Source organism: Phenylobacterium sp. CCH9-H3 (assembly GCF_001557235.1).
In the GTDB taxonomy this organism is placed as follows: domain Bacteria; phylum Pseudomonadota; class Alphaproteobacteria; order Caulobacterales; family Caulobacteraceae; genus Phenylobacterium.
The window spans coordinates 1-46,295 of the sequence record NZ_LSJI01000111.1 but is presented as its reverse complement, the minus strand read 5'-3'; the positions used below and the strand labels follow the sequence as shown (position 1 = coordinate 46,295).

The window sequence follows — 46,295 nt, the reverse complement described above, 5'->3', positions numbered from 1 at the left end:
GATCTGGATCAGCCGGTCCGGCGAGATCAGCAGGCCGACGATCAGGGTGTTGTTCAGCTGGAACAGCTTCTCCGGCAGGGGCCGGCCCGGCACCAGCGGCACGTTCGCCGCCCGCACGCCCCGGTGGGCCAGGTAGATGCAGGTCGGCGTCTTCGAGGTCCGCGAGACGCCCAGCAGCACCACGTCCGCCTGGTCCAGGTCCTGCCCGCCCTGGCCGTCGTCGTGGCCGATGGCGTAGTTCAGGGCGTCCATCCGGTTGAAGTAGTCGTTGTCCAGCCGCAGGTGCGCGCCCACGCGCGAGGTCGTGGCCGCCCCCAGGTAGCGCTGCATGGCGCTGACCAGCGGGTCCAGGGCCGGCAGGCAGGGCATGTCCATCCGTCGGCAGCCTTCTTCCAGCGCCTCGCGCAGCTTCTCGTCGACGATGGTGTGCAGGACGATCCCCGGCGCCTCCTCGATATCGCCCAGCGCCCGATCCAGCTGCCGCTGCGAGCGGACCAGGGCGTAGATGTGCTCGATGGGCAGCACGTTCTCGAAGCGGGCGCACACCGCGCGCGCCATGGCGTTCAGCGTCTCCCCCGTGGAGTCCGACACCAGGTGGACGTGGAAGTAGGTCGCGAGTCTGGGCGGCGGCGAGTTCGGCAAGGGCGCTCCGAAAATATGCCTGGGGACGGAAGCTGTGGATTCACTCTTAGCGAAGCTGGACGGCGATGGGGATAGATCGTCGCCAAAACCGGCGCGATGGGCGCCCCGGGGGAACACGAGGACGGAAAGCGCCGTTAACCATCCCTTAACCCCCAGGCCCGCCCGCCGGGGCGCCGTTTGCCGGGCGAGGGTGGGGGCAAGTCGGTATCCCGCGCGGCGCCCGCTGTTCTCCCCCCAATCGTTACCGAATTCTTAATGCGCCGCAGAGGGAGCCTGGGGCGGTTCCCCGCGATTCACAGGGCTCCACAGCGTTCGCCGCCAGCCGGGGACGGAGTGGGGACGACCGGGGGATTGTCAAAGGATCGTCAAGGTTTTCCCCGCTGCCGACAGGTCCTACTTCCCCTGCTCCAATCCTTTTCAAGACTCTTTCTATTTGAAGGGAAGAAGGGCTCGGCGGGTCCCACTTGAGCCTTCGGTGAGGGCAGGCTTTAAGTCCCCCATGACGACCGAGACCTCCCGCCTCCTGCGCGTGCTCGCCGGAGAGACCCTGGACCGCCCGCCGGTGTGGTTCATGCGCCAGGCCGGCCGGTCGCTGCCCGAGTACCGCGAGCTACGGAGCCGGGCGCCGGACTTCATCGCCTTCTGCTTTGATCCCGAGATGGCGGCCGAGGCGACGATGCAGCCCATGCGGCGCTTCCCCATGGACGCCGCCATCGTCTTCGCCGACATCCTGCTGATCCCGCTCGCCCTTGGCCAGGACGTCTGGTTCGAGGCGGGGGAGGGGCCGCGGCTCGGCGCCTTGCCGCCGATCGGGGCGCTGCAGGACGCCATCGAGGGCTCGACCGCCAGGCTGGCCAACATCGGCGAGACTCTCAGCCGGGTGCGCGCCGAGCTCGAGCCGGAGCGGGCGCTGATCGGGTTCGCCGGCGCCCCCTGGACGGTGGCCACCTACATGCTGGAGGGCCGCGGCTCCCAGCGCGAGGCCGCCCGCACCTACGCCTACCGCCATCCCGAGGAACTGGACGCCCTGCTGGACGTGCTGGTCGAGGCCACGGCCCGCTACCTGTTGATGCAGGCCAAGGCCGGCGCCCAGGCGCTGAAGCTGTTCGAAAGCTGGGCCGACAACCTGGCCGAAGACGTGTTCGAGCGCATCGTCGTCGGGCCGCACCGGCGGATCGTGGAGAAGGTCCGCGCCGCCGGCGTCGACACGCCCTTCATCGGTTTCCCCCGCAGCGCCGGCGCCCTGGTGGAACGCTACGCCGCCGAGGTTTCGGTCCAGGCGGTCGCCCTCGACACCCAGGCCAGCGCCGCCCTCGGACGCCGGATCCAGGCGGGCGGACAGGCGATCCAGGGCGCCCTCGACAACCTGCTGCTGCTGGCCGGCGGCCCGGCGCTGGACGCGCGGGTGGACACCCTGCTGCAGCAGTGGGGCGATGGGCCCTACATCTTCAACCTCGGCCACGGCGTCATGCCCGATACGCCCGTGGAACACATCGCCCGGGTGGTGGAGCGCGTCACCGGCAAACCCGCCAAGGCCATGGCGGCGGCATGAGCAAGCTCGCCGTCGTCCTCTTCAACCTCGGCGGGCCCGACAGCCTGGACGCCGTCCGGCCCTTCCTGTTCAACCTGTTCCGCGACCCGGCGATCATCCAGCTGCCGGCGATCGCGCGCTATCCGCTGGCGGCGCTGATCTCCACCACCCGCACCAAGACCGCCCAGGCCAACTACGCCATCATGGGCGGCCGCTCGCCGCTGCTGCCCGAGACTGAAGCCCAAGCGGTGATGCTTGAGGCGGCGCTGAAGCAGCAGGGGCATGAGGCCCGCGTCTTCATCGCCATGCGCTACTGGAAACCCTTTTCCGATGAGACGGCGAGGGCGGTCGCGGCCTACGCCCCGGACGAGGTCGTGCTTCTGCCGCTCTACCCGCAATATTCGACCACCACCTCCGGCTCGTCGCTCAAGGACTGGGCGCGAGCCTATAAGGGGCCGGGACGGGTGCGGACGGTCTGCTGCTATCCCACCTCCCACGGCCTGGCGCAGGCCCATGCCGCCGAGATCCGCCGCGTCTGGGACGCCTGGGTCCGCCCCGAGCTGAAGGCCGAACCGTCGCAGGTGCGGCTGCTGTTCTCGGCCCACGGCCTGCCGCAGCAGGTGGTGGACGGCGGCGATCCCTACGAGGCGCAGATCCAGGCCACGGCCGCGGCGGTGGCGGCGCTCGTGCCCGAGTTCACCGACTGGCAGGTCTGCTACCAGAGCCGGGTCGGGCGGCTGAAATGGCTGGAGCCCTCCACCACCGACGCGCTCCACCAGGTGGCCAAGGATCGCAAGGGCGCCATCGTCTGCCCGATCGCCTTCGTCTCCGAGCATGTGGAGACCCTGGTCGAGCTCGATTCCGAGTACGGCGAGCTGGCCGACCACCTGAAGATCTACCCCTACCTGCGCGCCCGCACGCCCGGGGTTGGGGCGCCGTTCATCGGCGAGCTGGCCCGCGCCGTGACAAAGGCCCTGCCGCGCGAGGGCATCGCTCCGCACGGCCCGTGGACCTGCCCCGCGGGTCTTGGCAAGTGCGCCTGCCGGGGGGACAAGGCGGCATGAACTGGTTCGACCTGCTTCGGGGCCTGCACATCATCGCGGTGATCGCCTGGATGGCGGGGATGATGTACCTGCCCCGCCTGTTCGCCTACCACACCGAGACGGCGCCTCCGGGCAGCGAGTTCGACGCGCACTTCCAGGTCTGGGAGCGCAAGCTGTTGAAGATCATAATCAATCCGTCGATGAGCCTGACCTGGATCTTGGGCGTCAGCCTGATCCTGTGGCACGTCTATGCGGCCAAGGAGGGGTGGGCCTTCCTGCTGCAGCCGTGGATGATGGTGAAGCTGGCGGCGGTGATCTTCCTCTCCGCCTGGCACGGCTTCCTGTCCGGCTCGTACAAGAAGTTCGTGGCCGGCCAGCGCCCGAAGTCGGCCAGGTTCTGGCGCGCCACCAACGAGCTCCCGTTCCTCGCCGCCGTCGTGGCCGTCCTCGCCGTCACCCTTCAATTCGGCGCGCGGTAGCCCATCTATAAGTTGCTCCCCTTCGGGGGAGCTGTCGGCAAGGCCGACTGAGGGGGTGATCCGAGGTTGGAGCGGACCCCCTCCGGCGGCTTTGCGCCACCTCCCCCGAAGGGCAGGAATACTTGACCCGTCCCCGCAGACGTGGTTCCTCTCGACAACGCGTCGGCCTCCGGCGCGCCCCGCCTTTTTCCGGCTCCACGCCCCGCGTGTCGCAGCCGGCTCCCAGACGAAGTTGAACATCGGCGCTTCCGGCGCCCACAGACTAACCCGCCCGCACCCGGACTCCGTCCGGTGGCGCGCGAATTCCAAAGTGAAATCAATGCAAGACGAAACCAACAACGACGTTCCCGAGACCGAGGCCGAAACCCTCGGCGAGACCCTCGAGCCCCAGCTGGCCGCCGAAGCGGCCGCCGAGGACGCCGCCGGCGAGCCCGAGAACGACGAGCCCAGCGAAGCCTCCAAGGCCATCGCCGCCATGGGGCTCACCCGCATGAGCCTGCAGGAGCTGAAGGACAAGTCGCCCGCCGACCTCCTCGCCTTCGCCGAGCAGCTCGAGATCGAGTCCGCGAACTCCATGCGCAAGCAGGACATGATGTTCGCGATCCTGAAGGTGCTGGCCGAGGAAGGCGTCGCCATCTCCGGCTCGGGCACCCTGGAAGTGGTGCAGGACGGCTTCGGCTTCCTGCGCTCGCCCGAAGCCAACTACCTGCCCGGCCCCGACGACATCTACGTCAGCCCCTCCCAGATCCGGAAGTTCGGCCTGCGCACCGGCGACACGGTCGACGGTGAGGTCCGGGCGCCGCGCGAAGGCGAACGTTACTTCGCCCTGGTGAAGGTGGACCTGACCAACTTCGAAAGCCCCGACGCCGTGCGTCACAAGGTGCTGTTCGACAACCTGACCCCGCTCTATCCGGACCAGCGGTTCAAGATGGAGATCGACGATCCGACCCTGAAGGACCGCTCCGGCCGGGTCATCGACATCGTCGCGCCCCTGGGCAAGGGCCAGCGCTGCCTGATCACCGCCCCGCCGCGGGTCGGCAAGACGGTGATGCTGCAGAACATCGCCAAGTCGATCGAGACCAACCACCCCGAGTGCTACCTCATCGTGCTGCTGATCGACGAGCGGCCGGAAGAAGTCACCGACATGCAGCGCACCGTGAAGGGCGAGGTGATCTCCTCGACCTTCGACGAGCCGGCCACCCGCCACGTCCAGGTCGCCGAGATGGTGATCGAGAAGGCCAAGCGCCTGGTCGAGCACAAGCGCGATGTCGTCATCCTGCTGGACTCGGTCACCCGCCTCGGCCGCGCCTACAACACCGTGGTCCCATCCTCGGGCAAGGTGCTGACCGGCGGTGTCGACGCCAACGCCCTGCAGCGCCCCAAGCGCTTCTTCGGCGCTGCCCGGAACATCGAGGAGGGCGGCTCGCTGACGATCATCGCCACCGCCCTGATCGACACCGGCTCGCGGATGGACGAAGTCATCTTCGAAGAGTTCAAGGGCACCGGTAACTCGGAAATCGTCCTGGACCGGAAGGTGGCGGACAAGCGCATCTATCCGGCCATCGACGTGCTGAAGTCGGGCACCCGGAAGGAAGAGCTGATCACCGAAAAGACCAACCTGCAGAAGACCTACATCCTGCGGCGGATCCTCAACCCGATGGGCGCCCAGGACGCGATCGAGTTCCTGCTCGACAAGCTGCGCCAGTCGAAGAACAACGACGACTTCTTCCAGTCGATGAACACCTGACGCTAGGTCGGGGCCATCGCGGACCGGATAGGGGCTCCCGGCGACGGGAGCCCTTTTTTGTGGGCGAACGGCGGTGTTTCGCGCGCGGAAAAACCCCATCTATTCAAAGGCCGCCCGGACAAATTGGCCCTGTGGCGAATTTGGAGCGCGAAGGCGTGGGGTTGCCCGTTTCCCTGCGCGAGAGCGGCGCCAATCGAGGCGTGTCCCGGCGCGTCTTCCTACCCGCGGTAGCACCGCGGCCATACCGGTATTACGAGCTTCACTGTTTCACGTGAAACAGTGAAATCGCCCACCGCTGTCATCCCGGCTTCGCCGCAAGGCGAAGACCGGGACCCCGACGTGTTGCGTCCGAAAGGATGCACAGCGTTGCCGCCTCACCCTTATCTCCGCCGCAACAGATCGGGGTCCCGGTCTTTGGCTCCGCCAAAACCGGGATGACAAAAGAAGAGGGCGCCACTATTCCTCCCCCCCTTGGGGGAGGGGGACCGCGAAGCGGTGGAGGGGGCCTTCCCCGGCCGCCTAGCACCCCACCGTCTCGCCCCTTCGGGGCGATCCACCTCCCCCGCTCCGCAGGGGAGGAGCCTCGCTCCTCCCCGTGTTTCACGTGGGAGGTGGCGGCGAAGCCGACGGAGGCGCGGTCTCTACGGAATCAGCAAGCTCGCCCCGACCGTCGCGCGGCCCTCCAGCGCCTCATGCGCCTGCCGCGCCTCGGCCAACCCAAACGTCTGCCCGATCTCGATCTTCACCCGGCCTGACCGGATCACGTCGAACAGGGCGGCGGCCGAGGCCTCCAGCTCCTCGGTGGTGACGATGTAGTCGAACAGGGTCGGCCGGGTCAGGTACAGCGAGCCCCCTTGGGCCAGCCGCGCCGGCGGGAAGGGCGGGACCGGTCCCGAGGCGTTGCCGAAGCTGACGAACAGGCCGCGGCGGGCCAGGCTGCCCAGCGTACCTTCGAAGGTGTCCTTGCCCACCGAGTCATAGGCCACCGGCACGCCCTTGCCGCCGGTGATTCGGCGAACCTCGGCGGCCACATCCTGCTCGCGGTAGAGGATCACGTGGTCGGCGCCCAGTTCGCGGGCCTTAGTCGCCTTGGCCTCGGAGCCCACGGTGGCGATCACCTCCGCGCCCAGGGCCTTCAGCCATTGGGTCATGATCTGGCCCACGCCGCCTACCGCCGCATGCACCAGCACTGTTTCGCCGGCCTTCACCGGATAGGTCCGGCGGATGAAGGCCTCGGTGGTCATGCCCTTCAGCAGCACGGCCGCGGCGGTCCGCGCGTCGATGCCGTCGGGCAACGTCACCAGCCGGTCCGCCGCCACGACATTGGCCTCGGCATAGGCGCCGAAACCGCCGGAATAGGCGACGCGGTCGCCCACCTTCACCCGCGTGACGCCCTCGCCGACCGCGTCCACCACGCCTGCCGCCTCGCCACCCGGAATGCAGGGCAGCTTCACGGGGTAGAGACCGGTGCGGTGATAGGTGTCGATGAAGTTGATCCCGATGGCCTCGTGCCGCACCCGCGCCTGGCCGGGCTTGGGCTCCGGGGCGTCGATGTCGACGACCTCGAGGACCTCGGGGCCGCCGGTCTTTTCGAAGCGGACCGCGCGCATCAGCCGATCGTCCGCTGGAAGAACTGCAGGGTGCGGCCGCCCGCCAGCCTGGCGTCGGCCTCGTCATAGTGCTCCCCGCCCACCCGGGCGAAGGCATGGTCGCGGCCGGGGTAGGTGTGGATTTCGATCTGCGGATGGTCCTTCAGCGCCTGGACGATGACGGCCTGGGCCTCCTGCGGCACGAACTGGTCCTCCTCGGCGATATGGAGGAGGAGGGGGCGGGTCAGCTTCTCCGCCTCGGCCACCCGGTTCTCGAGGCCCACGCCGTAGTACGAGACCGCCGCGTCCGCGTCGGTGCGGGTGGCGGTGAGGAAGGCCAGCAGGCCACCCAGGCAGAAGCCGACGGCGCCCACCTTGCCGCTGCAGCCCGCGTCGCCGCGGATGGCCTTGATGGTCGCCTGGATGTCCTTGACCCCCTGGTCGACGTCAAAGGCGTTGAACAGTTCGAAGGCCCGTTTCCATTCGGCCTCGGACTGGTCGGTGATGTCGATGCCGGGCTCGATCCGCCAGAACAGATCGGGGCAGATGGCCAGGTAGCCCTGGGCCGCCAGGCCGTCGGTGATGTCGCGCATCACCTGGTTCACGCCGAAGATCTCCTGGATCACCACGACCGCAGGAGCCTTGGCCGCGGCCGGCCGGGCTACATAGGCCGAAAACTCGCCGTCCGGCGTCGTGATGCTGATGCGTTCGCCCATGTTTCGTCCTCGTTCGTTACTGACCCGGCAGCGGGTACTAGCGCACATCCGCGGCTCACGGCCATATGGTCGCCGAGGATAGAGAGGGCCAGACGTCATGAAGATGACCATCGAGGTGGATTGCACCCCGGAGGAAGCCCGGCGGTTCATGGGCCTGCCGGACGTGAGCGCGCTGAACGACCATCTGGTGAGCGAGATGAGCAAGCGCGTCGACGCCAACATCAACATGCTCAATCCGGAGGAGTTCATGAAGAACTGGATGACCTTCGGAACGGGCGCCCAGGAGCAGTTCCGCAAGTTCATGGAAGCCGCGACCGCCCGGAAATGACCGATACGATCTACGCGCCGGCCACGGCCGCGGGCCGTGCTGCGGTGGCGGTGGTGCGGGTCTCGGGGCCGGCGACCCGGGCGGCGGTGAAGGTGCTGGCCGGCGCGCTTCCGCGGCCGCGGCGCGCGAGCCTCAAGACCCTGCGGCATCCGGACGGCGAGGCGATCGATCAGGCCTTGGTCCTCTTCTTCGCCGGCCCGGAGAGCTACACCGGTGAAGACGCGGCGGAGTTTCACGTGCACGGCGGGCCGGCCGTGGTCGGCGCCGTGATCGCGGCGCTGCGGGCCCTGGACCTGCGGCTGGCCGAGCCGGGCGAGTTCACGCGCCGGGCCTTCGAAAACGGCAAGCTGGACTTGGCCCAGGCCGAGGGTGTCGCCGACCTCATCGATGCCGAGACCGAGGCCCAGCGCCGCCAGGCGCTGGAGCAGCTCGGCGGGCGGCTGTCCGATGTCCAGGCCCGCTGGACCGAGGCGCTGCTCGAGGCCCTCGCCATGCTGGAGGCCGCGGTCGACTTTCCGGACGAGGAGGTGCCGCAGGATGTGGCGGCCCGCGCGCGGCCGGTGCTGCAACAACTGGTCGCCGAGTTGGAGATCGCGGCGGCCGACGCGGAGCGGGGCGAGCGAATCCGCGAGGGCTATCGCATCGCCCTGATCGGCGCGCCCAACGCCGGCAAGAGCACCCTGCTGAACGCCCTGGCCGGCCGCGACGCCGCCATCGTCACGGCCACCCCCGGGACGACGCGGGACATCATCGAGGTCCCGATGGTCCTGGCAGGCTACAAGGCCCTGATGGCCGACACGGCGGGCCTGCGCGAGACGGGGGACGAGATCGAGGCCGAGGGCGTGCGACGCGCGCGCGCCTGGGCGGCCGGCGCCGACCTGCGGCTCTGGCTGGTGGACGGCTCGTCGGCCGAGACCGGAACCGTCCCGATGGAGCTGCGGCCCGGCGACCTCTGTCTGATCACCAAGCGGGACCTGGCCGTGGGCCCGGCGGGCGCCTGGGCGGCGGGGCAGGCGAGGCGCCTGGGCCTCGCCGTCGCGGAGATCACGGCCAGGGGTCCCGGCGACCTCGACTGGATCCGCGGGGTGCTGGAAGAGCGGATCGTCGAGGCCCTGGAGGGCGCCGAGCCCCCGGCCGCCACCCGGCTTCGCCACCAGGAGCTCCTGACCGAGGCCGCCGACCGCCTCCGCCACGCCCTGGCCCAGGACGAACACCTGGAACTCGCGGCCGAAGACGTCCGCCTGGCCGCCCGCGCCCTCGACCGTATCACCGGCCGCATCGACCCCGAACACGTCCTCGGCCGCATCTTCTCCACCTTCTGCATCGGGAAGTGAACCGATAGCTCCTCCCCCGCAAAGCGGGGGAGGGGGACCACGAAGTGGTGGAGGGGGCGCAAGGCGGCGTCCCCGAGCTTCCGGCTTCGCGCCCCCTCCGTCTCGCCGCCGGTGGCGCCGATCCACCTCCCCCGCTGCGCGGGGGAGGAGTTCAAACACCACTGCGCCACTGTTTCACGTGAAACACCCCCGGCTTTCCCCTATATGCACCCCCGCATGACCTGGGATGTGATCGTCATCGGTGGGGGGCACGCTGGCTGCGAGGCGGCGGCCGCGGCGGCGCGGTTCGGCGCGCGCACCCTGCTGCTCACCCACAAGCTCGAAACCATCGGCGAGATGAGCTGCAACCCGGCCATCGGCGGCCTGGGCAAGGGCCATCTCGTCCGCGAGATCGACGCCCTGGACGGCGTCATGGGCCGCCTGGCCGACGTGGCCGGCATCCAGTTCCGCATGCTCAACCGCTCTAAGGGCGCGGCGGTGCGCGGTCCGCGCAGCCAGATCGACCGCCGCCTCTACCGCGAAGCCATGCAGGCCGAGCTCGCCGCGACCCCCAGCCTGGAGATCATCGCGGAGGCGGTCGAGGACCTTATCGTCACGGACGGCGCGGTCGCCGGGGCGGTGGGCGCCAGCGGGACCGTATACCGGGCGGGACGCGTGGTCCTGACCACCGGCACCTTCCTCAAGGGCGTGATCCACCAGGGCGAACAGCGGATCCCCGCCGGCCGGATCGGCGACGCCCCGGCCATCGGCCTGGCCGACCGGCTCTATGCCTCCGGCCTGCGGATGGGGCGCCTCAAGACCGGCACGCCGGCGCGGCTGGATGGCTCGACCATCGCCTGGGACGGCCTGGAGATGCAGGACGCGGACGCCGAGCCGATCCCGTTCTCCTTCCTGACCGCGGCGATCACGACGCCCCAGGTCCAGTGCGGAATCACCTACACCACGGAAGAGACCCACCGGATCATCGCCGAGCGGCTGACGGAGTCGGCGGTCTATGGCGGCCGGGTGTCGGGGAAGGGGCCGCGCTACTGCCCCTCCATCGAGGACAAGGTCGTCCGCTTCCGCGACAAGACCAGCCACCAGATCTTCCTGGAACCAGAGGGCCTGGACGACACCACCGTCTATCCCAACGGCATCTCCACCTCGGTCTCCGCCGAGACCCAGGACCTGTTCCTGCGCACCATCCCCGGCCTGGAGCAGGTGGTCGTGAAGCGGCACGGCTACGCCATCGAATACGACTATGTGGACCCGCGTGAGCTGTTCCCGACCCTGGAGGTCAAGCGCCTGCCGGGCCTCTATCTCGCCGGCCAGATCAACGGCACGACCGGCTACGAGGAGGCGGGGGCGCAAGGGCTGGTCGCCGGCCTGAACGCGGCGAGGGCCGCCTCCGGCGCCGACCCGGCCCAGTTCGCACGCGACGAGGCCTATATCGGCGTCCTGATCGACGACCTGGTCACTCGGGGCGTCACCGAACCCTATCGGATGTTCACCAGCCGGGCGGAGTTCCGCCTGACCCTCCGCGCCGACAACGCCGACCAGCGGCTGACCGGCAAGGGGATCGACCTCGGGGTCGTGGGTTCCCGCCGGGCCGCGGCGTTTCACGTGAAACATGCCGAGCTCGCGGCCGCCCGCGCCGAGGCGGCCGCCCTGAGGCTAACCCCCTCCGCCGCCGCCAAGGCCGGACTGCCCGTCAAGGCTGACGGTCAGCGCCGCAACCTGGTCGAGCTGCTCGCCTACCCGACCATCGACTTCGACGGCCTGACGAAAATCTGGCCGCAGATCGCCGCCTGGTCGCCTGCCGTGCGCGAGCAGATCGAGATCGACGCCTCCTACGCCGGCTACCTCGACCGCCAGGCCGCCGACGCCGAGGCCTTCCGCCGCGACGAGGACCTGCGCCTCCCGGCCGCCCTGGACTACGCCGCGATCGGCGGCCTCTCCAACGAGGTCCGCGAGAAACTGGCCGCTGTCCGCCCGCTGACCCTGGGCCAGGCCGCCCGCATCGAAGGCGTCACCCCGGGCGCCCTCACGGCGCTCCTCGCCCACGTCCGCCGCCGCGCCGCCTAGATGAAACTCTGGCCCGCGCGCCCCCTCCGACAGCTTCGCTGCCACCTCCCCCGTTGCACGGGGGAGGAGCGGCTGCGCCGCGTCTCGCTCCTCCCCTGCGAAGCGGGGGAGGGGGACCACGAAGTGGTGGAGGGGGCGTGACAGATCTCCTGAACGCGGCGGAGTTCGCGAAGAAGGCCAAGGCCACACCCGACCAGATCGCCGACCTGACCCGCTTCCTCGAGATGCTGACCGAGGGCAATGCGGTGATGAACCTCGTGGGCCCCGCCACCATCCCGGACTTCTGGAACCGCCACGCCTGGGACTCGGCCCAGCTTTTCCGCCTGGCGCCCGACGCCCTCACCTGGGCCGACCTCGGGGCCGGCGCCGGTTTCCCGGGCCTGGTGCTCGCGATCCTCGGCAAGGGCCGCCCGGGCTTTCACGTCCACCTCGTGGAAAGCATGGCCAAGCGCTGCCGCTTCCTCTCCCAGGTGGTCGCCGAGCTGGACCTGCCGGCCACGGTTCACAACGAAAGGGCGGAAAACCTCACCCTGGCTGTGGACATCGTCACCGCCCGCGCTTGCGCCCCGCTTCACAGACTGTTGGGGTATGCCCGGCCATACTTGCAGTCGGGGGCGCAGGGCCTGTTCCTCAAGGGGCAAGATGTGGTGGCAGACATGTCCGAGGCCGCAAGATATTGGGAATACGAGGCGGATGTCGTACCGTCGCTGAGTGACGAGAGAGGCCGCATCGTGCGTGTGAGGAGGCTGGGGCGTGTCCGTAAGGTCTGACCGGGGACTACGCGTGCTGGTGGTCGCCAACCAGAAGGGCGGCGTCGGCAAGACGACCACGGCCATCAACCTCGGCACGGCCCTGGCCGCCGTGGGCGAAAAGGTGCTGCTGGTCGACAGCGATCCCCAGGGCAACGCCTCCACCGGCCTGGGCGTGGGCCGGGCGCTGCGCAAACGGACGCTCTACGACGTGCTGATGGGTGAGCAGCCGCTGCTGGAGGCGGTGGTGAAGACCTCGGTGCCGGGCCTCGACCTGATCGCCTCCGACCCCGACCTCTCCGGCGTGGAGCTGGAACTGGGCCAGCAGGCCCGCCGCTCCTTCAAGCTGCGCGACGCCATCGCCCCGATCCGCTCCACCGGCGCCTACACCTATGTCCTGATCGACTGCCCGCCGTCCCTGAACCTGCTGACGGTCAACGCCATGGCGGCCGCCGACGCGGTGCTGGTGCCCCTGCAGTGCGAGTTCTTCGCCCTGGAAGGCCTCTCTCAGCTGATGCGGACCATCGACCTGGTGCGGGGCAGCCTGAACCCGGCGCTCGAGCTCCAGGGCGTGGTCCTGACCATGTACGACCGCCGCAACTCGCTCTCCGAACAGGTGGCCAGTGACGTCCGCGCCCACTTCGGCGAGGCGGTCTACCAGACGGTGATCCCGCGGAACGTCCGCGTCTCAGAGGCGCCGTCGTTCGGCAAGCCCGCGCTGGTCTACGACCTCAAGTGCGCCGGCAGCCAAGCCTACCTGAAACTGGCGCGCGAGGTCGTGCTGCGGGAGCGCAAGCGGCGCGCCAGCCAAACCATGGAACTGAGCTGAAGATGGCGGAGAACCGCAGGGGATTGGGCCGCGGCCTGTCGGCGTTGCTGGGCGAATCCGAGGAGATCGCGCACGCCGCCGATCCGGCCACCGGCGTCCGTGAGATCCCGATCGAGCTGATCCACCGCAACCCCGAACAGCCGCGCCAGACCTTCGCCGAGGCCGAGCTGGCCGAACTGGCCGAGTCCATCCGTGACAAGGGCGTGCTGCAGCCGATCCTCGTGCGGCCGTCCAAGCGCACCGCGGGCGAATTCGAGATCGTCGCCGGCGAGCGCCGCTGGCGCGCGGCGCAGCGGGCGGGCCTTTCCGCGATCCCGGCGCTGGTCCGCGACCTGGGCGACGTCGAGGCGTTCGAGATCGCCATCATCGAGAACATCCAGCGGGCCGACCTCAACCCCATGGAAGAGGCCCGCGCCTATTCCGCGCTCATGGGCCAGCTCCAGATCACCCAGGAGGAGGCGGCCAAGCGCCTGGGCAAGTCGCGCAGCCACGTGGCCAACACCCTGCGGCTGATGCAGTTGCCCCAGGGCGTCCAGGACCACCTGGTGGCCGGACGGCTCACCGCCGGCCACGCCCGGGCCCTCCTGACCGCGGAAAACGCCGAACAGCTGGCCGACCGCATCGTGGAGCAGGGGCTGACGGTGCGCGACGCCGAGGCGCTGACCCGCGGCGGCGGCGAGGCGCCCAAGAAGGCGTCCGGCCCGCGCAAGGCCAAGGACGCCGACACGGCCTCGCTGGAGGTCGACCTGGAGGACGCCCTCGGCATGAGCGTCGACATCGCCGACCGCGGCGGCGCCGGGGAGGTGAAGATCCGCTACGCCAGCCTGGAACAGCTCGACGAGATCTGCCGCCGCCTGATGCGCCGCTAGAGGCCCAGCCGCCGCGCCCGGCCGGCGATGGTCAGGGCCAGGCGCTCGGCGATGAGGCGATCGGGGGAGCCGGCGGTCTTGCAGGCCTTGTCCGCCGCCAGCACTTCCGGCTGGATGCGGTCCAGCTCGTCCAGCGACCAGCTCCGCGCCTGGCGCAGGAACTCCCGCTCCTGCTTCCAGAACACGCCCGAGGCCTTGGCCGCCTCCTGCAGGCCCGCGCCGTTCTTGTGCAGGGTCAGGACGCGCCGCAGCTTGCCTAGGTGCATGCCGATGGCGCGGACCGCGGCCGGCCCCGCCTCGCCCTCCTGCGCCGCCCGGCGCAGGCCCGCCTGCGCCTCGCCCAGCCGCCCGCCGAAAGCGTCGGCCGCCGCGTCGAACAGCGAGGATTCCGGCTCCACGCCCAGGAAGGGCTCCAGGTCCGCCGGCGTGGCCGTGGTCCCGCTGCCGGGGCCGAGATAGAGGGCCAGCCGTTCGATCTCCTGGCGCGCCACGCCCCGTTCCTTGGGCAGCCGGCCTACGAATAGCTGCAGGGCGTCGGCGTTCAGCGCCACCTGGTCCTTGGCGAGCAGCTCGCGCACCAGCCGGGCCACGTCGCCGGGCTCGTCCTCGTAGCAGGGGATGGCGGCCGCCGCGTTCGCCTTCTCGGCGGCCTTGCGCAGGGCGGACTCGCGGCCGAGGTTGCCGGCCTCGATCAGGAAGAAGGCGTCCGGGTTGAGCTCGCCCTTGGCGTGCCGGTCCAGCGCCTCGGCCGCCAGCTTGTCGGCGGCCGGCTTCTCGGCGGTGAGGCGCAGGCGCACCAGCCGCCGGCCGCCCATCAGCGACTGGGCGGCGAGCTCGCCCTCCAGCCGCCCGCCGTCGTCGGCCAGGTCCTGTTCGGTCAGCAGTGCGACGTCGAAGGGATCGTCGGGGTTGGGAACCACCTTGCCGGCCAGCTGGTGGCCACGGTCGCGCACGACCCCCAGGTCCCGGCCATAGATCAGGACGGCGCGGATGGCGGGATCGGGTTTCCCGAGGAAGCGCTCGATGTCCGGACGCTTGCCGAGGATCATCTAGTTCGCGCGGGCGACCTTGGCCCCGTTGGCCAGCCAGACGGCCAGCTCGAGCTGGATGCGGCGGGCCGCTTCCTCGGCCGCCCGGTCCTGGGCGTCCTGCTGGGCGGAGATCGAGGCATAGGGCTGGTCGGCGCTGTCGTAGGTGAGCTCGACCCGAACCTGGCCCTGCTTGGCCACGGCGCGGGACCGGATGTCGCGCAGGGCGTAGCTGGCGGTCAGCACGTATTCGTAGCGGGTGGCCACGTTGTCGATCCGCACCCCGCGCGGATACCGCGCCTCGCCCAGGCTGAGGTCCATGGTGTAGGCGGCCGGCGCCGCGTGGTCCTTGGCGAAGGCGTCGTCCAGGTGCTGGCGGATGAGATAGCCGGTGCGGCCGGACGGCGCGTTCACCTGGATGGCGGCCAGGTTCTTCACCACCTCGGGCTGGGCGTACAGCGGCTGAAAGCCGGCGCAGCCGCCGAGCGCTAGGGCCGAGACGAGGGCGACGGCGAGGAACCTCTTCATGCAGCCACGATATTCACGATCCGGTCCTTGACCACAATGATCTTGCGGATGGTCAGGCCCTCCAGCCGCTGGGCGATCTCCGGGTCGGCCATGAGGATCTTCTCGACGTCGGCCTGCTCTGCGCCGGCGGGGGCGGTGATCTCGCCCCGGCGCTTGCCGTTCACCTGTACCGGCAGCACCTTCACCGCGTCCTCGGTCAGGGCGGGGTCGAAGGTGGGCCAGGGGGCCTGAACCACCATGCCCTGGCCGCCGATGCGGGCCCAGCATTCCTCGGCCAGGTGCGGCGTGAAAGGCGCGATCAGCCGGGCGAAGGCCGACAGGGCCTCCTGGCGCGCGGCCAGCACGGCCGGGCTCGCCCCCTTCGCCGGATTGGCCTTCAGCAGGTTCAGGAACTCGTACAGCCTCGCGATGCCCGAGTTGAAGCGGAAGGTGTCGATCGCCTCGGTCACCTGCTTGGTCAGCTTGTGGGTGGCCCTTTGCAGCTCGGCGTCCGGCTCGGCCGTGGAGATGTCCTGCGGCTGGCTGTCGAACTCGTCCCAGACGCGGTTCACGAACCGCCACGAGCCCTGGACCCCGCCGCTGGTCCACTGCACGTCCCGTTCCGCCGGGCTGTCGCTCAGCACGAACAGGCGCGCGGCGTCGACGCCATAGACCTCGAAGATCTCCTCGGGCGCCACCGTGTTCTTCTTGGACTTCGACATCTTCTCGATGTCGCCGATCACCAGCGGCTCCCCGCTGCCGACCATGACGGCGCGACGGGTATTGCCCTCTGTCAGCAGCTCTACCTCCTTCGGCTCGACCCAATCCCCGCTCTGGCGGCGATAGGTCTCGTGGGTGACCATGCCTTGGGTGAACAGGCCCGCGAACGGCTCGCGAACCGACAGCTGGCCGTCGTCGGCCAGGGCCTTGGTGATGAAGCGGGCGTACAGCAGGTGCAGCACGGCGTGCTCGATGCCGCCGATGTACTGGTCCACGGGCAGCCAGTAGTCCGCCGCCGCCTTGTCGATCGGCTCGGCCGCGTCCGGATTGGCGAAGCGGGCGAAGTACCAGGAGCTGTCCACGAAGGTGTCCAGCGTGTCGGTTTCCCGCGTGGCCGGCCCGCCGCACTTGGGGCAGGTGGTGTGCTTCCAGGTGGGGTGCCGTTCCAGCGCGTTGCCGGACTTGCCGAACTCGATGTCGGCCGGGTGGGTGACCGGCAGCTGGTCCTTCGGCAGGGGCACCACCCCGTCCGTCGGGCAGTGGACCACCGGGATCGGACAGCCCCAGGCCCGCTGGCGCGAAACGCCCCAGTCGCGCAGGCGGAACACCGTCGCGCCCTCGCCGTCGCCCTGACCCTCGATCCGGGCGATCGCCGCGGCCTTGGCGGCCTCGATGTCCATCCCGTCCAGGAAGCCGGAATTGTAGATGGTCCCAGGGCCCGTATAGGCCTCGGTCCCGATCTCGAACGTGGCCGGGTCTTCACCGGGCGGCAGCACCACGGGCCGCACCGGCTGGCCGTACTTGCGGGCGAAATCCAGGTCGCGCTGGTCGTGGGCCGGGCAGGCGAAGATCGCGCCCGTGCCGTAATCCATCAGGATGAAGTTCGCGATCCAGACCGGCAGCTCCCAGTTCGGGTCGAACGGATGCTTCACGCGCAGGCCGGTGTCGTAGCCGGTCTTCTCAGCGGTCTCGATCTCGGCCTCGGTGGCCGCGCCCTTGCGGCATTCCTCGATATAGGCCGCCGCCTTGGGGTCGCGCGCCGCCACCTCCGCCGCCAGCGGGTGGTCGGCGGCGATGCCGACGAAGCTCGCCCCGAACAGGGTGTCCGGACGCGTGGTGTAGACCTCCAGCCCCTCCGGCCCCGTCCCTTCCGGCCGGTCTTCGCCGGCGAAGTGGAACTTGAACCGCAGGCCCCTGGACCGGCCGATCCAGTTCTCCTGCATGACCCGCACCTTCTCGGGCCAGCGATCCAGGGCCTGCAGGTCGTCGGTCAGCTGGTCGGCATAGTCGGTGATCCGCATGGACCACTGGTTCAGCTTGCGCTTCTCCACGACCGCGCCCGAACGCCAGCCGCGCCCGTCCACCACCTGTTCGTTGGCCAGCACCGTCTGGTCCACCGGGTCCCAGTTGACCAGGCTCTCCTTGCGATAGACCAGGCCCCGGGCGAACAGGTCCAGGAACCAGGCCTGCTGCTTGCCGTAATACTCCACGTCGCAGGTGGCGAACTCGCGGGACCAGTCGATCGACAGGCCCAGCTCCTTCAGTTCGGCCCGCATCCGGGCGATGTTGTCGTAGGTCCAGCCCTTGGGGTCGACGCCGCGCTCCATGGCGGCGTTCTCGGCGGGCAGGCCGAAGGCGTCCCAGCCCATCGGGTGCAGCACTGAAAAGCCCCGGGCGCGCTTGAAGCGGGCGATGACGTCGCCCATCGAATAGTTTCGCACATGGCCCATGTGCAGGCGCCCCGACGGGTACGGGAACATCTCCAGCACATAGTATTTGGGCTTGGACGGGTCGGCGACCGCGCGGAAGCTGTCGGCGTCGCTCCACGCCTTGCGCCACTTCGGCTCGGTCTCTTTCGGATTGTAGCGGGCCATGACGGGCCTTTGGACTGGAGTTGGACGTCCGGTCAACCATTCCTCCCCCAGCGCGCACCGCGCGCGATGTGGGGGAGGTGGGTCGAGGCGAAGCCTTGAGCCGGAGGGGGTTTCATCCCGGCGGCCAGGCTACGGCGGAAGCCCCCTCAGTCGGCGTCCGCCGACAGCTCCCCCGAAGGGGGGAGCAATGGGAGCTTCAGCCCCGGATGTTCGAAAGTCGAAGCTGGCGGGCCCGGGTCAGGATCGAGTTCTCGATGTCCGTCTCGGTCTGGCCGGCGGTCGGCTGGTCCACCCAGTTGCCGCTGGCGTCGCGCAGCTGCTTGAAGACCGCCACGTTCAGGCCGTCGGCGCGCAGGCGCGAGTCCAGGATGTAGACCGTGCACTTGAAGCGCTCGTCCGGCTTTTCGGGGTTCGTGTACCAGTCGGTCACGATCACGCCGCCGTACGGGTCTGCAGAGGCCAGGGGCATGAACGACAGGGTGTCCAGCGTCGCGCGCCACAGGTAGCCGTTGACGCCGATCGCCGCGGCGTTGTCGCCCGACGAGCGGACCTTGGCCGATTTTCCGCCGCCCAGCGGGTTGGGGATGCTCCCACAGGCCCCCACGGCGACGACGCTCAGCGCCGTGGCCGCGATCATCAAGCCACGCATCCGGTTACCGCGCACAAACGGCATATGTATCCGTCTCCATAGATTTCCGCGGCGCAAGCGCCACGGCGCCGCCCCGCGCCGGCTGCCTCTATAACAATGCGTTGTGAGGCGCCAAACAGGAATCGCGTGCCCCAGGCGCCACACAACCGAACGATCTTATCGTTAACGGAGCGCGCGAGGGGCGAGTCCCGTTGACCCGCAAATGGCGCCGCCCTTAATTCGACGGCAATCGCGATGCTGTACTCGAGGGGCAGGTCGCGAATGGTGACCGTTGGGGCTATATAGGGTTAGATGTCTGCACGCCGCATCAGCGTCGTCCTCGCCGCGTCCGCGCTGATCAGCGCGGCGGCCGGGGCCGCGTACGCGGCGGACAAGGCTCCCAAGCCCATGGACTTCACGGTGAAGTCCGAACCGACCACCGTCGCGCCGAACGCCGGACGCAATACGCGCTTCGATGCGTTCAAGGGCCGCTTCGGCCTGATGCTGGGCATCCAGCAGCCCGACGGCCGGCCGGCCACCTCGAACGACGTCTCGGCCGGCGCCTACTTCCGGATCACCCCCTCCGTCCGCGTGGGCGGCTCGGTGGCCCTGGGCGACCAGGATCTGACCCCGCAGCGGAATCAGGCCCGCCCCGCCGACCAGCCGAAGGTCCGGCTGGAGTCCACCTTCAAGTTCTAAGGCCTTCGACGGCCGCCAGTCCGATGAGGCCCGCGTCCAGAAGGCGTCGGGCCGTTTTGTTGTTCACGCCCCCCAGCGCATAGGCGGGCCGGCCCGCGGCGCGGACGGTGGTGGCCAGGCGGATCGGCCCCAGCGCTGCGCCGGCCGATGCGCTGTTGGACGGCAACGCCACTGAGATCACCACCGCGTCGGCGTCCCCCCTTCGCGCGGCGGCCAGGGAATGCGCCGCCGAGGTCACCAGCCATTGCGGATGCGCGCGCCTCACGGCGCCGGCGCGATGCGCCAGCCGCTCCGGCAGGTGGACGCCGTCCGCCCCGACCCGGGCCGCGAGCGGAATATCCAGCCCGACCAGCAGCTTGATCCCGCGCGACCGGGCGATGTCCCGCAGCCGGCGCGCCCGCGCCTCGGCGTCGGGGGCGCCGAAGTGGCGATAGACGATGGCGCTTCCGGGCGGCAGGGCCGCGGCGATGGCCTCCGGATCCGGCGTGCGCCGTGGGTCGGTGAAGAACAGCAGGGCTGGCAGGGCCTTCCGCAGCCGTCGCCGCGCCGGTAAGAGCCGGGCCGTACGCTGCAAGGTCCAGAACCCGGAAATGTCCGCCGCTCCCAATGCCGAAGGCTACGTCGACGTGGTGGCCCGGATCGCCCGCGCCGCGCAAGCCGCCGGACGCGATCCGAACGACGTGACCCTGGTGGCCGTCTCCAAGACCCAGCCGTGGGAGGCGATCGAGCCGGTGCTGGCCGCCGGCCAGAAGGTGTTCGGCGAAAACCGCGTGCAGGAGGCGATGGCCCGCTGGGCCGGCAAGGCCGAGGGCCTGACGCTCCACCTGATCGGCCCCTTGCAGACCAATAAGGCGAAGGAGGCGGTGGCCTTCTTCGACGTGATCGAGAGCCTGGACCGCGAAAAGCTGGCCCGGTCGCTGGCCGACGAGGCGCAGAAGCAGGGCCGGGCGCCCCGTCTCTACGTCCAGGTGAACACCGGCGAGGAGCCGCAGAAGGCCGGCATCTTGCCCTCCGACGCCGACGCCTTCATCACGGCCTGCCGCGAGACCTATGGCCTGCAGCCGGAAGGACTGATGTGCATCCCGCCCGCCGACGAGCCGCCGGGGCCGCACTTCGCCCTCCTCGCCAAGATCGCCGCCCGCAACGGGCTCTCGAAACTCTCGATGGGTATGAGCGGCGACTTCGAAACCGCCATACGCTTCGGCGCGACGAGCGTGCGCGTCGGCTCGGCGGTCTTTGGGGCAAGAGGGCGTTGAGGATCTTGTAACCCCCCCATTTCCCCCGGAGGGGGAAGCCTGGCCGCCGCCCGCCTCCAGGTGGCCGATACGCCCGGAGCCGGGTTTACGACAGCCTCTAGGCCTTAGGCCGGGGCCAGAGCTGGTCGGCGGGCGCTGTATTGTGCAGCAAACACACCAAAAACGGTTCGGACGCCTGCGAATGTGGTCCCGCCTGTCATCGGAAACGGTGACGCGTGATGGGAGGGATAAGCAGTATTGCGGCGTTGGCCGCCCTAAGTCGCTTCGATGTCTCCATGGTGGGACCGCTGCAGGAACATGTGCGTCTTTGGCACGTCCTGCCCGCGCTTGAAGGCGTGACTGACCCCGTAGGGTGTCTCGGGGCGCAGATCGAACACAAACCCGGTTTGATGGGGAACATCCCCGGCAGACCAGTAGGTGACGCAGCCCACCAGACTATAGTGGTTCCAACCTGGTGCCACTCGGTCCCCGGCGAACTCGACCTGCATACGAGCGTCGTAGGCGTTCAGTTCGTCAATCGTGACAACCAAGCCAAGACCTTGGCGCAATTCTCGGTTGGGGAACACAAGCTGACCGAAAAACGGCTTCTGGTTGGCTTTGGCAGCCATCATTTCCCGCCGCACTTCATGCGGCCATTTAAGGAAGTCATAATGCAAAACGGCGTCGGTTGTCACACCGCGCGCGGGAGTGTTTCCAATGTTCTTGTAGGTGAACCAGAATGTTATGCGGGCCTCCGTCTCCGTCCACCTGAGGTCCGTCTCAATGGTTACTTGGTCGATTTCCAGCCACGCCCGTTGGTCAGAAAAGAGCGCCTCACGACTAATCCGGTTCGCCTCGCGGGCCTCAGCGGCGGCCCTCTGCGCTTCACGCCAGGCGAAGGCGGCAAACAGAACGGTGGCACCCAGGCCGATAATGCCGATGATGTTAAGCCACAGTTGTTGTGCGGCGAGGTCGGCGGCCCGCTCACCTGCGACAGCGCTTCGGATCGCAGTAGCGAGCTCTTGGCAATCGGAATTGGTGGCGCCTTGGCACCGTTCGCGGGCCTGCTGATAAGCTATCTCGCGTTTCGTCCGCGTCGCATCGACGGACGTCCACACAAGACCGATGGCGGCGGCGAGCACCATGACCACTAGCGCGTGGCCGAAGGCCGTCAGTCCTGCAAACGTAGAGCTGTCACGCCCGCTGCTGTCAGACATTAGATCAGGAACGCCCCGGTAAATCCGCCCCGGCTGATCTTATTGCGTAGGTTCGCTCCGGTGTCTCGCGCTCCAATTGCAGCTAGCTTTCTCTCCGCCGCAGCTCGCAGCCTCTCACTGGCGAAGGTGATGTATATGACCGAGGCCCAGGCCATCGACTGGCGACTAGCTCCGCTCTGGCTCACCCGGTCTCCCCTCAGTGGAAGGGCTACTGGCAACGGTGAGTCGAACCTCGCCGAACCAGCCCTCTTCCACGACCCTCCGGATTCCATCTTCGATAAAGCGGCGCGCCACATCGCGCGCTCCGCCTCCAAAGAGTTCTGAGTTTGCAAGCGCCTCTAACCGCGCCCGAGTTAGGGGGGAGAGCGACACGGGCAGAGGGTTGGGAACGCCCTTGGCCTTTGAGACGTCGTCAGCGGCCAAACCGGTTCATCCAAAATCAGGTCAGAAATGTACCATATTTGAATTGCGCCCCGGAGTCGAATCGTTGACGATGGGCCAACTCTAGTGATTCGACTCCTTGAGGGTTGGCGAGCTAGAACCAAAAAAGGCGGCCACCCGTCAGAGTGACCGCCTCGTCTGTGGATAGTGCGCGCTCGGCTGGACTCGAACCAGCGACCGGGGACCTACGAAGAACCTGCTCTATCCACTGAGCTACGAGCGCATAGGGCCGATCCGAAAGGGTCGGCCCTTTCTCGTCGGCGCACCCAAGCTGGCATAGTTCCCCGCGAGTCGATACCGAAAAACCGCTGGTCGGCGGGGATAATTTCCCATAGATTGGGGATAGAAGTTCGCGAGCCACTACATCTTGTATACCTCAAAGCCGCCGGTGAGCCGGCAACCCTTGTATTTCCCGGGCCTGCCGAACCTCCTCGACCACCCCCCTCGCCCGCAGCTTCCACGGGCACGCGCCGCCGCGCTTGCGCATGGTCGTGACGTCCTGCTCGCCATGTGGCAGCGCGCGGGCCGTCGAAATCTGGCGGGCCATGTCCAGTGACGACAGCGGCCCCTAAGCGGCCCCGAGCGGCACGAGCGTGCGGGTCCGCTCCGCGGTCCTCGGTGCCAGGGGCGTTGAGGGCCTTGGGCCTTCCCGCTTTCCCCCAAAGGGGGAAGCCTGGCCGCCCACACGCCCAGGGCCGGGTTTACAACAAAATCTAAGTCTTAGGCCGGGGCCATAGCTTGTCGGCGGGCACGCCCAGGACGCCGGCCGCGGCGGGGTGCAGCGATGCCGGCGCGAGCCGGCCGGTCTTCACCGCCCTCGCCATCCAGGCCTCGATGTCGCCGCCCGTGCGATCGTAGCCGTCGGCCTTCAGCAGGCCGTAGAGGCCCGCGGCCAGGACGTGCATGCCGTCGTCGGCCTTGGCCCAGCGCTCCGCGGGCGGCCGGGCGACGCCCAGGCGGTCGGAGACGATCTGGTCCAGGGCCTGGACGGTGTCCTCGTTGAGGATGCCTTCCATCGTATTGTAGCCGAACGCGGGGTCGTGCTCCTTCAGGATGCGGACCATCAGCGGATCGGCCTCCAGGGCGGCGATGGCGGCCTTGGCGGTCGGCCCGTCCATGGGGAACGGCGGGTGGAGGATCTCGTGGGCGGCGATGCGGATCGTCAGGTCGTCCGGATAGTCCACGTGGCTCAGGAACCGCTGGCCCTGGATCCGGGTGCCGTGCGGCTTGGAGAACCACAGCAGGACGACCTCGATCTCCGGCTCCAGCGTGCGGCCGATCAGCCGTTCCTGCTCGGCGATCACGTCCAGCGACGCCAGCCGCGCCGTCAGCGCCGCGACCCGAGGCCCCAGCTTCGCCCGCAGGAACGTCTGGCGGAACGCCGGGAATCCCGCCGTCTTCAGGCCGGCGAGAACGGCCAGCAGGTCCTTGCGGGAGGCCAGGAAGGCGTCCCAGCTCTCCTGGTCCCAATAGGGGCTCTCCGCATACGCCGGCCGCACCCGGGCCTCCGCCTCGCGCACGGCGAGGATCACGTCGTCCAGTGTGGCATCCGAAGCGCCCGACAATAGGGTGCAGAGACCGGGAGCCAGCAGCGAGCCCCTCGCATCGGCGGCGGCCTGCAGGCGGTCCAGCGCCGCCTGGGCGGACGGTGGAAACGCCGGCCGGAAGTGTGCCAGTTCAGCTTCGTAGTACCGGGTGTAGAGCGGCTTGCCGGACAGCGGTCCCAGGAAACAGAGGGCGTCGAAGCCCTCCGAGCCGCGCACCTTCCAACGGGTGCGGCTTTCAGCGGCGGCGGGGAGGGGCAGGGCGGCGGCCGTGGCCGCGATAAGGAGCTGGCGTCGATTCATGCCCCGACCCTGGGCCGGCCTCAGGTTTAGGTCTTGAACGGACTTGATGCGCGCCAGGCGCCGGGGGTGCGGCCAGTCACGGCGGCCACGGCGCGGGTCATGTGGGCCTGATCCGCGAAGCCCCGGTCCACGGCGATGGCGGCCAGGGGCGCCGCCGAATGCGCGGCGTCGGCGGCCGCGGCCCGGGCGCGGGCCTCGAGGCCGAAGCGCTGGGGCGCCACGCCGAAGACCTTGCGGAAGCCGCGCGACAGGTGCTCGACGGACAGGTTGCGCTTCGCCGCCCAGGCCTGAAGGCCCGTGGGGCGCGTGGCCAGCAGCCGCGCCAGATCGTCCGGCCAGTCTCCGCCGACGGGTGGCGCCACGGCGAACTCCGAGGCTAGCAGCGCCACCGCGGCGTTCGGGTCGCGCTCGGCGGTGCGAACGATCAGGTCCGGATCGCGGATCCGGCCGAAGCTTCCGGGCAGGGGGCCCAGAAGCGGCAGGTTCAGCACCGCGGCGCCGCGGCCGGGCACGCGGTTCAGGTGCGCCTCGAAGGGATGGTGGACGATGACATCGCCTGCCGCGACGCGCCGCCGGCCCGCCTCGCCCGCCTCCTCGTAGCCGCCGGACAGCACCACCGCGAGGTAGCCCTCGGCGTGTCGGTGTCGGGCCAGCTCGCCGCCGGCCAGAACCTGGCGGAGCGGCGGATGGTTCATACGGCGCGGATCTCCACCGCATCGCCCGGCCGGGCCGAATCCAGCAGGTCTTCCAGGTCCTCGCGCATGACCGCGACGCAGCCCTCCGTGGGCGGATAGCCGGGCTTGCAGATGTGCAGGAAGATCGCCGAGCCGAGGCCCGGGACGGGCGGATCGTCGTTGTGCCCCAGGACCACCACGATGTCATAGACGCTATCCTCGCGCCACAGCCGCTCGGCGCTAGCCGGGTAGGGCAGCTTGACGTGGCGGTTGTATTCCGGGTCCGCCGGGTCGTCGCACCAGCCATCGTCCTCGGTCATGGCCCGCACCCGCAACTCGCAGGCCGGCGGCGGTCCGCGGTCGGGCCGATAGATCACCTCGCGGATCGGCCAGACGCCGGCCGGTGAGGCCCCGTCGCCTTCCCGCTTCTGCGCCGCGGGAACCACGCCGGCGGGGCCGAGCGCGCACCGCACCCGCCGCCCGCCGACGTCCAGCCAGCCGTCTGAGGTCGCTACGAAGATCACGGGAACCTCGAAACCCTTTGCCGCGAACGGGCCTGATGGTGTTTGTTGCTCAACATGGCTCAACGCAAGACCCTCCTCATCGTCGACGACGACCAGGACCTTCGCGGGGCGATCGCCGAACAACTGCAGGCCGAGGCCTTCGACACCGTCGAAGCGGCCACCGCGGGTGACGGCGTGCGCCAGGCGCGGGAGGCCAAACCCGACCTGATCCTGCTGGACGTCGATCTGCCCGACATGGACGGGCGCGAGGCGTGCAAGCGGATGCGGGAGGACGGCGTGACGACGCCGGTCATCATGCTGACCGCCGCCGACACCGACGACGACACCGTCAGGGGCCTCGATTCGGGCGCCAACGACTACGTCACCAAGCCCTACAAGTTCGCGGTGCTACTGGCGCGCATCCGGGCCCAGCTGCGCGACTACGAGCATTCGGAAGGCGCGGTCTTCCGCCTGGGCGCCTATGAATTCCGCCCTGCCGCCAAGATGCTGGTGGACGAGAAGGGCAAGAAGATCCGGCTGACGGAAAAAGAGACCAACATCCTGAAGTACCTCTACCGCGCCGGCGAAAAGGCCGTATCGCGCGAGGAGCTGCTGGCCGAGGTCTGGGGCTACAACGCCGGGGTCACCACCCACACCCTGGAAACCCACGTCTATCGCCTGCGACAGAAGATCGAACCCGACCCGGCGAACGCCCGCCTGCTGCTGACCGAGCAGGGCGGCTACAAGCTGGCGCCCTAAAGGACCAGGTCGGCGCTGACCGGCGCGTGGTCACTGGGGCGTTCCCAGGCGCGGACGTCGTCATGGACCCGGCTGGCGGGGGCGCCGAGGCGCCAGGCGGCCTCGCGCAGGCCGGGCGTCACCAGGATGTGGTCCAGGCGCAGGCCGCGGTTCGACTGGCGGAAGTCGGCGGCGCGATAGCTCCACCATGAGGCCAGCTTGGTGGGCTCGGGCGTCGTGGACCGGGTCAGGTCGATGAAGCCCAGCGAGGCCTCCAGCTTGCGGAACGCCTCGATCTCCACCGGCGTGTGGCTGACGATCTTGGACATGTACTTGTGGTTCCAGACGTCGAACTCGCCGGGCGCCACGTTCAGGTCGCCCACGATGGCCAGCGGCGCCTTCGGGTCGCGCTTGGAAAGCTCGGCGGTCAGCTTCTCGTAGAAATCCAGCTTATGGTCGAACTTCGGGTTCTCCAGACGGTCGGGCACGTCGCCGCCGGCCGGGATGTAGAAGTTGTGGACCTCGACGCCGGCGATCGTGCCGCCGACGCAGCGGGCGTGCTTCTCGCGGCAGACGTCCAGCGGCGGAGTGGCCTCGATCGGCAGGCGCGAGGCGATGGCCACCCCGTGCCAGCCCTTCTGGCCGGCGATCTTCAGGTAGGGAAGCCCCATCTCCTTGAAGGCGTCTGCCGGGAATTCGCCCTCGCGGCACTTGATCTCCTGCATGCAGAGGATGTCGGGCGCCTGTTCCTGGACGAAGCGGGCCGCCTGTTCGGCGCGCAGCCGCACCGAGTTCACGTTCCACGTACAGATTCGAAGTCGCATGCCCGCTTTCTAGATCAAAAAGAAAGCCCGGGCGCTTGGCGTGCGCCCGGGCCGTATGAGTTGTCTCTCATGCCGCCGCCGGGAGGGGATAGGTTCCGGCACGGATTTCGTCGACACGACCGGCGCGCCGACGACGTAGTGATAATATCGCCACAGTATGACAGAAAGTCAAAGGCCTTTCACGGTACAGCTTGCCTGTGTCGGCTAAAGCACAGTTTTTGCAACCTAAACTTTTCCTCGGCCAGGGTTCTTGGGGCGCGGGTCCTTCAGGACGAAGAGCGAGCGGTCCAGACCTGATGTCCGTTGCAGACCGAGGAGCTGAACTCGGGTCGGGCGCTGCTGGGCGTCCGTGACCGTCCAGCCCGCCAGGGCCAGGGGGCTGTCGGTGAAGGTGAGCGTGATCTGGCCCGCGGTCTCCTTCTTCCCGTCGCGGGCCGTGATCGAGAACCCGTCGGCCATCCGCGACACGCGGGTGATCGTGACGCCCCGATCCAGCCGGATGGTCTTTGCCAGGAACAGTGAGAGGGGTGTGGCGGCCAGGGGATACTGGTCGAAGGTTTTCAGCCGCTTGTCCTGCACCGAGACCACGCCGCCGTCCGAGACCACCAGGAGTCCCGACGGAGCGTCGTAGGCGAAGCGGGCCTTCCCTGGCCGTTTCATGAACAGCTGGCCCGTCGTCGCCCGGCCGCGGGCGTCGGTCTGCACGAACCGCGCCTTGGCCTCGTCCAGGCCCTCCAGATAGGTGACGGCGCGGCTGACCAGGGCCTGGTCGGCGGCGGAAAGCCCGGTCTGCGCCAGGGCCGGGCCGGCCAGCGGCGCCGCGGCAAGCGCCAGGGTGAGGCTGCGTCGAGTGAAGGTCATGCTTGCTCCGTAACGTGCCGAAGGCCTATCGCGCCAGCGGGGCGGCAATGGGGCCAGCGGCAACGCCTTGCCCGCGGGAGGTGTTCCTTGGGCATGATCGAGGACCTTGAACGGCGGATGGCCGAGGCCGCCGAGGCCGGCGACTTCGAGACCGCCGCGCTGCTGCGCGACGCCATCGCCCGCATCCGCTCGGGCGAATCCAACCTCGTCGAGCAGAAGCCGGGCCGCATGGGCCTGGGCTCGAGCCAGGAGCGCTACGTCCCCTCCCCCGACAAGCCGTTGCCGAAGAAGCCCGACCCGATGACCAAGGGCCACAAGCCGGGCGGCCGGCGTTCGCGCTAAGGCGCCGCGCTCACGAGGATCTCGCGCTTGCCGGCGTGGTTTGCGGGGCCGACGACCCCCTCCTGCTCCATGCGCTCGATCAGCGACGCGGCGCGGTTGTAGCCGATCTGCAGGCGGCGCTGGATGTAGCTGGTCGACGCCTTGCCGTCGCGGGTGACCACGGCCACGGCGCGGTCGTAGAGGTCGTTACCCTCCCCGTCCCCGCCGCCGAAGCCCAGGTCGCCCTCCTCGCCTTCCTCGTCGCCCCCGGCGGTGACCTCTTCGAGGTAGCTGGGCGTGCCCTGGTCGCGCAGGAACTTGGCCACCGCCTCGACCTCGCCGTCGGACACGAACGGGCCGTGCAGGCGGGTGATGCGGCCGCCGCCGGCCATGTAGAGCATGTCGCCCTGCCCCAGCAGCTGTTCGGCGCCCTGCTCGCCCAGGATGGTGCGGGAATCGATCTTGGAGGTGACCTGGAAGCTGATCCGGGTCGGGAAGTTGGCCTTGATCGTGCCGGTGATGACGTCCACCGACGGGCGCTGGGTGGCCATGATCAGGTGGATGCCGGCGGCGCGCGCCATCTGGGCCAGCCGCTGGACGGCGCCCTCGATGTCCTTGCCGGCCACCATCATCAGGTCGGCCACCTCGTCGATGATCACGACCAGGTAAGGCATCGGCTCGGGCCGGATCTTCTCGCTCTCGTAGGTGGCGCGGCCGGCCTCGTCGAAGCCGGTCTGCACGGTCCGCTCGAAATGCTCGCCCTTGGCCAGGGCTTCCCGGGCCCGCTCATTGTAGGAGGCCACGTTGCGGACGCCGATCTTCGACATCCGGCGATAGCGGTCCTCCATCTCCCGCACCGTCCATTTCAGCGCGACGATGGCCTTCTTGGGATCGGTCACCACCGGCGCCAGCAGGTGCGGGATGCCGTCGTAGACGCTGAGCTCCAGCATCTTCGGGTCGATCATGATCAGCCGGCACTGCTCGGGCGGCAGGCGATAGAGGATCGACAGGATCATGGCGTTGACGCCCACCGACTTGCCCGAGCCGGTGGTGCCGGCGATCAGGAGGTGGGGCATCTTGGCCAGGTCGGCGATGTAGGGCTCGCCGCCGATAGTCTCGCCCAGCACGACCGGCAGCGACTGGCCGCCGCGCTCGTACTCCGGCGCAGCCAGCAGTTCGCGTAGATAGACCGTCTCGCGCCGCTGGTTCGGCAGCTCGATGCCGATGGCGTTGCGGCCGGGCACCACCGAGACGCGGGCCGAGGCGACACTCATGGACCGCGCGATGTCGTCGCTGAGCGCCACGACCCGGGCCGACTTCACCCCGGCGGCCGGCACCAGCTCGTAGAGCGTGACCACGGGGCCGGGGCGGATCTGGTCCACCTGGCCGCGGACGCCGAACTCGGCCAGCACGCTTTCGAGCAGCTGGGCGTTCTGGCGCAGGGCGCCCTCGTCGTACTGGGCGGCGCGGGCGGGCGCCTTGGTCAGCATCGACAGTTCGGGCAGCTGGAAGCCGCCGTCCTGCGCGAAGGCGAAGGTGGCCTGAGCCTCCTTCTGCTCGCGCACGCTCTCCTTGGGCGCGGGTTTGGGCGCCTTGACCTGCAGGACAGGTCCGTCGCCGGCGGCCGCCACGGGCAGCGGCGGGAGGTCGGGGCCGTCGTCGTAGGCGTCCTCGGTGGGCGCCGCCTTCTTGCGACGCGCCACCTTGGCGGCGCCCACAGGCTCGGGCGTCGCCGCCTTCAACTTCGGCTTGGGCGCCAGGGCGTGGGTGAGGCCGTCGGCGATCCCGCGGACGTCCAGGCGCGAGAGACCCAGGCCGTAGCCGTACGCGACGATCCCGGCGGCGGTCAGGACTGTCCCGGCGATGGCGGTCGCGAAGGCCAGCCGCGCATAGTCGATCAAGCCGGCGAAGCCGCCGAGCAGACCATCTCCCCAGAAGCCGCCCAGACCCTTGGCCAGCGGCCAGGCGGCGGGCGTCGGAGCCCAGGACAGGGCGCCGGCGAGCGCCAGGACGCCCAGGGTCCCGATCGCCGCGCGCAGCCGAAGCCGGGCCCGACTGGCGTCCGGCTCGGGATCGGCCACGCGGGCCAGGCCGCAGGTGACGATCAGAAGGGCGGCCAGGCCGGCTGCCACGCCCAGCGACTGCACGCCGATATCGGCCAGCACGGCGCCGCCGCCGCCCAGAGCGTTGGTCGGCTGGGTCGGACCGGCGGCGTTCAGGCTGGGGTCGGCGGCGTTGTAGGTCGCGAACGCGGCGGCGAGGGCCGCGCCGAACGCCGCGACCAGGCCGCCCCGCATCCGCGCCGTCGCCGGATGGCTCCAGGTGAGCCTGGCGATGTGAAGCGCAAGCTCGCCACCGGTTTTCCGCGCCACCCGCGCCATGCGCCCAAGGTCTCCCAGCTCGACTTGACCCCTGTTTGCGGCAGGGACCGTTAATCGCGCGTTTACCGTGACGTCCGGACGGCGCGATCTCCCTTTCGTGCGGCGCGCGGGCGCACTAGGTTCGCGGCCATGAACTGGTCCATGCCCCGTCCCGTGCTGCAGGTGGTCGCCGCCGGACTCGTGACCGCGTGTCTCGGCGCGTTTGCGCTGGGAGCCATCACCGCGCCGGCGCGCAGCCGACTGCCTGGCGAGCGGGTTCCAGGCGAGGCCGGCCAGGTGCTGGAGGCGCAGGAGGCCAAGCCCCTGACCGACGAGCGCATCATCGGCGCGGCCCAGGAAGAGCCGGAATTGACGCCGGAAGAGCAGGCCAGGCTCGAGGAAGAGAAGAAGGCCAAGGCGGAGGCGGCCGCCCTCGCCAAGGCCGAGGCCGAGAAGGGCGCGCCGGCGGGCCCGGAGTCGGCCCCGGTGATCGCGCCCCCGGCCCCGACGGAGAAGGCGGAGACTGCGCCCGCCCCGCCCCCGCCGAAGATCGAAGAGCCGGTGTTCTGATCGTATCTCCTCGATCGGGACGTCCGGCTCAGACCCCGTTCTTCTTGAAGAAGGCCAGCATCTTGGCCCAGGCGTCCTCGGCCGCTTCCTTGCCGTAGGACGGCCGATAGTCGGCGTGGAAGCCGTGCTGGGCGCCGGGATAGACGATGATGTCGCTGCCCGAGTTGACGGCGGCCTTCAGCGCCGCCTTCATCGTCTCCACGTCGGCCAGCGGGATGCCGTTGTCCTTTTCGGCATAGAGGCCCAGCACGGGCGCCTTCAGGTCGGCGGCCAGGTCGATCGGGTTCTTGTTGCCGGGGTCGGGCTGGGACATGCCGTTCGACAGGCGGCCGTACCACGCGACCCCGGCCTTGAAGTCACTGGACCGGGCGCAGGTCTCCCAGACCACCGAGCCGCCCCAGCAGAAGCCGGTGATCCCCATGCGGGAGGTGTCGGCAAACGGCTGGCCCTTGAGGTAGGCCACCGCGGCGGCCACGTCGCCGGTCACCTGGACGTCCGTGGCCGTGGCGACGATCTTCAGGATCGCCGGGAAGTCGGTCATGGTGGACGGGTCACCGGCGCGCACGAAGAAGTCCGGCGCGATGACCGCATAGCCCAGCTTCGCCAGGCGGCGGGCCGTGTCGCGGATGTACTCGTGCAGGCCGAAGATTTCCGAGATCAGAACGATACAGGGGAACTTTCCCGCCTTCGCCGGCCGGGCGATGAAGGCCGGGATCTCGCGGTCCGGCGCCTTGATCTGAACCATGCTCTGCACGAGGCCCATGCCGTCGGTCTTGATCGGCTCGGCGTTCGCCGACCAGGCGGCCAGCGCATAGCCGCCGGTGAGCGCCAGCGTCAGGCCGCGGCGGGACAGGTGGACGTCCTCAGGGCGGGTGCCGTCCGGGCGGGTGAGCGTGACCATGGTGGTGTCCTTGGCTGGGGAATTGCGGGATGCTCGCCACGGAACCGAGAGCCCAGCGCCGCGTCAACCGCATGATGAGCACCGGCCGTACGAAACCGCTCCGCCTGCGCCGCCTCACCGCTGGCGAGCGCGCCCTGGCGGCCGAAATGTTCGGCGAGGCGCTGGATAGCAGCCGGGTCCGCGTGCTGGCGGTTCCCCTCTGGAACCGGGCCTTCGTCGCAGGCCCCCGCCTGGTGGTGTGGCCGGCCGCGACGCTTCCGCCCGACTTCTCGGCCCCGGACGTTCCGCTTCGGCTGCAGGCGGTGTTCGTGCACGAGCTGACCCACGTCTGGCAGGCCCAGCACGGGATCTCGCTGATTTTGGCAAAGATCAAGGCGGGCGACAGCGCCGCCGCCTATGCCTACGACCTTGCGGGCGACCGGGAGTTCGCGGCGATGAATATCGAGCAGCAGGCCATGGTGGTGGAGCACGCCTTCCTCGCTTCACGGGGCGACCAGACGCCGCATCCGGCCGAGCTCTACGCCGCGGCCAGCGTCCATTGGAGGCAAAGCTGAGTCATGTCCCTGATCGTATTGGGGGCTTTCGCTCTTGCAGGCCCCGCAATTTCCCCCATATCGGCTCTCGACGCTGGTCGCCGCAAACCTAACGACGGCGACCGGACGGGAGACATAATCGAACCGGGGGCGTCGCAATCCCGCGGGCGCTTCATTAGAAGGCCCCACCGCGACGTTCGCCAAGCAAGGAGCGAGTAGACCTAGGCTATGAGCAAGATCATCGGCATCGACCTCGGCACGACCAACTCGTGCGTGGCCATCATGGACGGCAAGACGCCGAAAGTGATCGAGAACGCCGAAGGCGCGCGGACCACCCCCTCGGTGGTGGCCTTCATGGACGACGGCGAGAAGCTGGTGGGCCAGCCCGCCAAGCGTCAGGCCGTCACCAACCCGACCAACACCCTCTTCGCGATCAAGCGGCTGATCGGCCGCAACTTCTCCGACCCGATGGTCGAGAAGGACAAGGGCATGGTGCCCTATGAGATCGTCAAGGGCGCCAACGGCGACGCCTGGGTGCGCGCCCACGGGAAGGACTACTCCCCGCAGCAGGTCTCGGCCTTCATCCTGCAGAAGATGAAGGAAGCCGCCGAGCAGCACCTCGGCGAGAAGGTCGAAAAGGCGGTCATCACCGTCCCGGCCTACTTCAACGACGCCCAGCGCCAGGCCACCAAGGACGCGGGCAAGATCGCCGGCCTGGAAGTGCTGCGCATCATCAATGAGCCGACGGCCGCCGCGCTGGCCTATGGTCTTGAGAAGAACGACGGCAAGAAGATCGCGGTCTACGACCTGGGCGGCGGCACCTTCGACGTCTCGATCCTGGAGATCGGCGACGGCGTCTTCGAGGTGAAGTCGACCAACGGCGACACCTTCCTGGGCGGCGAAGACTTCGACCTGCGGATCGTCGACTACCTGGCCGACGAGTTCAAAAAGGAACAGGGCGTCGACCTGCGCAAGGACAAACTGGCCCTGCAGCGCCTGAAGGAAGAGGCGGAAAAGGCCAAGAAGGAGCTCTCCAGCGTCACCCAGTACGAGGTGAACCTGCCCTTCATCAGCATGAACGCGTCCGGCCCGCTGCACCTGAACGTGAAGCTGTCGCGCGCCAAGTTGGAAGCCCTGGTCGAGGACCTGATCAAGAAGACGGTCGGTCCCTGCGAACAGGCGCTGAAGGACGCGGGCCTGAAGAAGTCCGACATCGACGAGGTGATCCTGGTCGGCGGCATGACCCGCATGCCCAAGGTCGTCGAGACCGTGAAGGAGTTCTTCGGCCGTGAGCCCCACAAAGGCGTGAACCCGGACGAGGTCGTGGCCCTGGGCGCCGCGGTCCAGGCCGGCGTGCTGGGCGGCGAGGTCAAGGACGTCCTGCTGCTGGACGTGACGCCCCTGACCCTGGGCATCGAGACCCTGGGCGGCGTGTTTACCCCGCTGATCGAGCGCAACACGACCATCCCGACCAAGCGGTCCCAGACCTTCTCGACCGCGGACGACAACCAGTCGGCCGTGACGATCCGGGTCTTCCAGGGCGAACGGCCGATGGCGGCCGACAACAAGATGCTGGGCCAGTTCGACCTGGTCGGCATCCCGCCGGCGCCGCGCGGCGTGCCGCAGGTCGAGGTGACGTTCGACATCGACGCCAACGGCATCGTGAACGTATCGGCGCGCGACAAGGCGACGTCCAAGGAGCAGTCGATCCGCATCCAGGCCAATGGCGGCCTCTCGGACGCGGACATCGAAGCCATGGTCAAGGAGGCCGAGTCCAACAAGGCCGACGACGAGAAGCGCAAGGCGGCGGTCGAGGCCAAGAACCAGGCCGATGCGATCATCCATTCGTCCGAGAAGGCCCTCGCCGAACATGGCGACAAGGTCTCCGAGGCCGAGCGGACCGCCATCCAGTCGGCGCTGGACGACCTGAAGGGGTCGCTGGACTCCGGTGATGCGGAAGCGATCTCGGCCAAGACCCAGACCCTCATCCAGGCTTCGATGAAGCTGGGCGAGGCCATGTACAAGTCCCAGCAGGGCGACGCGGACGGGGCCGGCGCTTCGGCGTCGGACACGGGCGCCGCCTCGGACGACGTCGTCGACGCCGAATTCGAGGAAGTCGACGGCGACGGCAAGAAGTCGGCGTGACAACGCGCCCCATGGCTTCGGAGAACGTGAAATGCGATCACCGGGCCATGGGGACGTCGCCGCCGCCTTCGCGGGACGCCGGCGCTGAAAAGCGCTGCATCTTTGAAGGGATACCCCCCGGTCACTCGGCTGTGTTAAGCCTTGCAGACGGCCGGGGGGCCACCCACCTCAACTCACAACAGTTTCAGAGCTTCTGACGTTTCCATGCGGGACTATTACGAGATCCTGGGCGTCGAGCGCGGTTGCGACGAGAACGCGCTGAAGGCCGCCTTCCGCAAGCAGGCGATGGAGCACCATCCCGACCGCAATGGCGGCTGCGAGGAGGCGTCCGGCCGCTTCAAGGAAGTCAACGAGGCCTACTCCGTCCTCAGCGATCCGCAGAAGCGGGCCGCCTATGACCGCTTCGGGCATGCCGGCGTCAATGGCCAGGGCGGGTTCGGCGGCGGCGCCGGCCAGTTCCACGACGTGCACGACATCTTCAACGAGGTGTTCGGCGACGTCTTCGGCGACATGTTCGGCGGCCGAGGCGGTCAGCGGCAGCGCGGCGGACCTGCGCGGGGCTCGGACCTGCGTTACGACCTGGAGATCACCCTCGAGCAGGCCTATGCGGGCTCCGAGGTCGAGATCACCATCCCGATCACCATGGCCTGCGAGACCTGCGAGGGCTCGGGCGCCAAGCCGGGCACCGCGCCGACCCAATGCACTACCTGCCACGGCGCGGGCCGCGTGCGGGCCAGCCAAGGCTTCTTCTCCATCGAGCGCGCCTGCCCCCGCTGCGGCGGCTCGGGGCAGATGGTCATGGACCCCTGCAGCGACTGCCGGGGCGCCGGCCATGTACGCAAGCAGAAGACCCTGGCCGTTCGCATCCCGGCCGGCGTCGACGACGGCGCGCGCATCCGGCTCGCCGGTGAGGGCGATGCGGGCCAGCGCGGCGGACCGCGCGGCGACCTCTACATCTTCGTCTCGGTGGCGCCGCACGAGCTGTTCGAGCGCGACGGCCTGGACCTGCTCTGCACGGTGCCGGTGCCGATGTGCGTCGCGGCCCTGGGCGGCGAGATCGAAGCGCCCTGCCTGCTGGGCGGCGAGACGTGCGACGGCGCCTGCAAGATCGAGGTCAAGGTCCCGGAAGGCGCCCAGACCGGCAAGACCGTGCGCGTGAAGGGCCGCGGCATGCCCTCGCTTCGCTCGCGCGAGCGCGGCGACCTTGTGGTCGAGCTGTTCGTCGAGACGCCCACCAAGCTCACGCCCCGCCAGAAGGAGCTGATGCGCGAGCTCGCCGACATCTGCAGCGAGCAGCAGCATCCCAAGGCCGCCGGCTTCCTCGGCAAGGCCAAGAAGTTCTGGAGCGCGGCCGCCGGCCAGGCGTAGAGCGCGTCAGGGTTAAGTGGAAGCCGGCGAACCCGCCCGACGCACTCTAAGCTTTTGATTTAGAGTCTTTTTGTCTGGTTCAGATGGTTCCATCCGAACCAGACAGGCTCTGGCGCGGCCTACTTCCTCGGCCGGTACGCCACCAGCGCGTTGCCCGCCTGCTGGCCGAAGCTCGCATAGCCCGAGCCGACGAACAGCAGTCCGCCGCCCGCGAACGGTCCGGCGGCGTCGATCGATCCCCCCGCGCCGGCGAGCTTGTTGACGCCCTGGAACGGAACCGCCGTGTCATGCGTCGCCAGGAGCTTGCCGCTGGCCGCCTCGAACACATAGACGCGCCCGTCCAGCCCGCCGACCACCACCGCCCCGTCGATCACCAGGGGCGGGGCCGAGATCCCGAACTTGCCCGCACAGCTGGGGACGCGCGCCTGGCGGCCGTTCCCGCAGTCGGGCGTCGCTTTCCAGGACCAGGCGACCTTCCCCGTCGTCGCGTCCACGGCGTAGAGCCCCGCCGCATTGTCCTTCTCCGGCACGTTGGGGTCGGCGATGGGGACGTAGACGCGCCGCTCGTCCGCCGCGATGCCCCAGTGGACGCCGCCCAGCGCTGTGCCCTTGCCGAACTGCGTGTGCCACACCTTCCGGCCCTGGGTGTCGAGGGCCCAGACGTCGCCCGACTTCTGCCCGCCCAAGATCAGGGTCCGGCCCTTGCCGCGCCAGATCACCGGGCCGCCGCCGAAGTCGTGGTCCCGCAGGACGCTGCCCTCCGCGGCGAAGAAGCAGTTCGGGCCCGGCGGCCGTCCGCCCGTGGGCGAGCCGATGGGACACGACATGTTCCAGACATCGTTCTCCAGGGCCTGGAACACCCACTTCTGCCGCCCGCTCGCCAGGTCGACGGCCACGATGCTGTCGCTGGTGTTGGTGGCGGGCGGCGAGGTGTTCTCGCCCGTCGAGGCGTAGACGACGCCGGCCTTCAGATCGACCGACGGGCTGGACCAGATCGGCGCGCCGGAGGGGCCATAGGTCTCCACCCCTTGAGAGGTCTTGCGGCCCAGCGGCTTGGCGTCGGGCATGGTGTGCCAGGTCCACAGGACCTTGCCGTCGGCGGCGTTCAGCAACGCCACGGCGCCGTGCGCCTTGCAGCATTCGAAGGTGGGCCGCATGGAGTTGGCCACGTCGATGGCCGAGATCGGCACGACGATCCTGTCGCCCGCGAAGATCGGAGAGCCCGAGAGCGGCACTGTCTTGTCGTGCCTGGGGTCGACCTTCCAGGCGATCTTGCCGGTCTTGGCCTCGAAGGCGATCAGCTGGCCCAACCCGTCCCCGCCGACCACGGCCCAGGGCCCGTCCTTGCCCAGCCGGCCATAGGCGAGGCTGGCGCGCACGCCACCCGGCGTCGCCCACTTCACGCAGCCGGTCTCAGTGTCCAGCGCCACGACGTAACCCGCCTGCCCCGCGGGGTAGAATAGGGTGTCGCCCACGACCACGCCCTGGCCGCGCAAGCCCGAGGTTCGAGGCATGACGAAGGACCAGGCCACTTCCAGCTTGGCGAGGTCACGTGTGGTGAGCCCCGCCTGGGCCGCGCTCATCCGGCGGGTGTTGTCCGTGTCGACGCCGAAGCCCACCTGCGCGGGTCGCGCGGTCAGGTTCACAGCCTGGCGGTCGGCGGGGCAGCGGTTGTCGTCGATCCACCCAGTCCCCTGCGGCCCCTCGGGCGCGGCCAGGTAGCTCACCACGTCGCGGATCTGCCGGCGGTCCAGGCCGTCGCCGATCGGTTTCATGACCCCGGTGGTCAGGGCCGCGGTCAGGGTCTGGGCGCTCATCTTGCGCAGCGAGGCGACGGTTGCGGCCCGGCTGTCCGCCTCAGGCGCGTTGTGGCAACCGGCGCAGAACTGATCGTAGACCGTCTTGCCGGGATGCTCGACGGCATCGGTGGCCTGCGCCTCAGCGAAGTTTGCGATGCCAACGCCTGACAGGACGGTGGCGACCGTCAGGGCGCCCAGGCTCGCGAAAGGCTTCCAGACGCCCATGTGTTTCCCCCCAAAACATACCGATCATTCGATCGCGTTCTGGAAGCGGAAGCTACTCCTGGCGGGCCCCGGGCGAATTGCCCCGCTGAAATCCGACGCGAGCGGTTTGCGGCGGCGCGCCCTTTCGGCTAGAGACACCCTCCGCTGAAGACGCACCCGTAGCTCAGCTGGATAGAGCGTTGCCCTCCGAAGGCTGATGTCAAGGGCGGCTGGTCTTTAAGTGATGACGAAAAGGAGTTCGTTTACAAAGGTTTGCGAGAAACGCGAGTAGAGCTTCCAACTCACAGGTTTTCCGCGTAAGCACGGCGTAAGCAATAGGCACCCATAGCTCAGCTGGATAGAGCGCTACCCTCCGAAGGTAGAGGTCTCAGGTTCGAATCCTGATGGGTGCGCCATCCCTGCCTTGATTGACTTCTGGGTCGAGCGACTGCTCCCCATTCGAAGCTACTCAGACTTACGTCACAGTTTGGTCTGTGACGGCGGGGCGGAGTAGACCCACTCCAGTTTCCACAACTTTGAGCCGGGCTTGGAGCACGGACATCACCTGCGATGAGCTCCGATACTCGGCCTTCCCTGTATGGCCCAGTGCCAGCCCCGGCCGGCAGAGGCCTGCGCCTCATCGCGGCGGTGTATGTTCTGTGAACCGTTTGCTTTCAAAGCCTGGCCGCCGACCCCACCGAGATGTCCCCCGATTTTCGGCTTATTAAGACACGCCAGTCCCGAAATTGATGGTGCCATGTGTATCCGCCGGGTACACATAGGGCCATGAAGGACTCAGGGCTTCGCATCCGCATTGAGCGGGATTTAAGGGAGAAATTCCTAGCAGCATGCCGGGAGCAGGACCGGCCTGCTGCACAAGTCATTCGCGAATTTATGAAGAATTACATCAGTTTGCACACCAGTAATGCGGGCGCTTCAAGAGTCGGGGCGGAGAAGAAATGAACGCGGTTGAAATTGAGCAAGCCGTTAGCGATTTGGCCGAGCGCCCATTCGACCCAGTGGAATTCCCCTTCGCGTTTCTAGAGGCCTTCGGCAACAAGGAAACCACTATCAAGCGCCTGCGAAGCGGCGTGTCGAACAAGTCGGACATGGGCGGAGTCCTCCAAACTAACAACATCCATATCGTTAGCTGCGCCGTGGGAGAGGTCACGAAAACCCTTCTCGCGCTAAGGGCCAGTCCAGCCACCTCGCGGGCCAAGGCGAAGTTCGTGCTCGCGACGGATGGCGATATGTTCGAGGCGGAAGATATCGAGAGCGGCGAGACCGTCGCGTCCGCATATGGGGATTTTCCTGATCATTTCGGCTTCTTCCTGCCGCTTGCAGGGATTTCGACCGTTCAGCAAATCCGCGATAACTCGTTCGACATCAGAGCGACTAGTCGCCTCAATCGCCTCTATGTCGAGCTTTTGAAGGACAATCCTGATTGGGGCACGGCAGAGCGGCGGCCCGACATGAATCATTTCATGGCGCGCTTGATCTTCTGCTTTTTCGCCGAAGACACAGACATCTTCAGCAAGACAAGGCTATTTACCGACACAATCGATAAGATGAGCGCGAAAGACTCGTCAAACACCCATAGTGTCATAGGCACGCTCTTCCGCGCAATGAACACCAAAGGCGAAGATCGAAGTTCGGCGTCTCTTCCTCGATGGGCCGAGCCGTTTCCCTACGTGAACGGCGGGCTGTTCTCGGGAAACACGGACGTACCGAGCTTCAGCCGGATCGCGCGATCATATTTAATCCATATAGGGAAGCTCGACTGGAGGCAGATCAATCCCGATATTTTTGGGTCGATGATCCAAGCCGTCGCAGACGACGAAGAGCGCAGTGCGCTCGGGATGCACTACACCAGCGTGCCGAACATTCTGAAGGTACTGAATCCGCTATTCCTCGATGATTTGCGGCAGCGGCTCGAAGAAGCTGGCGACAACGCTCGCACGCTATTTAATCTGCGCAAACGCTTATCGAAAATCAGAGTGTTCGATCCAGCCTGCGGCAGCGGAAATTTCCTTGTCATTGCCTACAAGGAAATGCGCGATATCGAAGCCACTATCAACACGCGGCGTGGCGAAGCCGATCGACCTTCTGATATCCCGGTGACGAACTTCCGCGGTATCGAGTTGCGTGACTTCCCTGCAGAGATTGCGAGACTTGCGCTCATAATTGCAGAGTACCAGTGCGACGTGCTCTATCGAGGCCAAAAGCTGGCTCTTGCGGACCTTCTGCCGCTTGATGCCCAGAACTGGATTTTTAGAGGCAACGCCCTGCGCCTAGATTGGCTAAGCATTTGCCCTCCAACCGGAACAGGGGTGAAACTGGTAGGTGAAGATCTATTCAGCATCCCGCTCGACCAGGCTCAAATCGACTTCGAGAATGAGGGTGGCGAAACGTACATTTGTGGTAACCCGCCTTACCTCGGAAGTAAGTGGCAGAACGAGGATCAGAAGGACGATTTAAGGGCGATTTTTGACAGTCGCACGCCCGCATGGAAGTCCCTAGACTATGTCGCAGGCTGGTTCATGAAGGCTGCGGATTACGGCTTGAGATCGAACGCCGCTGCGGCGTTCGTTTCAACCAATTCGGTCTGTCAGGGACAACAGGTTCCGATCCTGTGGCCCCTGATTTTCGGCACCGGCCACCAGATCTCGTTTGCCCATACCTCATTCAAATGGGCCAATCTTGCGAGCCACAACGCGGGCGTGATTGTGGCAATCGTCGCCATTTCGCGGGAGGCACCGGCTTCCAAACGCCTGTTCTCGATCGCCGATGACGGTTCGGTGACCGAGCGGCAGGTGAGCAACATCAACGCCTACCTTGCGGCCGGCGCCAACACTTCCGTCGATGCGGCACGAAGCCCGATCGGAGGTCTATCTCCAATGCTCTTTGGAAACATGCCGCGTGATGGCGGCCATTTCATCTTGTCGCCAGATGAGCGTAGGCAGGTTCTCCACCAGTATCCCGAGTTGGGTCGGTTCGTCCGGCCCTATCTGGGCTCCGAGCAGATGATTCAGGGAAAGCCCCGCTGGTGCGTTTGGATCGAGGCCAAGGACTCCGAGTTTGCGGAGGCCCACCCATATTTACGAGCCCTGTTAGCCCGCGTGCGGGATTTCCGCGCCAGCAGCGCAGCCGCATCGACTCGGGATTTCGCTTCCAAGCCCTATCGGTTCGTCCAGATCGCGGGCACTGCCAAGCGCTACACACTGGCCGTGGCGAAAGTGTCGTCGGAAAGACGCCCCTACCTGCCCGTGCATCTTTTCGATCGGGAGACGATCGTAAGCGATCTGTTGTTCGCCCTCTACGATGCACCGTTGTGGAATATGTCGATCGTGGCGTCGCGGCTTCATCTGGTCTGGGTCGCCACCGTCTGCGGAAAGCTAAAAACGGACTTCCGATACTCGAATACGATTGGCTGGAACACCTTTCCGGTTCCAATCCTCACCGACAAGAACAAGGCTGATCTGACACGATGCGCGGAAGATATTCTCCTCGCCCGTGAGGCCCATTTTCCTGCAACGATTGCAGATCTCTATGAGCCCGAGCACATGCCGTCTGACCTGCGGCAGGCGCACGAGCACAACGACGAGGTTCTGGAGCGCATCTATATCGGGCGGAGATTTCGCAATGATACCGAGCGGCTGGAGAAACTGTTCGATCTTTACACGAAGATGACCACTTCGCAGGGCGAAACCAGAAGACGCAGGGCGGGGGCAAACGCATGACCGACGAAAAGAGATCCGTCCCCTCTGTTTCGGTTTCATATGTGCGCAACGGCGCTTCGACCAAAGCCAATGCGCTCGGCATGCGGCCCATGCAGGAGCGCGCCTTCGAAAAGCGCGGTGAGCAGTACCTTCTCATCAAGTCGCCTCCAGCCTCCGGGAAAAGCCGTGCGCTGATGTTCATCGCGCTCGACAAGCTGGCGCATCAAGACGTGAAGCAGGCTATCATCGTCGTGCCGGAAAAATCGATCGGCTCCAGCTTCAATGACGAGCCGCTCACCCGGTACGGCTTTGAGGCCGACTGGCATGTCGAGCCGAGGTGGAATCTCTGCAATGCGCCTGGCGGGGACAACGGCGGTAAGGTCAAGTCCGTCGTCGCCTTTCTTGATAGCGAGGACAAGGTGCTGGTTTGCACCCACGCCACGTTCCGCTTCGCCGTGGACGAATACGGCGTGGAGCGATTCGATGGCCGCCTGATCGCGGTGGACGAGTTCCACCACGTCTCGGCCAATCCCGACAACAAGCTCGGTCAGCATCTCGGCCAGTTTATGGCCCGTGACCGCGTGCATATCGTGGCGATGACGGGCTCGTATTTCCGTGGCGACGCGGAGGCCGTGCTCGCGCCGCACGACGAAGCGAAGTTCGAGAGCGTCACCTACACCTATTACGAGCAGCTCAACGGCTACGAGTATCTCAAGCAACTCGACATCGGATACTTCTTTTATTCCGGCTCCTATGCCGACGACATTCTTGGGGTGCTTGATCCCGCCGAGAAGACGATCATCCACATTCCGAACGTCAACTCGCGCGAGAGCACGAAGGACAAGATCAAGGAGGTCGAGCACATCATCGGCGAGCTGGGCGAGTGGCAAGGGGCTGATCCGCTCACAGGCTTTCAACTCGTCAAAACGCTCGAGGGGCGAATTCTGCGCATCGCCGATCTCGTCGATGACGATCCGGTCAAGCGGGATCGTGTCTCGCTGGCGCTCAAGGATCCCAGGCAGAAGAACAACCGAGATTTTGTGGACATCATCATCGCGCTCGGGATGGCGAAGGAGGGTTTTGACTGGATTTGGTGTGAGCATGCCCTCACAGTCGGATACCGCTCCAGCCTGACCGAGATCGTCCAGATCATTGGACGCGCCACGAGAGATGCGCCGAACAAGACCCGTGCTCGCTTCACCAATCTGATCGCGGAACCCGATGCGTCGGAGGCGGCTGTTACCGAAGCGGTGAACGACACACTTAAGGCCATCGCCGCAAGCCTCCTCATGGAGCAGGTTCTTGCGCCGCGCTTCGAATTCAAGCCAAAGAATCCGGCGAGCGGCCCTTCGCCTGGCTTCGACTATGGCGAAGGCGGATACGACCCCACCAAATGCAATGTCGGCTTCAACGAGCAGACCGGCCAGTTCCAGATCGAAATCAACGGGCTTGTGGAGCCTAAATCCAGCGAAGCTGCGCGCATCTGTCAGGAGGACCTCAACGAGGTGATCGCGGCCTTCGTGCAAGACAAGACCGCGATCGAGAGAGGTCTGTTCGACGAGGAGCTCGTGCCAGAGGAGCTTACGCAAGTGCGTCTCGGGAAGATCATCAAGGATAAGTATCCCGAGCTGAGCGACGAGGACCAGGAGGCGGTGCGCCAGCACGCTATCGCCGCGCTCACCCTGACGCAGCAGGCGAAGAAGGAAGCAGATGGCGAGCCGAGCGCTAACACTGCCCTGATCGATGGCGTGCGTAAATTCGCGCTTAGCGTCACCGAACTCGACATTGATCTTATCGACCGGATCAACCCATTCGGCGAAGCATACGCCATCCTTGCAAAAACGATGAGCGAGGAAAGCCTCAAACAGGTAGCTGCCGCCATCGCAGCCAAACGCACGACCCTCACGCCCGATGAGGCCAAGGAACTGGCCGTGCGCGCCGTGAAGTTCAAGAACGAGCGCGGACGGCTTCCTTCCATCAGTGCGACCGATGCGTGGGAAAAGCGCATGGCAGAGGGCGCGGCCGCGTTTGTCCGCTTCAAGGATGAGGGCCGCTATGAGTGATCTCAACCTCGATGAACTGCGCGAGGAGCTGGCCGAGTTTGCCCAGCCGGAAAAGAACGCCGGACGCTCCCAGCGTGAGGAGCGCATCATTGCGGGTTTTGAGGAAATCCAGCGCTTCACCGAGGAGCATGGCCGCGCCCCGAAGCACGGCGAAGAAGGGGATGTTTTCGAGCGGCTCTATGCCGTCCGGCTTGACCGTCTTCGTGGTCTAGAGGAGTGCCACTCCCTTCTAGCGCCGCTCGACCATCAAGGATTGCTGACTGGTGCGGAGAGCGCTTCCGCCTCGTCGGTGGAGGAAATGGACGAGGATGAGCTACTCGCCGAGCTAGAAGGCGCGGCAGGATCGGCCGACATCACCGAACTTCGTCATGTGCGAACGACCGCCGAAAAGCGTGCAGCGGAGGAAATCGCCAACCGTGAGCGGTGTGAGGATTTTGAGCGGTTTGAACCTTTGTTCGAAGCCGTTCAGGCCGAGATCGATTCCGGTCTGCGCGAAACGCGTCCGTTCGAAATGAAAGCGGAGATCGGCCCCGGCGCATGGTTCATCGTCAGCGGGCAAAAGGCTTATGTTGCCGATATGGAGGAGGTCTTCGTCAACGCGCAGGGCAAGACCGATGCTCGGCTCCGTGTGGTTTTCGACAACGGCACCGAGAGCAATATGCTCATGCGCTCGCTCCAGCGGGCGCTGCATAAAGACGAGGTCGGAAGGCGTATAACCGACCCCGTTGCAGGGCCGCTGTTTTCCGGTGAGCACGCCGGCGATGATCTGGCTTCCGGCACGATCTACGTGCTTCGGAGCAAGTCCGATTATCCAACCGTTGCCGCTAATCGCGATCTGGTCCACAAGATCGGCGTAACGAACATGAGTGTCGAACAGCGTATCGCAGGCGCGCGCTTGCAGCCGACATTCATGATGGCCGACGTAGAAATCGTCGCGACCTACGATCTCTTCAACATCAATCGTGCCAAGCTGGAGCGTCTCATCCACCGCGTTTTCGATCCCGCGCGGCTGGACATCACCATTACCGATCGCTTCGGTAATCCTGTGGTGCCGCAGGAATGGTTTCTTGTGCCGCTGTTCGTCATCGACGAAGCGGTCGATCGCATCAAAGACGGCTCGATCACTGGGTTCGTTTACGACCCAAGCAAAGCCGCCCTCGTTCGATCGGGGAACAAGGCATGAGGCTGCGCACGTTCCTTCACAGCGATCAGAATTCACCTACGACCCTCTCGGAGATACAACGGGCTCACGATTGGATCGGCTCGGAAGAATATTTGGGCGTATACGCCTACGCCACTCAGTCCGGCGCTTCCGCCTTCAGCATTGCGATGTCGCCTGCCTTTTGGGCCGGAACGCAATCGCGATGGTTGTTCGGGCTGGATTACGGACGGACCCAGCCTTACGCCCTACGGATAATCAGCGACAAACCCAATGCGGAGGTCCGCATCTACGATGGGGCGTGGATTGTCGAGCAAAACGGATTTCTGCCCCGCCGAGACTTCCATGCGAAGTCATCGATATTGGCAAACCGTACCAACGGCCGAGCGGGGATGATCGTAGGGTCCGGCAACTTTTCCTCAAACGGCCTGCGGAAGAGTATCGAGGCGGGAGCCTCGATCTGCACCGATGTTCAAGTGGAATACGAACGCAGGATCCGCAATATCGAGGCGATGGCCGATGACCTTTGGGCACAAGCCACACCGCTGGACGATATCCTGGAGATATATGAGGAACGCTGGAAGGCAGATTTCGCTGCGGTAACGGCTGAAGATGAGGACGAAGCCGGCCAACCAGCCCCAAACATGTTCTGGATTGAGGCTGGCTACGTCACACAGAATCGTGGACCGCATCGTCCTGGGAACCAGATCGATTTGCCGAGAGGGATGAGCGGTTTCTTTGGCTTTAATCCCCCTGCGAATCTTGCGCGCAACTCGGTAATCGGGACCATTACATTTGAACCGCCGAGCGGCGGCCTCGTTTCGCGAGACTTAAGACTTGGCAATAATCTGATGGAGAAGATAACGCTGCCGATCCCTGAAACGCATGGTTTTGACCTCTATGACGGCAAGGTTCTTGTGTTTCGCCGCAGCGGCAACCGGTTCAAGATGTGGGCATTGGAAGCGGACGATTTCCTCACGGCCTTTGGCAACAGGCTGCACGACGTCAAGGCAATGGCGAGTGGGAGACGTTTTGGACCGATAGCCGACTAGACAATCACTAGTTGCGAGCCGTTCTCAAAAGCCCGGCTTCAAACCTTTTGCGGCCGTCGACTTGGCAGCGATCGCGAAGCGGCTCTTATGGGGTGTACCACGCTGCGGACGCCAATCCGCCAGCTTGATTGAACGCTGCGCCTGAAGCGGCAGAAGTCCGTGTCGGGAGGAATGCCAGCGCAGCATTGGCTACTCAGGCAACGCGTTCTCCGAAAAATGTTTGCGGATGAAGTCGAGCTTCGGATCGATGTATCGACGACAGAAGGGTCTGTTCGGGTCAGTGCGATAATAGTTCTGGTAGCGCTCGTCCGAAGCTTTGAAGCCCGCGAACGTGAGGATCGGCGTGCAATAGGCACCCCCTTCGTGGGGTGATCGGCGTGCAAAA

The 46,295-nt window shown here is 67.1% G+C and carries 42 protein-coding genes and 2 tRNA genes; 24 read left to right on the top strand and 20 right to left on the bottom strand.

Features of this window, described 5'->3' with window-relative positions; genetic code table 11:
* Nucleotides 1-657, bottom strand: a 657-nt coding sequence (locus AX721_RS11115; RefSeq protein ID WP_068876082.1) for a pyruvate, water dikinase regulatory protein, incomplete at its 3' end; no start/stop codon positions are given.
* A gap of 484 nt (nucleotides 658-1,141) precedes the next feature.
* Between AX721_RS11115 and hemE the strand changes: the two genes are divergently transcribed.
* The 4 genes from hemE (at nucleotide 1,142) to rho (ending at nucleotide 5,442) form a co-directional block, all read left to right on the top strand.
* Nucleotides 1,142-2,194: a uroporphyrinogen decarboxylase gene (gene hemE / locus AX721_RS11110; RefSeq protein WP_068876077.1), complete on the top strand. Its 1,053-nt coding sequence runs from the start codon at nucleotides 1,142-1,144 to the stop codon at nucleotides 2,192-2,194.
* Nucleotides 2,191-3,237, top strand: a complete 1,047-nt coding sequence (gene hemH, locus AX721_RS11105) for a ferrochelatase (protein ID WP_068876076.1) — start codon at nucleotides 2,191-2,193, stop codon at nucleotides 3,235-3,237. The genes hemE and hemH overlap by 4 nt, the downstream gene beginning before the upstream one ends.
* Complete coding sequence (locus AX721_RS11100) at nucleotides 3,234-3,695, top strand: CopD family protein (protein WP_068876075.1); 462 nt, start codon at nucleotides 3,234-3,236, stop codon at nucleotides 3,693-3,695. Before hemH ends, AX721_RS11100 begins: the two co-directional genes overlap by 4 nt.
* Before the next feature lie 319 nt (nucleotides 3,696-4,014).
* Nucleotides 4,015-5,442 carry a transcription termination factor Rho gene (rho, locus tag AX721_RS11095; protein ID WP_068876074.1) on the top strand — a complete coding sequence of 476 codons (1,428 nt, stop codon included), beginning with the start codon at nucleotides 4,015-4,017 and terminating at the stop codon, nucleotides 5,440-5,442.
* A gap of 641 nt (nucleotides 5,443-6,083) precedes the next feature.
* On the opposite strand, the gene AX721_RS11090 is transcribed toward rho, so the two are convergent.
* Nucleotides 6,084-7,052 carry a quinone oxidoreductase gene (locus AX721_RS11090; RefSeq protein ID WP_068876073.1) on the bottom strand — a complete coding sequence of 323 codons (969 nt, stop codon included), beginning with the start codon at nucleotides 7,050-7,052 and terminating at the stop codon, nucleotides 6,084-6,086.
* Nucleotides 7,052-7,747 (bottom strand): dienelactone hydrolase family protein, encoded by a 696-nt coding sequence (locus AX721_RS11085; protein ID WP_068876072.1) that lies wholly within the window; start codon nucleotides 7,745-7,747, stop codon nucleotides 7,052-7,054. Before AX721_RS11085 ends, AX721_RS11090 begins: the two co-directional genes overlap by 1 nt.
* Nucleotides 7,748-7,844: 97 nt before the next feature.
* Here AX721_RS11085 and AX721_RS11080 point away from each other — a divergent pair, with 97 nt between their 5' ends.
* The 6 genes from AX721_RS11080 to AX721_RS11055 all read left to right on the top strand — a co-directional run bounded on the left by AX721_RS11080 (nucleotide 7,845) and on the right by AX721_RS11055 (nucleotide 13,920).
* Nucleotides 7,845-8,075, top strand: a complete 231-nt coding sequence (locus AX721_RS11080; RefSeq protein ID WP_068876071.1) for a DUF6489 family protein — start codon at nucleotides 7,845-7,847, stop codon at nucleotides 8,073-8,075.
* A complete protein-coding gene (gene mnmE / locus AX721_RS11075; RefSeq protein WP_068876070.1) occupies nucleotides 8,072-9,409 on the top strand; it encodes a tRNA uridine-5-carboxymethylaminomethyl(34) synthesis GTPase MnmE in 1,338 nt (445 codons plus the stop codon). The genes AX721_RS11080 and mnmE overlap by 4 nt, the downstream gene beginning before the upstream one ends.
* 216 nt (nucleotides 9,410-9,625) lie before the next feature.
* Nucleotides 9,626-11,473, top strand: a complete 1,848-nt coding sequence (gene mnmG, locus AX721_RS11070; RefSeq protein ID WP_197422536.1) for a tRNA uridine-5-carboxymethylaminomethyl(34) synthesis enzyme MnmG — start codon at nucleotides 9,626-9,628, stop codon at nucleotides 11,471-11,473.
* A gap of 137 nt (nucleotides 11,474-11,610) precedes the next feature.
* Complete coding sequence (gene rsmG, locus AX721_RS11065) at nucleotides 11,611-12,243, top strand: 16S rRNA (guanine(527)-N(7))-methyltransferase RsmG (protein ID WP_068876068.1); 633 nt, start codon at nucleotides 11,611-11,613, stop codon at nucleotides 12,241-12,243.
* On the top strand, nucleotides 12,227-13,051 hold the full coding sequence (locus AX721_RS11060) for a ParA family protein (protein ID WP_068876067.1): 825 nt from the start codon (nucleotides 12,227-12,229) through the stop codon (nucleotides 13,049-13,051). Before rsmG ends, AX721_RS11060 begins: the two co-directional genes overlap by 17 nt.
* A gap of 2 nt (nucleotides 13,052-13,053) precedes the next feature.
* Complete coding sequence (locus AX721_RS11055) at nucleotides 13,054-13,920, top strand: ParB/RepB/Spo0J family partition protein (protein ID WP_068876066.1); 867 nt, start codon at nucleotides 13,054-13,056, stop codon at nucleotides 13,918-13,920.
* On the opposite strand, the gene holA is transcribed toward AX721_RS11055, so the two are convergent.
* The 4 genes from holA to AX721_RS11035 all read right to left on the bottom strand — a co-directional run bounded on the left by holA (nucleotide 13,917) and on the right by AX721_RS11035 (nucleotide 18,722).
* Nucleotides 13,917-14,969, bottom strand: a complete 1,053-nt coding sequence (gene holA / locus AX721_RS11050; RefSeq protein ID WP_068876065.1) for a DNA polymerase III subunit delta — start codon at nucleotides 14,967-14,969, stop codon at nucleotides 13,917-13,919. The two genes, AX721_RS11055 and holA, sit on opposite strands and share 4 nt — an antisense overlap.
* The gene (gene lptE / locus AX721_RS11045; RefSeq protein WP_068876064.1) at nucleotides 14,970-15,476 is read right to left on the bottom strand and encodes an LPS assembly lipoprotein LptE; all 507 of its coding nucleotides are present in this window, start codon (nucleotides 15,474-15,476) and stop codon (nucleotides 14,970-14,972) included. It abuts the gene before it with no gap.
* The gene (gene leuS / locus AX721_RS11040) at nucleotides 15,473-18,049 is read right to left on the bottom strand and encodes a leucine--tRNA ligase (RefSeq protein WP_068876063.1); all 2,577 of its coding nucleotides are present in this window, start codon (nucleotides 18,047-18,049) and stop codon (nucleotides 15,473-15,475) included. Before leuS ends, lptE begins: the two co-directional genes overlap by 4 nt.
* Nucleotides 18,050-18,245: 196 nt before the next feature.
* The gene (locus AX721_RS11035; RefSeq protein ID WP_068876062.1) at nucleotides 18,246-18,722 is read right to left on the bottom strand and encodes a DUF3576 domain-containing protein; all 477 of its coding nucleotides are present in this window, start codon (nucleotides 18,720-18,722) and stop codon (nucleotides 18,246-18,248) included.
* A gap of 267 nt (nucleotides 18,723-18,989) precedes the next feature.
* Between AX721_RS11035 and AX721_RS11030 the strand changes: the two genes are divergently transcribed.
* A complete protein-coding gene (locus tag AX721_RS11030) occupies nucleotides 18,990-19,376 on the top strand; it encodes an NtrZ family periplasmic regulatory protein (RefSeq protein WP_068876061.1) in 387 nt (128 codons plus the stop codon).
* Here AX721_RS11030 and AX721_RS11025 read toward each other — a convergent pair.
* Complete coding sequence (locus AX721_RS11025; protein WP_082765242.1) at nucleotides 19,366-19,950, bottom strand: thiamine phosphate synthase; 585 nt, start codon at nucleotides 19,948-19,950, stop codon at nucleotides 19,366-19,368. The genes AX721_RS11030 and AX721_RS11025 overlap by 11 nt on opposite strands.
* Before the next feature lie 16 nt (nucleotides 19,951-19,966).
* Here AX721_RS11025 and AX721_RS11020 point away from each other — a divergent pair, with 16 nt between their 5' ends.
* On the top strand, nucleotides 19,967-20,632 hold the full coding sequence (locus tag AX721_RS11020) for a YggS family pyridoxal phosphate-dependent enzyme (RefSeq protein WP_068876060.1): 666 nt from the start codon (nucleotides 19,967-19,969) through the stop codon (nucleotides 20,630-20,632).
* A gap of 254 nt (nucleotides 20,633-20,886) precedes the next feature.
* Here the strand turns inward: AX721_RS11020 and AX721_RS11015 are convergent, their stop codons facing one another.
* Nucleotides 20,887-21,828 carry a hypothetical protein gene (locus AX721_RS11015; RefSeq protein WP_068876059.1) on the bottom strand — a complete coding sequence of 314 codons (942 nt, stop codon included), beginning with the start codon at nucleotides 21,826-21,828 and terminating at the stop codon, nucleotides 20,887-20,889.
* On the bottom strand, nucleotides 21,828-21,983 hold the full coding sequence (locus AX721_RS28755) for a DUF6471 domain-containing protein (RefSeq protein ID WP_369796597.1): 156 nt from the start codon (nucleotides 21,981-21,983) through the stop codon (nucleotides 21,828-21,830). Before AX721_RS28755 ends, AX721_RS11015 begins: the two co-directional genes overlap by 1 nt.
* Between AX721_RS28755 and AX721_RS27350 the strand changes: the two genes are divergently transcribed.
* Nucleotides 21,964-22,152 carry a hypothetical protein gene (locus AX721_RS27350; RefSeq protein WP_156467127.1) on the top strand — a complete coding sequence of 63 codons (189 nt, stop codon included), beginning with the start codon at nucleotides 21,964-21,966 and terminating at the stop codon, nucleotides 22,150-22,152. The genes AX721_RS28755 and AX721_RS27350 overlap by 20 nt on opposite strands.
* Nucleotides 22,153-22,419: 267 nt before the next feature.
* Here AX721_RS27350 and AX721_RS11010 read toward each other — a convergent pair.
* From AX721_RS11010 to AX721_RS10995, 4 genes are all read right to left on the bottom strand, one after another.
* Nucleotides 22,420-22,492 (bottom strand) — tRNA-Thr (locus AX721_RS11010).
* Nucleotides 22,493-22,982: 490 nt separating this feature from the next.
* Nucleotides 22,983-24,116: a hypothetical protein gene (locus AX721_RS11005; RefSeq protein WP_068876058.1), complete on the bottom strand. Its 1,134-nt coding sequence runs from the start codon at nucleotides 24,114-24,116 to the stop codon at nucleotides 22,983-22,985.
* A gap of 26 nt (nucleotides 24,117-24,142) precedes the next feature.
* On the bottom strand, nucleotides 24,143-24,811 hold the full coding sequence (locus tag AX721_RS11000; RefSeq protein WP_068876057.1) for an AraC family transcriptional regulator: 669 nt from the start codon (nucleotides 24,809-24,811) through the stop codon (nucleotides 24,143-24,145).
* Nucleotides 24,808-25,314: a L,D-transpeptidase gene (locus AX721_RS10995; RefSeq protein ID WP_068876056.1), complete on the bottom strand. Its 507-nt coding sequence runs from the start codon at nucleotides 25,312-25,314 to the stop codon at nucleotides 24,808-24,810. Before AX721_RS10995 ends, AX721_RS11000 begins: the two co-directional genes overlap by 4 nt.
* 54 nt (nucleotides 25,315-25,368) lie before the next feature.
* Between AX721_RS10995 and AX721_RS10990 the strand changes: the two genes are divergently transcribed.
* Nucleotides 25,369-26,052, top strand: a complete 684-nt coding sequence (locus tag AX721_RS10990) for a response regulator transcription factor (protein WP_068876080.1) — start codon at nucleotides 25,369-25,371, stop codon at nucleotides 26,050-26,052.
* On the opposite strand, the gene xth is transcribed toward AX721_RS10990, so the two are convergent.
* Nucleotides 26,049-26,855 carry an exodeoxyribonuclease III gene (gene xth, locus AX721_RS10985; protein ID WP_068876055.1) on the bottom strand — a complete coding sequence of 269 codons (807 nt, stop codon included), beginning with the start codon at nucleotides 26,853-26,855 and terminating at the stop codon, nucleotides 26,049-26,051. The genes AX721_RS10990 and xth overlap by 4 nt on opposite strands.
* A 225-nt stretch (nucleotides 26,856-27,080) precedes the next feature.
* Nucleotides 27,081-27,716 carry an outer-membrane lipoprotein carrier protein LolA gene (locus tag AX721_RS10980; RefSeq protein WP_068876054.1) on the bottom strand — a complete coding sequence of 212 codons (636 nt, stop codon included), beginning with the start codon at nucleotides 27,714-27,716 and terminating at the stop codon, nucleotides 27,081-27,083.
* A gap of 93 nt (nucleotides 27,717-27,809) precedes the next feature.
* Between AX721_RS10980 and AX721_RS10975 the strand changes: the two genes are divergently transcribed.
* Entirely contained in the window at nucleotides 27,810-28,058 is a 249-nt protein-coding gene (locus AX721_RS10975; protein WP_082765469.1) for a UvrB/UvrC motif-containing protein, read from the top strand.
* Here AX721_RS10975 and AX721_RS10970 read toward each other — a convergent pair.
* Nucleotides 28,055-30,418 carry a DNA translocase FtsK gene (locus AX721_RS10970; RefSeq protein ID WP_068876053.1) on the bottom strand — a complete coding sequence of 788 codons (2,364 nt, stop codon included), beginning with the start codon at nucleotides 30,416-30,418 and terminating at the stop codon, nucleotides 28,055-28,057. The two genes, AX721_RS10975 and AX721_RS10970, sit on opposite strands and share 4 nt — an antisense overlap.
* Before the next feature lie 141 nt (nucleotides 30,419-30,559).
* On the opposite strand from AX721_RS10970, the gene AX721_RS10965 reads away from it, so the two are divergent.
* Nucleotides 30,560-30,967 carry a hypothetical protein gene (locus AX721_RS10965; RefSeq protein WP_068876052.1) on the top strand — a complete coding sequence of 136 codons (408 nt, stop codon included), beginning with the start codon at nucleotides 30,560-30,562 and terminating at the stop codon, nucleotides 30,965-30,967.
* Between the two features lie 28 nt (nucleotides 30,968-30,995).
* On the opposite strand, the gene AX721_RS10960 is transcribed toward AX721_RS10965, so the two are convergent.
* Nucleotides 30,996-31,868 (bottom strand): dienelactone hydrolase family protein, encoded by an 873-nt coding sequence (locus AX721_RS10960; RefSeq protein WP_068876051.1) that lies wholly within the window; start codon nucleotides 31,866-31,868, stop codon nucleotides 30,996-30,998.
* A 29-nt stretch (nucleotides 31,869-31,897) separates the two neighbouring features.
* Here AX721_RS10960 and AX721_RS10955 point away from each other — a divergent pair, with 29 nt between their 5' ends.
* The 3 genes from AX721_RS10955 to dnaJ all read left to right on the top strand — a co-directional run bounded on the left by AX721_RS10955 (nucleotide 31,898) and on the right by dnaJ (nucleotide 35,914).
* Nucleotides 31,898-32,422, top strand: coding sequence for a hypothetical protein (locus AX721_RS10955; protein ID WP_231733374.1), 525 nt, complete (start codon nucleotides 31,898-31,900; stop codon nucleotides 32,420-32,422).
* Nucleotides 32,423-32,629: 207 nt separating this feature from the next.
* Complete coding sequence (gene dnaK, locus AX721_RS10950) at nucleotides 32,630-34,546, top strand: molecular chaperone DnaK (RefSeq protein ID WP_068876050.1); 1,917 nt, start codon at nucleotides 32,630-32,632, stop codon at nucleotides 34,544-34,546.
* A gap of 204 nt (nucleotides 34,547-34,750) precedes the next feature.
* Complete coding sequence (gene dnaJ, locus AX721_RS10945) at nucleotides 34,751-35,914, top strand: molecular chaperone DnaJ (RefSeq protein ID WP_068876049.1); 1,164 nt, start codon at nucleotides 34,751-34,753, stop codon at nucleotides 35,912-35,914.
* 119 nt (nucleotides 35,915-36,033) lie between these two features.
* Here the strand turns inward: dnaJ and AX721_RS10940 are convergent, their stop codons facing one another.
* Nucleotides 36,034-37,938 carry a PQQ-binding-like beta-propeller repeat protein gene (locus AX721_RS10940; RefSeq protein ID WP_068876048.1) on the bottom strand — a complete coding sequence of 635 codons (1,905 nt, stop codon included), beginning with the start codon at nucleotides 37,936-37,938 and terminating at the stop codon, nucleotides 36,034-36,036.
* 318 nt (nucleotides 37,939-38,256) lie between these two features.
* Between AX721_RS10940 and AX721_RS10935 the strand changes: the two genes are divergently transcribed.
* From AX721_RS10935 to AX721_RS27345, 5 genes are all read left to right on the top strand, one after another.
* A tRNA-Arg gene (locus AX721_RS10935) sits at nucleotides 38,257-38,333 on the top strand.
* Between the two features lie 543 nt (nucleotides 38,334-38,876).
* Nucleotides 38,877-41,657, top strand: coding sequence for a DNA methyltransferase (locus AX721_RS10930; RefSeq protein ID WP_058454288.1), 2,781 nt, complete (start codon nucleotides 38,877-38,879; stop codon nucleotides 41,655-41,657).
* The gene (locus AX721_RS10925; RefSeq protein ID WP_058454287.1) at nucleotides 41,654-43,699 is read left to right on the top strand and encodes a DEAD/DEAH box helicase; all 2,046 of its coding nucleotides are present in this window, start codon (nucleotides 41,654-41,656) and stop codon (nucleotides 43,697-43,699) included. Before AX721_RS10930 ends, AX721_RS10925 begins: the two co-directional genes overlap by 4 nt.
* The gene (locus AX721_RS10920) at nucleotides 43,692-44,882 is read left to right on the top strand and encodes a GIY-YIG nuclease family protein (RefSeq protein ID WP_058454286.1); all 1,191 of its coding nucleotides are present in this window, start codon (nucleotides 43,692-43,694) and stop codon (nucleotides 44,880-44,882) included. The genes AX721_RS10925 and AX721_RS10920 overlap by 8 nt, the downstream gene beginning before the upstream one ends.
* Complete coding sequence (locus AX721_RS27345; protein ID WP_058454285.1) at nucleotides 44,879-45,910, top strand: hypothetical protein; 1,032 nt, start codon at nucleotides 44,879-44,881, stop codon at nucleotides 45,908-45,910. The genes AX721_RS10920 and AX721_RS27345 overlap by 4 nt, the downstream gene beginning before the upstream one ends.
* A gap of 189 nt (nucleotides 45,911-46,099) precedes the next feature.
* On the opposite strand, the gene AX721_RS28300 is transcribed toward AX721_RS27345, so the two are convergent.
* A partial coding sequence (locus AX721_RS28300; RefSeq protein WP_231754711.1) for a hypothetical protein occupies nucleotides 46,100-46,295 on the bottom strand: 196 nt, incomplete at its 5' end.

Excerpts from the sequence above, each read along its gene's own strand:
- hemH (WP_068876076.1), top strand. The coding sequence starts at position 2,191 with ATGAGCAAGCTCGCCGTCGTCCTCTTCAACCTCGGCGGGCCCGACAGC.
- AX721_RS10965 (WP_068876052.1), top strand. The coding sequence starts at position 30,560 with ATGCCCCGTCCCGTGCTGCAGGTGGTCGCCGCCGGACTCGTGACCGCG.
- AX721_RS11100 (WP_068876075.1), top strand. The coding sequence starts at position 3,234 with ATGAACTGGTTCGACCTGCTTCGGGGCCTGCACATCATCGCGGTGATC.
- AX721_RS11035 (WP_068876062.1), bottom strand. The coding sequence starts at position 18,722 with ATGCCGTTTGTGCGCGGTAACCGGATGCGTGGCTTGATGATCGCGGCC.
- AX721_RS10960 (WP_068876051.1), bottom strand. The coding sequence starts at position 31,868 with ATGGTCACGCTCACCCGCCCGGACGGCACCCGCCCTGAGGACGTCCAC.
- AX721_RS10990 (WP_068876080.1), top strand. The coding sequence starts at position 25,369 with ATGGCTCAACGCAAGACCCTCCTCATCGTCGACGACGACCAGGACCTT.
- dnaJ (WP_068876049.1), top strand. The coding sequence starts at position 34,751 with ATGCGGGACTATTACGAGATCCTGGGCGTCGAGCGCGGTTGCGACGAG.
- mnmG (WP_197422536.1), top strand. The coding sequence starts at position 9,626 with ATGACCTGGGATGTGATCGTCATCGGTGGGGGGCACGCTGGCTGCGAG.
- AX721_RS10970 (WP_068876053.1), bottom strand. The coding sequence starts at position 30,418 with ATGGCGCGGGTGGCGCGGAAAACCGGTGGCGAGCTTGCGCTTCACATC.
- AX721_RS11005 (WP_068876058.1), bottom strand. The coding sequence starts at position 24,116 with ATGAATCGACGCCAGCTCCTTATCGCGGCCACGGCCGCCGCCCTGCCC.
- AX721_RS10975 (WP_082765469.1), top strand. The coding sequence starts at position 27,810 with ATGATCGAGGACCTTGAACGGCGGATGGCCGAGGCCGCCGAGGCCGGC.
- leuS (WP_068876063.1), bottom strand. The coding sequence starts at position 18,049 with ATGGCCCGCTACAATCCGAAAGAGACCGAGCCGAAGTGGCGCAAGGCG.
- hemE (WP_068876077.1), top strand. The coding sequence starts at position 1,142 with ATGACGACCGAGACCTCCCGCCTCCTGCGCGTGCTCGCCGGAGAGACC.
- AX721_RS10920 (WP_058454286.1), top strand. The coding sequence starts at position 43,692 with ATGAGTGATCTCAACCTCGATGAACTGCGCGAGGAGCTGGCCGAGTTT.
- AX721_RS10930 (WP_058454288.1), top strand. The coding sequence starts at position 38,877 with ATGAACGCGGTTGAAATTGAGCAAGCCGTTAGCGATTTGGCCGAGCGC.
- AX721_RS10980 (WP_068876054.1), bottom strand. The coding sequence starts at position 27,716 with ATGACCTTCACTCGACGCAGCCTCACCCTGGCGCTTGCCGCGGCGCCG.
- AX721_RS11020 (WP_068876060.1), top strand. The coding sequence starts at position 19,967 with ATGTCCGCCGCTCCCAATGCCGAAGGCTACGTCGACGTGGTGGCCCGG.
- AX721_RS11090 (WP_068876073.1), bottom strand. The coding sequence starts at position 7,052 with ATGCGCGCGGTCCGCTTCGAAAAGACCGGCGGCCCCGAGGTCCTCGAG.
- AX721_RS11080 (WP_068876071.1), top strand. The coding sequence starts at position 7,845 with ATGAAGATGACCATCGAGGTGGATTGCACCCCGGAGGAAGCCCGGCGG.
- AX721_RS10940 (WP_068876048.1), bottom strand. The coding sequence starts at position 37,938 with ATGGGCGTCTGGAAGCCTTTCGCGAGCCTGGGCGCCCTGACGGTCGCC.
- AX721_RS11000 (WP_068876057.1), bottom strand. The coding sequence starts at position 24,811 with ATGAACCATCCGCCGCTCCGCCAGGTTCTGGCCGGCGGCGAGCTGGCC.
- AX721_RS28755 (WP_369796597.1), bottom strand. The coding sequence starts at position 21,983 with ATGGCCTGGGCCTCGGTCATATACATCACCTTCGCCAGTGAGAGGCTG.
- AX721_RS10955 (WP_231733374.1), top strand. The coding sequence starts at position 31,898 with ATGCTCGCCACGGAACCGAGAGCCCAGCGCCGCGTCAACCGCATGATG.
- AX721_RS11055 (WP_068876066.1), top strand. The coding sequence starts at position 13,054 with ATGGCGGAGAACCGCAGGGGATTGGGCCGCGGCCTGTCGGCGTTGCTG.
- AX721_RS11015 (WP_068876059.1), bottom strand. The coding sequence starts at position 21,828 with ATGTCTGACAGCAGCGGGCGTGACAGCTCTACGTTTGCAGGACTGACG.
- holA (WP_068876065.1), bottom strand. The coding sequence starts at position 14,969 with ATGATCCTCGGCAAGCGTCCGGACATCGAGCGCTTCCTCGGGAAACCC.
- AX721_RS11030 (WP_068876061.1), top strand. The coding sequence starts at position 18,990 with ATGTCTGCACGCCGCATCAGCGTCGTCCTCGCCGCGTCCGCGCTGATC.
- mnmE (WP_068876070.1), top strand. The coding sequence starts at position 8,072 with ATGACCGATACGATCTACGCGCCGGCCACGGCCGCGGGCCGTGCTGCG.
- AX721_RS10925 (WP_058454287.1), top strand. The coding sequence starts at position 41,654 with ATGACCGACGAAAAGAGATCCGTCCCCTCTGTTTCGGTTTCATATGTG.
- AX721_RS27350 (WP_156467127.1), top strand. The coding sequence starts at position 21,964 with ATGACCGAGGCCCAGGCCATCGACTGGCGACTAGCTCCGCTCTGGCTC.
- xth (WP_068876055.1), bottom strand. The coding sequence starts at position 26,855 with ATGCGACTTCGAATCTGTACGTGGAACGTGAACTCGGTGCGGCTGCGC.
- lptE (WP_068876064.1), bottom strand. The coding sequence starts at position 15,476 with ATGAAGAGGTTCCTCGCCGTCGCCCTCGTCTCGGCCCTAGCGCTCGGC.
- AX721_RS27345 (WP_058454285.1), top strand. The coding sequence starts at position 44,879 with ATGAGGCTGCGCACGTTCCTTCACAGCGATCAGAATTCACCTACGACC.
- dnaK (WP_068876050.1), top strand. The coding sequence starts at position 32,630 with ATGAGCAAGATCATCGGCATCGACCTCGGCACGACCAACTCGTGCGTG.
- AX721_RS11085 (WP_068876072.1), bottom strand. The coding sequence starts at position 7,747 with ATGGGCGAACGCATCAGCATCACGACGCCGGACGGCGAGTTTTCGGCC.
- rho (WP_068876074.1), top strand. The coding sequence starts at position 4,015 with ATGCAAGACGAAACCAACAACGACGTTCCCGAGACCGAGGCCGAAACC.